Origin of the sequence: Streptomyces sp. IMTB 2501 (assembly GCF_001953885.1) — a bacterium.
In the GTDB taxonomy this organism is placed as follows: domain Bacteria; phylum Actinomycetota; class Actinomycetes; order Streptomycetales; family Streptomycetaceae; genus Streptomyces.
In genome coordinates, this window is record NZ_MQUS01000022.1 from 57,672 (window position 1) to 113,795 (window position 56,124).

Sequence of the window (56,124 nt, forward strand, 5' to 3'; positions counted from 1 at the left end):
AGGTCTGGCTCGACGAGCTCGTGGTCGTGCTGTGAGCGTCGGTCTGGGTGAGGAGGGACACGTCGCTGTAGGCGGTGGACGGCCATCCGGGCTCGCCGTCGCGGTAACTGTGGAGGCCCTCGGGCGTGCGGACGGTGAAGGCCGGGACGAAGGCCTCGCGCGGCACCGTCGCGAAGACACGATACCTTCGCGGGCTGCTGATCGCGCCGTCGTCCGTGAGCTGGTCCGCGAGGCCCCGACGCAACTCGTCGGGGGTGGCCACAGTGGTCATCGGCAAGGTCCTTCCGACAGGTCAGCAACGGCTGCGGCGATGGGGGCACGCAGTTCCGGGATGAACCCGAGCCGTCCGCCCGAGTTCAGATCGCTTCTGACCGCGGTTGTAGGGGACCCTCGCCCTCCCCTGAGCGTCGTACGATCCTTGGGCGCCGGTCTCCGAGACACCCTTGTGGCGGCGGTTTCCGCTGGATGGGCATGGGGCGGGTGGCGATCACCCGTCTCATGACGATCGTCGACATGAGCTGGTTGGTATTGGCCCGCTGCTCCTCGAAGAGGCGCTGGTAGGCATCGAGGTCTTCGGTCTCCACACGCAGCAGGTAGCCGGGGGTGCCGAACAGTCGCTCCGCCTGGTTCACCTCGGGGATGGCCACGAGCCCTTCGTCGAATGCGGCGAGCTGCTGGCGGTCACTGTGGCGCAGGTGGACGAAGACCGGGACCTCGAAGCCCAACCCGACGGCGGCGCCGTGAGGGTGGCGTGGTACCCGCTGATCACGCCGCTGCGTTCGAGATCCCGTAGACGGCGCTGACCGCGAGACACGCTGACCCGTACGCGTTTGGCCAGCTCCGTGATCGTCTGTCTCCCGTCCCGCTGGAGCTGCGCAAGAATTTCGCGGTCGAGCTCGGGGAATGATCGAACGGCCGGGATTTAGAGCCACCGCTGTGCCGCCTCGACGCTGTCCCCGCCACTGGTGTTGAACGCGATCGCGGCCTGGGGCGCATGGCGGCGGATCAGGTTCACCAACTGCTCGAAGAGCGGAAGCAGCTGCTCAGCCTTGCGGATCCCGCCGCCGACGACCACGACATCCCACGGCTGCTTGGTCAACGATGCGACGAGGGTCGACTCGGCCGACTCGTCGAACACGATCAGCGTCATGGCCGCGTCGATGCCGTGCTCACCGAACCGGGCCAACTCCGCATCGAGCGCCACACGAACCGCCTCGCCGTCGACGCCAAGTATCGCTTGCGGGTCGTAACCAACAACAAGTGCAGAAGGCATGCGACCAACCTATCGAGCCCTGCACAGCATGATCCGCCGGATCCTAGCTGCGGGGTGCGGGACCCAGAGGGCCGAGCAGGTCGCTGCTGCTGGCCTGCGGGTCGGTGCTGGTGCTGTACTCCAAGGTTGTTTCGATCATCTCATCGATGGTCAGGAACCCGTCCTTGTCCACGTCAAGCCTGGCGAACGTCTTCTCAGCCTGGGGTGCAGGGACGCCGAACGCCCGGAAGAAACCCTGGTATTCGTCCAGGCTCACCTTGCCGTCTCCGTCGCGGTCCATCGCATCGAAAAGGCGCCTTCTCCGGTCAGCCCTTTGCCGGGTGTGTGCAGCGTCAGCATCGGCCAGAGCTGTTTTGAGTTTGTCGGTGATGAATTCATCGAGGGAGATGCGCTGGTCACCGTCGACATCCATACGCGATGCCATGCCGTCCCACATCTCTTGGAAGACCGCGGCGACGGCGACCGCGCGCCGCGAGCCGGTATCCGAGAAATTCGCGTTGATTCTTTCCGCGATGATCTCGAAATCACGGCGCTCGATGTAGCCGTTGCCGTCGGCGTCGTAGGCGCCGAAGAGCCTGGCCATCTTCTCGCGGAGAGTACCCTCGGACATCTTGGCCACCCTTCCAAGAATATGCGTACATTTTCATCACCATTCAATCCTCTCTTGGTCGTTCAGTCCGCGCAGCGCGCCGTAGAACAACGGGAGATGCCCCGTTCGGGCGCTGACCGCCCGACGAAGGCCGCTCGCGCGGAGGACGGTCCTACTGAGGCCGTCGTGCCGGTACGACGCTGCCGCGCTCCGGCAGACAGCCCGAGTCGGGTCATGCCGCGCCGGTCGGTGACGTGCAGGAGCTTCGCGCCCGGCAGCAGGGGTGACGCCTCAGACGAGCATGAAGGAATGCCGACAACTGCTCCGCCCGTTCCTGAGCCGGTGGGGGGTGAGCCGGGTCTTGTGCAGACGGGCTCTTCCGGGGGCACGAACGGTGTTGGCCAGTCAGCCTGCGCGTAGCGCCACGCTGTTGATGTGTCTGACGTTCGGCTCCTTGTGGAATGAGATCGGCCGGCCGGGTGTTCGGCCCGCCGGCGGGCTGGGGTGAGGGGCCTGGGAGGTTCGGTCAGGTGGTGTGTTGGGTGTCGAAGCCCGCGGTGGTGTCCGGCGTCTGCCCTGTAGTCGAAGGAGTACCTGGCCGGGAACCTCAAACGCTGTGTCCGGCCAGGCAGCCAACTGACGTGGGCGCCTGCCTCCACCTCGCCGCGGCGACCGTGCCCGGCCCCCGGACCGCAGATGGCCAGGCTGCTCGATCCGCTGCGGGGAATGCATGACCCTGCGCCAGCACCGAGCCCACAAACCCGGCACATGGCCCCGGCCACCGCACTACAAGCCTCAATACGTATCGCCTCGTTGTTCACCCCCCGACAGCACCGTCACGTCTGCGACCGACGCGAACAACAGCTCCTCTGGCCGGGCACTTCCTCTTCCACGGGGCCAAACTGCTGGCCACACGAGCAGCGTTACTGATCATTTTGAGGCAACTTCCCTGAGGCAGTCGCAGGCGACCGCAGCCACTCGCCGTGCACGCTTCACGGAAGTTGAGCCAAACCGGGATTCGTGAACAGACCCACCAGCGGGGCAAACTCATCGAATCCACAGCAGGGAAGTGACTCACGTGCCCGTCACGCGAAATACGCTTCGACCTGCGCAGGCGCTTGACAACTCTAGACAACCGGCGGCCGGCGATACCACGTGCACAGCTTCAAGCTGGCCGCCGAAGCCGGGGAACACGAGTTCGCGGCGACCGCCTTGCGGGGCCTGGCGGATCAGGCCGTCGACCTGGGGCATCCGCCGCTCGCGCTGCGTCTGGCCGAGGGATGCGAGCGGTACGGGACGAAGCTGGGCCGGCCCAAGCCCTTGGCGTACTACCGCAACACATTCGCGCGAGCAGCTGCCGCCGACGGAGACGGAGCGACGGCGGTGAGGATGCTGCCCGGTGCGCAGGCGGCCATCCAGCACGCTCCGACAAGCAGGGCCGTTCCTGGGCGTCCCGCTGCAGTCACCGCCGATAGGCACACGCGTCCGCCATGAACCACGCCACGCTCGGTGACCTCGGCGTCGCCGAAGAACACCTTCACCTCCCACTCGACATCCACGGCTTGGACCGCAAGCGCACCCGAGCGATCGTGCCTGCGGACCTCGGCCACGTGCAACTCAACCGTGGCAACGCTCCTCAGGCGCCGGCCACGTGGTGCGACTTCCTCAACTGCGCCAACTGTGCCAACGACGCGTAGTCCGTTCGAGTCACCGACGCCCTCACCAATGTTGAGGCCCGCTTCCCCCCTCCGGGTACCGGCTCTAACAACCGGCCAATGGGGGCAGCCGGTAGCTCAAGACAGCCGCGCGAACCTCACCACGCCACCACCACCTCTCCCGCGCACGCTGCACCTTCTTGTCCACGGCGTCATCCGGTCAATCCCGGCCCGCATGCCCACGACAGCAGACCAGGCACAAGAAGGATGCATCCGGCCAAGCATCCTGGCCATAAACCAGCTGCCTCCGGCGCATACTCCCCTCAAAGCCCGCGCCAGGAGGCACCATGATCGACCCACACCCACGCCCCGGAGACATCGGTCTCACCAACATCAACGGACCCATCGGCAGACTCATCAGGCTGGGTGAGTGGCTCAACGGAGACGGGTTCGGCGCCTACGCACACGCCTTCGTCGTCCTGCCGAACAACCAGCTCATCGAAGCCGACCCCGGCGGTGCCGCCATCCGACCACTCAACAGCTATGCGGCCACGGCGACCATCTACGTCTACCCCGACGGCCTCACCGACCAGCAACGCACAGCCATCTGCGACGCCGCACGCAAATACGTCGGAGTGCCCTACGGGTTCACCGACTACCTGGCCCTCGCTCTACACCGGTTCCACATCCCGGCACCCGGCCTCCGTGGCGCCATCGCCGCCAGCCGCAGCATGATCTGCTCGCAACTCTGCGACAAGGCCTACCAGGACGCCGGCATCCAACTGTTCCGAGATGGGCGTTGGCCGGGCTTCGTTACGCCGATGGCGCTCTACGACCTGCTCGCCGTCGACTCGCGCTGATCTGGGATGACCGGCTGCGCTGCGAGCCGCCGCATGAACTCGTGGGCGAACGTCCGCACCTCCTCGATGCTGGCGGCACCGCGCAGGATGTTGCAGCCGTAGTGCGCGGTCTGGAGGTCATCCCAGGCCCAGGCTCCACCCTCGGACTCGTGCACAACGTGGTCGATGGACAGGGTCCAGACGGTGCTCCGCATCATGATGGTGCAGTCAACCGGGCCAGGCAGATCTGGCAGGTGAAGTTGTCCCGGGCAGCCAGGGCCTCGACGTCTACCTGCTCCCAGAGAAGGCCGTTGGCCTCCCCTCTCCGTTTTGCTGAGTTACTGGCGTTACGGAAGCGGGCGTTGAGGTCGACGAACTTCGTCGCACGAGTGCGAGCCGCCCCCACGCCGGGATTCTCCTTCGGCCACGCCTTCCGGGAGGCTTCGAGGCGCTCGGAGTACTTCTCCGGCCATCGGCGGGTGGCTTCGACGGCGCGTGCGTAATGCCCGGTTCATGGTCGGGGAAAGCCGAGCCGGCCGGGCTACGTGACACCGATGTCCCTCTGAGACCTGTTTGGCAGCCAGTAGACGAAGCGATCAGTCCAGGCGCGGGTCGAAGCGGCGATAGGCGGCCGTGGCCAGGAAACCGCTCAGGACAACAGGCTCCGAGCCAGACGGTTACATGGACTCGACGAGCCGGCGTACACGTGTAGTGGGTGGAACCCGCCCGAAACCGGGACGCAGTTGTAGGTGACCGAAGACCCGACCAGCGGGGTATACGTGAACATCCAGCCACTGGGTGCCGGCCCGGTGTCGCCCTTGGGCCCTTGGGCGCCGTCCGTACCGTCCTTGCCCGGCGTACCGGATGGCCCAGCCGGGGCCCCTCCGGGCCAGCGACGGTAGATGCCGGCCCGGGACTCCCACGTGCTCCGGACGCGTTCGACTGGCCTGGCGAACCGCTACTGCCATCCTTGCCAGGAGCCCCCGACGGGCCAGGGCTGCCTGGCGCTCCTGCACCACCGGACGGCCCCGCTGGCCCCGGGACTCCGGGAACACCCTGCACACCTCGGACAATGCTGCTCGCCGCAGGCGGGCGGGGCGTCAACCCATGCCGCTTCAACTGCTGCCGAGTCGTGTCCAAGCCAGAAGCCCGCTTGGAAATGACGGTGCACCGCGCATCCTGTTCACGTTGGAGCCGATGATCCCCACCCTCGGCGATCCGCAGCACGAGCACGGCGAAGACCACCGCGACCAAGGCCAGTACCTGGACACTGCCGTTAGCGATACGTGCCACTCTGGGATTTCGCCAATGTGCCTGCCGTGCTACTTACTTGGTGACCCTTTCGGGAAAACTGGGGAGCGTCCTGGCCGACCGGGATCGCTCCGGCCCCGGAAGCCCGGGAGCACTAACCCGCGAAGATCGCGTCCGCCCCAACCGGCCGTGCCGCCGACCATTGTTCAGGACACCGGCACGGCCGGAGCTGCGCGTTGGTACTGGATGCCGGAGGTGCGGCCCGCTGGTCACGGCATGTGGAAGCTGACCTCTGGGAAGGCCGAGGTGGGTCCGTTCAAGATGGGCTGCGGGATGCCCCTCAGGTGGAGGTCGAAGAAGGCCGCGACGGAGGTGCGGGTGAGCTGGACGGAGCGCTGGGACGAGAGGGTCGTGCCCGGGGGGCGGGGATGCCGAGTTGGTCGGCGAGGACGGGCAGGTCGGTGAAGCCGGCGTGGTTGGAGCCGGTGAAGGTCAGCCATCGTTTCCAGCCCTTGAGCCGGCCCCAGGCGTCCGTCCAGGTGGGGTCCTCGTCGGCGCCTGTGGGATGGCCGATCATCATGAACGGGCGGTCGCCCAGGCCGTTGTCGGGGACGGGTACGAACATGGTGCCGTCGAGGTTGACCCCGGCCAGTACGCGCTGGTCGTGGGCCATCGTGGGGACGGCGGAGGCGCCGCCGAGGGAGTGCCCCGCCACGCCGATCCGTTTCCTGTCGATCACGCGGGCGTAGCGCCAGGCAGGGTTGCGGCGGCTGATCAACGCGTCGATGACGAAGGAGCGGTCCTTCGCCCTGCTGTCCTCGATCGCCTGAGGCGGGTAGGCGTCGGGGTCGTCGCAGATGGTGCAGGTGAGGGTCTGCCCGTCGGGGAACGTGGTGCCGGAGTTCTCGTAGGTGTGGTCGACGAGGGCGACGACGTAGCCACGGCTGGCGAGGTCCTCGGCGAGGCTGGTGAGTTCCGTGCGGGGCATGGTGAAGCCGGGGGAGAGCAGGATCAACGGGAATCTGCCGTGTTGCGGGACCGCGTCGGTGTGCGACCAGGTGCGGGATTCGCTGACCGCTCGGGCGGAATCGTGGTGCTCGGCACCTTCATCTGGAGCATGAGCCGGGCGGCCCCGGTGGTCATGTAGGGGGCAGGACCGCCGGTGCCGGGCCGGGTGGGGTAGTACATCGACACCATGAGCTGCCGGGGTCCCGCCGAGGGGACCCATGGGTCCTGGCGGTGCTGGTCGACGAGATGCAGGATGTCGCGGCCGACAGCGTGTGGCCCGGTCGGGGAAGGCAATGTGGCGGGGGCGACGTCGGTGCCGATAGCCGCAAGGGTGCGATGCGCGGGAATGGTGGCGGCCGGCGCAGGAGCCGCCGCGACAACCGGCAGCGGCAGGGCGAGGGCCAACACGACAGCGGTAGCCGTGCGACGGGTTCTTGTCATGCTGGTGACGCTAGAGCCGCGACATCGGAGCGACGTCCGCTGAGAGATGTAAGTGAGGTCCCCTCAGAGATGTACATGGCCGACCTGCACACCACCGGGAGACGTAGGGGACACGTCCTGCACCCGCAGGTCGGTGCGCCAGGGCTGGCCGCACGCAACCGCAGGGCGGGCACGATCCGCGGAGACAACCCGGCACCGGACCGAACGCGCAACCCATGCCTCGGCCACGGCAACCAGGGCCGATCCACCTCATTGTGTTAGCCGTTGTTATTCGCCAGTTGCCAGTCGATATGCCAGGTGCTGGTCTGGCCGGAGGCCAAGCGCCGAGCAGATTCCGAAGCCGTTGGTCGATCATGTGAAGGCTGGCCTCGCCGGCGCTATGGTCGTTGAATTCGGCGTGACCACTGGTGAACCGACCATCGCTGGCCATCCGCTTCTGGACGGCCTGGCCTGCATCGCCATCCAGCACGCTGAAGCAGACGAGGGTATACGCGCACGGGTAATCCCGTCGCCGTGCCGGTAGCCCGGTTGGCCGGCCTTCACTAGGAAGTGCTGGAGCGCGTGCCGCGGTGGCGGTGCCGAAGCGCCGCAGGGAATCGCGCTGCGACCATTTGCCGCCGCTGGCCTGTCACCGAGGGTAGGCCGTCTAATGGACACCGAGCACTGAGATTCCTGGGAAACGGGCATATTCACCAGCCTGGTTCCCGGGCCATCGAGCCCCGGGAACCAGGGGGTGTGGTGGAAATACCTACCGATTTCTTCCTTGTTGCGGCCAACCGGTCGCAGCAAAGAAGACGAAATCCCTGCTGAAGGTCAAATTCGCAGTCTTTTCAGGGATCCGTGCCCGATAGCCTCCGACACAAGACCGTATGCGGTGGCGTCTATGAAGCGAAAAGCCGCCAATTCTGGCTTATACTTCCGTTGCAGTCTCTGATGACAGCCTGGCTGTAGCTTCCCGCCATGTCCAGACACTGCCCCTCGAACAAGGCGTTCTCGAAGATGATGCGGCCCCCGGGACGCCGTTCCTTGTACCAGCGCTGCCCGAACTGCACAGCAGTGCAGTCCTGCAGCATGACAGCCCCGTGCGAGCCCGAAGGAGCCACACACTTTCCGCTCTGCGCACCCACGATGGCCACGGTGTCATCCGGCTGATCGGCCAAAGACCATCTCTGGTTGATTCCCCCGTTAGCAGACCAGGTGACAACCGGAGTTCCGCTTATGGTGCCGAACCCGTAGGCGTCGAGAACCTGCTGAGGGCTGGAGTCGTTCGACAGGACGCTGTACCCGCTGTCCGACCGCACGCTCGGGAGATTTTCTTGAGCATGTGCGGCAGGGGTACCGAGAGCAAAAAAGCCCAGTACACCAGCAGTGGCCACCGCGAGCGGAACGTTCAGGAACTTCATGGAGCAACTCCTCGAAGATTGAACCGAAGGGAATTGCCGAGCACCGAGATACTCTCCTCACCAGGCCAGAAGCGCAAGAGGTAGACCAACCCCTTCCAGTCAAAAAACCGCCGACCGGCCAGAAACACCCTCCACGTCATCCTCATTCATTGAAAACACGACTCTCTCGCACGGCAATCAAACCGAAATGGAGTCGTTCTATCTCTGCAAATAGTTGATGGATGCATCAGGGTAACAATGCCTAACAGAATGAGGTGGGCTGGTGTTAGTAGCCGTGTGCAGAGGCCGGGTTGAGCGTTGTCCGGCTCGTGGGGGCGTCGCCGTGGGATCGTGTCGGAGAGGCTGTGGGAGCGGATCGAGCCGCTGCTGCTGCACAAGGAGCAAAGGTTCCGTCACCCGGGCCGTAGACGGTTACCTGACCGGCAGGTGCCCTGCGGGATCCTGTGCGTGCTGCACACCGGGATCCAGCGGAGTTCCTGCCGCAGGAGCTGGGGTTCGGCTCAGGCATGACGTGCTGGCGACGTCTGCGCGACGGGAACGAGGCCGAGGTCTGGCAACGGCTCCAGGAGGTGCTCTTGGCCGAGCTGAACGCGGCAGCCCAGCTGGATTGGTCCCGCTGCGTCCTCGACTCCAGCCAGGTCAGAGCCTTAAAAGGGAGAGCCGGATGGGCCCCTCGACGGTCGACCGGGGCCGGGCCAGCTCGCAACATCACTTGATCATCGACGGACACGGCACTCTGCCGGTGGTCCTGCTCGACGCCATGCCGCCGGTCCGCGGCCGGGTCGGCCATCCCCGCTACACGCCGTACTCCCTAACGCGTGTCCGACGGCTCGTGTGACCGAGCCGTGCTGGTGCCGTTCCGGTCGATGAGGGGGCGCGGTGATCTGTCGGATCGGGCGTGGGCTCGTCTAGAGCCGCACTTGCCCAAGAAATGGTGGCCGGCCGGAGCATGGGGGGTACCGTGCGGGAGCGCCGGAGGGGCGTACGGGGGACGTGATCACGGGTCCCATCGCTCAGCTAGGCGCGCCGCGACTCGCAAATATCCCTGGAAGATCCGAGGAGTCACGCTCAGTAACAACGGGACCACTGGGCGTCCCTTGATCCATCTATCCAGTGCCGCAGGGCCGGTATCCCGCCTGTGCGCGGATTCGTTCGCTCGCCACTAACTCAGCGTGGATGCTCGGCCGCATCTCCACGATGGCGTCGGCGTCCTCCTGGGCGCCCTCCTCGTCGCGCCAGAGGTAGACCCGCACGTGTTTCGCTCGGTGAAGGCCGCGCGCCTTCCACTCGGTCATCAGGTCGGCAACGACGAGGGAGAGGGCGTACTGGGGGCCCTCGCTCGAATCGTCGGCGGTGATCGTGCCCCGCCACCGTTCGGGGTCGCTGCCGTAGGGGCGCCATCCCTCTGAGCCGTGCGGTTCAAACACCCGGTACACCCAGTCCGTCTCGGTGTCCATAGCACCGATCCTGTCACCAATGGGGCCCGTGCGTCGTGTCGGATCGACGCTCGCAGTGCGTGGGTCGACCGGCTGCAGGCCTGTGAGCGGGCTGGCGCGCTCGTCTCGCGGTACCCTCTCGGAACTGCGGGCCAAGATCACGCTGATAGCGCCCTCAGAAGCGACCGGAGCCCTCGCCCTCCCCGCTACTGGACCGGGCAGCACAAGACCACCACCGGCATCGCCGAGACGTTCTCGCGGGCCGGAGTGGAAGACCTGACCATTCGCAACATGATCAAGTCCGCCAAGGGCACTGTGAAAGCCCCCGGCACCCGCATCCGCCAGAAGGCAGGGCTCAACCGCAGCATCGCCGGGGAAGCATGGCGCCGCATGGTCACTGTGCTCGGACACAACATGGCCGACCGAGGCGGCATCGTGGGGAAGGCACCCGCACCAAACACCTCGCGCCGCTGCTCGGCCTGCGGCTTCGTCATCCCCGGCTGCCGGGAGACCCAGGCACGCTTCGTGTGCAAGAACCCCGACTGTGGGTTCAAGTGCAGCGCCGAGACCAACACGTCACGCAGCATCGATCACGCCGCGGGACTGGCGATGTCAGGACTGGATTCCGCCCCGTTTACGGGGCGGAGGCAGTCAAGGCACTGGGACCGAGCAGGCGACCGATCCGCCCGTCACCGTGGGTGCGGCCAACAGCGCCGGAGGAGGCGTCTGCTGGAGTTGACCTCACGTGCCAGGGGGTAGGCGCGCCGATCACCGCTGCCGGGGATGGCTCACTTGTGAAGGTCGAGACGTCCGCAGACCCGCTGACGCCCAGCTCGCAGGTCGTGGTGCGCCAAGTCAGAGCAGTGGAAGGCACGTTGATGGTCGATGCCGCCGGGTGCGGTCCTCCGGGGTTGTGCCCGGATTACGGCTGGCGGGCCATCCGGGTCCACAGACGTTTTTGGCGCCGCCTCGCCGACACGCTCTCGGTCTGGAGACCGTGATTCGCCTCCGTGCCCGCTGCTTCTCCTGCGATAGCCCCGGGCGCCGACGCAAGACCTTCGTCAGCTCTTCCTCTGCACCTCACAGTCCAGTGTCCAGGATGTCTGTCCATCAGGGGGAAGTGTCACCTGACGTGCGAAAACGCCGGGCAGGCCGAAACGCCGCTTGGACTCGGCTGCCTGCATCCGGCGCCCGATCGAGACGCTGGGACCCGTAAGCGAGCCTGTGACGGTCCGGTTGTCGTGGTTTCGTATCAAAGACCTGCTGGATGACCTGATGGAGCAACCTCTGGCCTGGCACGCCCATCAAACGGGAAGGAACTGACCTTCTTGCCCCCTTTGGGGCAGTACTAGCCGGAGCCGCAAGATGAGAAACCGATCCGCCGGGGTCCACCGGTCCCGTGGCCGGCGCCGTGCGTCCCGTGCCCGTCGCTGGATCGTCGGGGCGGTGTCCGTGGCCACGCTCGGACTGGTCGCCTGGCAGGTGATGAGCTACTACGAGATCCCGCCGTTCACAGACAAGGGCGACCCCGTCAACTACGACCAGGCCGACAGCGCGCAGCACGGGAAGAGCACGAAGGCCGCCGACTCCAAGACGCTGATGCCCACGGGCCCCAGGGCCGAGTTCAAGAACGTTAAGACCCTGAGTGACGGCACCCATGTAAGCGTCGTCACTCTGGACGGACCGAAGTCCGGGTTCAAGGGCAAGGTGTGGGTCTGGGCGCCCAAGGAGTACCGGGAGGCGAAGTTCGCCGCGAGTGGCTTCCCCGTGATGATCGCCCTGCCCGGCGGTCCCGGCAACGACAGCAACTACTGGTCGGTGGGCGAGTTCGGCCCGAACAGGCTCTCGCTGGAGAAGAGCATCTCCAAGTGGTACGAGGAGGGAAGGAGTAAGCCCTTCCTGCTGGCCATGCCGATCCTCAATCCGGGACCAGACACACACGGCATCTACTGGGACGCCAGTGACATCCCCAACCAGCCGAAGATGGGCACATGGCTGACAGAGGATGTCCCGGACCTCATGAAGGCCAACTTCCGCACCATCAAGGACCGTGCGGGCTGGAGCTACATGGGTTCCTCCACCGGCGGCTTCGCGAGCCTGAAAGCCGTCCTGAAGCACCCCGACAAGTTCAAGACCGCCATTGCCAACGGCCCCGACATCGTCCCCGACTCCCCGCTCTGGCGGGGCCACGAGACGGAGATGCGGGAGAACAACCCCAAGGTGCTGGCCAAGCGACTGGCGGCGGCCAAGGGACCGGACGTCTACGTCGCGTTCCAGGTCGGCACGAAGGAGAACGCCGCGACCATCAACGCCATCAAGAACTTCATGGCCACTTACGGCAAGGGCCCGGTCCACACCAAGCTATGGGAGATACCCGGCGGCACCCACAACGGCGCCACCTACCTGAAGCAGATGGAGGGGCCCACGCAGTGGATCAGCGAACAGATGGAGGGGCCCACGCCGTCCTCCTGAGTCCGCGGTGCTGCGCTGCCGCATTTCCGTAACACTGTTCCAAAACCCCTGCCGACGACAGCAGGGCCGTACCCGGAAGCCGCTCGGGCAGTACACCGCCCGCTGCGGCCGGTCGGCTCCCGTGCTCAGCCCGGCACGCGCCGGACGAATCCGGTGATCAGCGCCGCCACTGCTTCGGGGGCTTGCAGGACCATGGAGTGGCCGGCGTCGATCTGCGTGGCTGTGATCGTCGGCCGGTTGCGGGAAGGCTGGGCCAGTTCTGCCCAGAGCCCTCGTGCGAACTGGGTGGACAGGCCGGCGAACCATCAGTCCGTCGTGGGTCCCGGGGGTTGCGGCGGGCCGGCTTGCACCAGCAGTGGCGGGCACGTCACCCCTTCCAGCCGGGTGGTGACACCAGGTACGTCGAGCCGGTCGAGTTCGCCGTACATGTCCAGCACCGCCGCCCGTATGGGCAGTGTCTGCCCCGCCGTCAGGTAGCGATTGGACGATTGCGCGGGCTTGCGCCTCCGCGCGGTCGGGAGGAATCCCGTACCGGGCGGCGGGGGCGACCGGCTCCACCAGCGGATCGTGCCGCTTGACGAACCGGCCGACCGCCGCCGTGGAGATCCCGAACAGCGAGTCGAGTTTCGGCTTGGGCAGGTTCGTGCCGCGGTACGTCGCCACGAGCAGCACCCTGTTGTCCGATGGCAGCGAGCCACGGACGTCCAGGCTGGCCCGGTTCCAGAGCCTGCCCGATAGCTCGGTAGACCGTCCTCACGAGCCGCTGGAACTGCTGCGGACAGGGGCCGGTGAGCACCTCAACGAACTCGTGACGTTGAGGGGAAGCCGCCTGTGCGACCAGACCAACACAGACGGCCCGGCACAGTTGAGAGAAGATCTTTAGGGCGTGTCTCCTATTGAGGATCTCGACTATGTGGCAGCACGGCGGGGGCTCCGGTCCGGAGACGGGCCTTTCGGCGGAGGCTACTTCGCGCTCGGGTGCGCCACATATAGTCTGGCGTCGGGGGAGGGTCCGATGCTGATCGACTTCGTTCCCGACGGGAGTCTGTACCCTTTCGAGTCGCGCTGGTTGGACTCGTCCGTCGGCCGGGTGCACTACATCGACGAGGGAGCCGGGCCGCCGCTCCTGTTCTGTCATGGCGCTCCGACGTGGAGTTTCCTATACCGTCACATCGTGAAGGACCTGCGGGACCGGTACCGGTGTATCGCCGTCGACTATCTGGGTTTCGGATTGTCCGAACGTCCTTCGGGTTTCGGCTACACGATCGCCGAGCACACCGCGGTCCTCGGCGAGCTGATCGATCACCTGCAGCTCGACGGTTTCGTTCTGATGGGACAGGATTGGGGCGGACCCATCGGCCTGGGCGCGGTCACCGTGCGCGCGGATCGGGTGAGGGGGCTCGTACTGGGCAACACCTTGTTCTGGCCGACCGAAGCGATGGCTAATCGGGCCTTCAGCATGATCATGAGCAGCCGTCCGATGCAGCGGCGGATACTCGAACAGAATTTCCTCGTCGAGCGCGTCCTGCTCGCAGAGCTGGGGCGCAAGCTCACCGCGGCCGAGGCCGACCACTATCGCGCGGTGCAGCCCACCACTGAAGCCCGGCGTGGACTCGCCGTGATGCCCAAAGAAATTCGTGCCGCGCGCCCCCTGCTGGACCAACTCGCCCGAGACGTGCCCGTCCTGCTGGGCGACAAGCCGGCCTTGTTGGTGTGGGGAATGCGGGACGCGGTGTTCCGTCCGAACGCCTGCATCCCGCGAATTCGTGCGTCCCTCACCGATCTCGACGTAGTCGAGCTGCCACGCGCGCGGCACTTCATTCAGGAACACGCACCGGACGCGATCGCGGCGGCGATCGCGAAGCGGTTCCCGTGAGTTCGATGGACGAACGCCACACTGACGTGGTGAAGCTCGACTCTGTCGCTGGTCAGGTGGACGGTGACCTTGCTGTCGATGAAGCGGACCGGGACGGATTAGGAGCACACCTTGACGGTGATCCGGCTGTAGAGGTCGACCCTCGGCTGGAAGGTCATCGCCGTCTCGAACGGCACCGGGGGCAGCGGCAACAGGTACGGGGCCTCGCGGGTGAAGTCCTGGCCGATCGTGCGGTTCCGCGAGCCGATCCGGCGGTTCAGCTCGCGCTCCTCGAACGCGGTGAACCGCAGGTTGAGATCCTCCAGTGCCGCTACTTTCGGTACCGGGGTGAGGTAGTTGCGCCAGAAGCAGCGGACCTGACCTTCCACTCCGCCCTTCTCGTGGGCGCCGCGCAGTCCTGGCTCGCAGTAGAACGGACTGAAGCGTAGAACTCGCGCAGGGCCGTCCGCTTCGGGTTCTCCTCCCGCAGCCGGCTGCAGAAGATGACCTTGCGGACGGCCGGGGTGAGGTTGTTAGCGCCTGCCCGGCCGGCGCCCCGCCCAGCACGCACAGGGCGTGCACGTGGCCATCGAAGAACGCATGCTGCCCGCACGAGCGTGAGATCCGGTGTACTGCCCGGCCCGAGTAGGCCAGGCGGAAGGCGAACAGGTAGCACTTCAACCGCTGACCGGCCAGATCGACCCAGACCTCCCCGAAGCCGACCTCGGTGTCCGCACCCTGCGCGTTGCGCCGGACCAGGTAGCTCTCGGCTGGCACCCCGTCCTCGTCGGCGATCGCCCGGCGGCGGGCGGTGACGAAGTTCCGCACCGTGGTGTAGGGCAGGGTGACGCCGAACTCCGCCGGCTCGCCACTGCGGATCGCGAAGGAGATGGAGCGGGTCCGCGACGGCGAGGCTGTCGCCCGACTCCGGGCCCTTGGGTCGGAGAGTACGGTCGGCGACTCCACCGTGCTACCCGCGATCGAGAAGATCGCGCTCATCATGGCAGCCAAGGGTGGCACGGTCGCCGACGTCACCCCCGGCGACTGCCTGGAACTGCTGAAGACCAGCCGCGAAGTGTTCCCCGGGCCGGCCAAATCCACCCGGCACAGCCCGTTCTTCCACCAGCAGCGGCACTCCCTGGGAGTCTTCCCCGAGACCGCCCCCGCCTCGGCTCGCATGTTCAGCACGATGTTCCCCGGCCGGCTCACCGTCGAGCAGCTCGTCGACCGCTACCGCCTGGCATGCGACCCGTCCGCGACCTGCTGGTCGACTACCTGAGGGAACGCCAGCCCTCCGTCGACTACAACACACTGACCAGCCTCGCGACCGCGCTGGCACTGTGGTTCTGGAAGGACCTGGAGAACCACCACCCCGGCATCGACTCGCTCAGGCTGGCGCCGGACGTCGCCGCGGCCTGGAAGCGACGCCTGCAGACGCGGACCGTCCGCACCACCAACGAGCGCGGCGACGTCGTGGAGACCACGGTGGAGAGGGCCACTGCGTCCGACACCCTGATGACAGTGCGGGCCTTCTACCTGGACCTCGCACAGTGGGCGCTCGACGAGCCGGCCCGCTGGGGTCCGTGGGCGGTCCCCTGCCCGGTCCGCGTCGACGACATCCAGCACCACCAGATGAAGTCCCGTCGAAAGGCCCGGATGGACCAGCGTAGTCGCGAGCGTCTGCCCGTCCTCCCGGCCCTGATCGAGGCCGTCGACCGGAACCGCAAAGCCGCAGCCGACCGCCTGGACACCGCCGGGCGCATCCAGCCCGGCGAGCTGTTCACCGCCGGCGGCCAAACGCTGCGGCGCGCGGTTCTCAAACGGCACTCGCCCCACCTCTGGGCGGAAGAGCCCGAGACCGGCCGACGCCGGAACCTGGCCCTGGAGGAGAGCAACGCCTTCTGGGGCTGGGCCGCGGTCGAAGCCGTGCGCATGACCGGAGTACGCATCGAGGAGCTGAGCGAGATCTCGCACCACAGCCTGGTCCGATACCGGCTGCCCAGCACCGGCGAGCTCGTGCCGCTGCTGCAGATCGTCCCTTCCATGACCGACGAGGAACGGCTCCTGGTCGTCTCCCCGGAACTCGCCGACGTACTCTCCGCGATCATCTGCCGCATCCCCACCCTCGACGGCAGCGTCCCTCTCGTCATCGCCTACGACCGCCACGAGAAGGTCTGGGACCCGCCCTTGCCGCCGCTGTTCCAGCGCAAAATCCACCTTGAGGACCGGCCTATCCCCATCGACCGTATCCGCACTCTCCTCCAGGACGCACTCACCGCTACGGGGTTCACCGATGCGAGCGGCAGGCCGCTGCACTTCGCCCCGCATGACTTCAGGAGGATCTTCACCACCGACGCCGTCATGAACGGCACGCCGCCCCACATTGCCCAGCTGGTTCTGGGCCACCGCGACAGCAACACGACCATGGGTTACAAGGCGGTCTATCCCGAGGAGGCCATCAACGGGCACCGGGCGTTCATCGCCCGCCGCCGGGAACTTCGGCCCAGCGAGGAGTACCGCAGCCCGACCGAGCAGGAGAGGGAAGAGTTCCTCGGCCACTTCGAACGCCGGAAGGTCGCGCTCGGCGACTGCGGACGAGCCTACGGCACCAGCTGTATCCACGAGCACAGCTGCATCCGATGCCCACTACTGCGGGCCGACCCGGCCCAACGACCGCGGCTGCTGGACATCCGTGACAACCTCATCGCCCGCATCGCCGAAGCCGAACGCGAAGGCTGGGGCGGAGAGGCCGAAGGTCTCAAGGTCAGCTTGGCTGCGGCGAACGCGAAACTCGCCCAGCTCGACAACCTCATCGCCCGCCGCACCTTCGTGGTGGACCTCGGTATGCCTGCCTTCCCCGACGTTGCAGGACGCCATGTCACTACCGGCCCCAAGTTCCGGGTGTCGGAACCGAATGGCAGGGTGCGGCCGTGAACACCACCGACTTCTGGGCGGTTCAGGCTATGAGCAGGCGGAGGCCGAGGTCTGCCGCGTCGAGGTCGGCGAGGTCGCTGTTGCGCTCGGCCCACCGGCCGGATTCGAGGTCGTCGCTGAGGCTTCGCACCGCCCGCTGCTCGGCCTCCGGCCCGACCCTCGTCCACACCGACATCGCACGGCGCACGTGATCCTCCAGGTACGCCCCCGGTCGGCGCCAGTACGCCTCGAACAAGCCATCAGCGCAGTCCCACGGGATGGGCACCGGCTCGGCGCGGGCGCCGATCGCGTCGGCCATCCCAGCAAGCGAGGGAAAATCTGCGAGGACGGCGGCGAATTCGGGCAGGTAGTCGCGGGTGAGCCAGAACCGGTCCTGCCATCCGGGCTCGTCGGTGTCGAACGTGAGCACTACCACGCGGCGGGCCACGCGCCGCATCTCGCGCAGCCCCGCTATCGGGTCCCCCCAGTGGTGAACGGTGGAGACGGCCATCGCGACGTCGAAGGACTGGTCCTCGAACGGCAGGCTCTCCGCGGCGGCGGCCACGCACGGCGCCGAGCCGGCAGGCCGCTGCCCTCGCATGACCGCCGATGGCTCCACCGCGGTCACGTTGCGATCAGCAGGCTCGTAGGAGCCGGTGCCGGCTCCGACGTTCAGTACCGTCTGCGCGTCCCCGAGCGCGTCCCAGATCTGCGCGGCGATCCGCGGCTCGGTACGCCGTGTCGCGGTGTAAGCGCCGCCGATCGCGTCGTACAGCCGTGCGCCGAGCATCTCCAGTTGCTCCTCCGGTGTCACCTTCAGTCCCTTCGCCCGTGCCTCAAGTTCCCTGTCGATGGCTGCCACCATGGCGTCAGCGTGGTCGCGCTGTTCCAGCAGCAGGCCGCGCAGTCGGCGCAGGTGCGCGACCGCGTCGGTGGAACGGTCGCCGACCAGGTCCGCGACCTCCCGCAGCCCGAAGCCCAACCGCCGGTAGGCCAGCACCTCCCGCAGTCGCTCCACGTCGCCCGCCGAATAGGCCCGGTACCCGGCTGCAGTTCGCGTCGACGGCCGTACGAGCCCGATCTCGTCATAGTGATGCAGCGTGCGGACGCTCACGCCAGCCAGCTCGGCCACGCGTCCTACGGTCCAGTGATCCTCCACGGCACCGACTATGCAGCCTGACGCCACGTGAGGGTCAAGAGCCTCACTCACGGGAGCAAGGGTCGAACGCGAAGCAGCGGTCCAAGGCGATTCCTGCAAGCCAGGGCGACGGTCTGGTTCAGAGAAGGCAACGGCGTGAGGTAGTTGCGGCGGAAATGGCCGACCTAGCCCTCGACCGCGCCCTTCTCGTGGGCGTCGCGCAGACCCGGCTCGCTGTAGGACGGGTGAACCCGTAGTACTCATGGAAGTTGGTCCAGCGCGGGTTCTCCTCCCGCGAGCGGCTGCGCAATGCCACTTTCTTCACGGCCGGGGTGAGGCTGTCCTGATGGATTTCACCGGTCATCACGCCGCCCAGCGTGGTCAGCGCGTGGACGTGTCCTTCGAAGAACGCCGGCTGACCGCACGAGCGCGAGATGCGGAGCACGGCCTTGCCCGAACAGGCCAGCCGGAAGGCGAACACATAGCAGCGAGCGCGCTGCCCGGCCAGGTCCACCTGGACGTCCCCGAAGTCGACCTCGGTGTCCGCACCGAGCGCGTTGTGCCGGGTCACGAACGCCTCGACAGGAGCCCTCGCATGGGCTGCGATCTCCTTGCGCCGGGCCGCGACGAAGTCCCGGACCGTCGGGTACGGTGTGCTGCTCGCGCGGAGCCTCCAGATCAGCCCGCAGCCAAGCATCGACCGTCTTCTTGTACGGTTCCATCCGAGGTGACGTTCTCACCGGCTGGCGATGCGGGGTGGGAACCGGCGAGGAAAGTGCCTCACGGACCAGCCGACGGTGAACGCCGTACTTCCGCGGCGGGGCCCGGATCGACAGCTGCCGTTGCCAGCTGTCCCGCCGGATCCGGTCGAACAACTCCTGCTTGGACAAAGACATCCATAGCACCGCCCTCGCCGGAGACCACACGAATCGTCTCACCGTAAGAGCCGAGGTGGCGCCACCTCGTCCCGTCACCATCCCTCAATGCACCGTGCGACCCACCAACTGGGGCCGTTGGAAGCCAACATGTCGGGGCCACTGAACAACGTCACAGCCCCACATGAGGATTCGTCGTCAGCGTCAGCGCTCGCGGATCCTTGACCACCACCAGCCGCCCACCGTCCATTCGTTCACCGGCCCAGGGTCCGGCAGAGTGCGACGCTCGAACTCGTCGTCTATGCGAGCAATCAGAAGGCCAAGATCACGCCGAGCACCGCGAGGGAGGCGGAGCATGGCCTCCTCCAGATCATCGCGGGCATACTCCAACTCCAGCCCGGGCCGCCAGACCTGGGACGCGTTCAGATGACGGCCGGATTGCTTGAAGGCCGATTCGAAACGGGCGAGGGCGTCCGCAACCGCATCAGTCCACATCCACTCGTCTTCGACACGGCGGACAGCTGAACGCGTCCTCGCGGAAACACCGCGGATCCGCCGAACTGCAACATGTCTGCGAGGCCGCCACCGCTCAGCGCGGACGGCCTTCGGGCACCTACGCGGCATCGCCCTTGCTGATCAACATGACAACATCCTGCCACGAACGGCGCTGGCTCCACAGGCACGATCGAACTCCCCGCCACCTCGGGTGCTCTTACGTCTCACCAACATTCACGCACGCTCCGGGCAATGCGCGACGCCGAAACCCACTGACAAATGCGCGCGCTTAAAACCTACGTAGCCACCGTAGCGCTGGCCGGTTCCGAGAATCCGTGCGGCTTTGTGGGGGAGAGGTGGCTGGTCTCTCCATCCCGGCCATCGTGCGGCGTCTGGCGCGCCGGGAGTTCGTCGATCCCTTCAACCAGAGGCCGCGGTCGTACGGTATTCCGCCTGCGGCGCGGTTCGGCGCCTGCAGTCAGGACGGTGAGGAGCGGCGGGAGGCTCCCCGAGGAGGAAGCGTTTCCAGCGCTGCTGACGGTGACGGCCAGCGCTGCCGCGCCGGTACTCGTAACCATCAGGCAGCTCAAAGTCGGGCAGGAGCCCGTGCCCCAGCGCACTGATGAAACGGTCGACGGTGCTGTAGCCGAGGATCCGGGCTGCTTCGGCCGGCGCAGACCAGGTCCACGTTCTCGTTTTGGTCGTCCGGCGACAGTACACCGCGCTTGCGGGCGACGGCGACGACGGTGGCCCGACGCCATTTGTTGCGGCCCGGGCTGTGGCTGCCTTCTTCCTTCACCTGGGCGTCGGGCTCGGGCAGTTCGGGGATGCGCCCCTGGTAGAGGGCGCTGGAGAAGGAGGCCGTGCTGCTGTAGACGAGCAGGCTGGCGACCTCGGATGTGCCGAGGAACTCGTTGGGATCCCCGCCGGCCAAAATCGGAGGCAGCGGTGCCGCAGGGGCGGAGCTGCGCCGGCCCTTGCCGGGGCGGTTGGTCGCCCAGGGTCAGGCTTGGCGGGCGTAGGACGTGAGGCGATCGGCGAGTGCGATGACGAGGTCGCGCAGTTCATCGGGGCGCTCGATGACGAACGGCCGGTCGAGTGAGGCCAGTACCGGAGGCAGCCAGGCGAGCCGCTCCACCCGCAGCTCGACGCGCAGCCAGCGCTCGGTCGCCCGGTCCTGGCCTGCCACCGCCGCGTACTCCTCCAGGCTCGCGACGCTGGCGGGGAGGTGGGCGCGGATCTGCTCAACCGTCCCGTGGATGCGCAAGGTCACCTCATGCCGGTATTCGGCCGTGGCGAATGCTGACAACACCCGCTGTGCCGGACCGGGACCCACGGGCGTTTCGAATGAGCCGGGCAGGATCCTCGCGTCTGCGATGCGATCGAGCCGGAACGTTCGGTCCTCGCCGATCCGGGCGTCCTCGCCCGTGACGTACCACCGGCCCGAGTGGGCGACGATCCCGTAGGCGTGCAGCGTGCGTTCGCTGCGCCGTCCGTCGCGGTCGGTGTAGCGGATCGAGGCGGGTCGGCGGTGGCGCACTGCATCGGCGATGGTGAGCAGGACCTCAGCGTCCGGGGTGTCGAAATCACCGGGCTGATCCGTGAAGGCGAGAGCTTCCAGGAGCGTGTCGAGCCGACGGGCGATGTGTTTGGGCAGCACCCGACGGATCTTCGCCGATGCCGTCTCGTTTGCCGTGCGCTCCGTCGTCGTCAACCCTGCTCGGCGGCCGACGACCAGGCCGAGCAGCACGGCCAGAGCCTCGTCGTCGCTGAGCATGAGCGGAGGCAAGCGGTACCCGGGGGCGAGCCGGTACCCGCCGTAGCGCCCGCGCACCGATTCCACGGGCACGTCCAGGTCGATCAGCTGGTCCACATACCGCCGCACGGTGCGCCCTTCGACGCCGAGCCGGTCGGCGAGTTCGGCCACCGTCCGGGTGCCGCCCGACTGCAGCAGCTCCAGGAGTGTCAGCACGCGGCCGGTGGGTCGAGACATGTTCGCAGCCTAGCGCGAATACAGGACCGATTCTGTCCGCTATTTCTCCTAGCCTGCGTCGTGCACGCCTACAGCACAGCCAAGGAGATCCCATGGACTTCGTCTCGATTCGCATCATCACCAGCGACGTAGCGCGCCTCGTCGAGTTCTACGAGCGAGCCACCGGGGCGCGGGCGACGTGGGCCACCGAGGACTTCGCCGAGCTCAAGACCGCGGGCGCCACCCTCGCGATCGCCGGCACCCGCACCGTCCCGCTGTTCGCCCCGGGCTCCGCCCGCCCGGCGGACAACCACAGCGTGATCACCGAGTTTCTCGTCGACGATGTGGACCGAGTTCACCAGAACCTAACCGGCTTCGTCACCGACTTCGTCAACGGGCCCACCACGATGCCCTGGGGCAACCGGTCGCTGCTGTTCCGCGACCCCGACGGCAACCTCGTCAACTTCTTCACCCCCATCACCCCGGCGGCCATCGAAAAGTTCGCACGTTGACGCCACGCACTGCCGCTCATGCGGGAGCCCTGAGATTCCAGGGCTCCCGGTGAACGCGATCGCCGAGTCCAGGAGCGCCACCAGCAGGGGAGATCGGAACGCACCGCTGACCTGCGAAGGACGACTGCGCTTGTGCCTGCGGACCGACGCCGGTCAGCCGATCGCACACGTCGCCGGGGAAGCCGGGATCTCCCGCCGCTGCCTGGTCAAGTGGTACGCCCGCTGGCGCGCGCACGGCGAGAACGGACTGCTCGACCACTCCTCGCGCCCAGTCACCAGCCCTGCCCCCACCCTCGGATCGACTGGTCGGTGAATTGGACGGCGGCCCGCTGTGGGCGTCGGACAACAACACCGACAACCCGATCGCTGTCGAGGAGCCGGCGACTGCGGCTCCGGTTGCTGAAGAGGTACACGGGGAGAAGGAGTCCCGCAGCCGCTGCCATACCCGGTGCTCGTCATAGCGCCCAAGGCGTTCCAGGCCCGCACGCATGACTGTGGCCCGCAACTCCGCGATCCCGTCGATGTCCGCTGCCACCGCAGAACGCAGCACCCAGCCTGCGTTGTGCACCGAGGTGGTCCGTGCAGGCGCTGCCACGTCCGATCGCGTAGCGCTCCCCGTCACCCCAGCATCCTTGGTCGGAGTATCTCAGTCCGCCTGCCCTGAACAGACACATGGGCATCTCAACCCGAACTACCCAATCCCACTGCGGCCTCAATCGCGCTGCGTCATCCTGCTCAGCTGTGGCGACGGTGACGAACGTCTCCGGTCACTACACCTCCAGCGGTCGCAACGAACGTCACCGCACATCAAGCTGCCAGGACCGCCGATCCAGCCAACCTATGCGGTCACAGCCTAGGTGCGCGGCTCTGGCTGGTCGTCGGTGGTTGATCCGTGGGCCAGGTCCAGGCCGAGCCGGGTCGGGTGGTGGTGGACTGTTTGGCCGTTGCGGGTGGTGGCGATGAGCCCGGAGTCGCGAAGGACGGATGCGTGTCGCGATGCGGCTGCGGCGGAGACACCGAGGGTTGCCGCGAGCTGGCCGGTGGTCAAGGCCGGTGTTCTGACCACGGTGACTAGTGTCGCTGCTCTGGTCGTGCCCAGGAGCGACTGCAGGGCCTGGGGCGGGGTGTGGAGTTCGGGGTCCCGTGTGAGGGGAGCCGCGGTTGCGGGGTAACTCACGATCACCACATCGGCGAGGGGGTTGAAGGTGATCCGGGTGGCCAGTGCGGAGGGCTGGAAGATCAAGGGTCGTCCTTCGAGGGATTCCACGGCGTCGACGAGAGTGTTCAGGCGCAGGTGACGACCGTCCCAGCTGACGGACGGATGTATGGAGCGCAGCAGGCCGTCAGGGCCGCCGATGGCGGCATGGGTCCGCGCCCTCGCGGATGCGGTTGCGACGATGGAGGCGACGCGTCGGCGGTACGGATCCAGAGCGGTGGCGCGCAGACCGGTCAGTATCTGGTTCAGAGCGGAAACCGCGCGTGGGTGGCCGTCAGCCAGCCCACGTGTGAAGGGTGTTAACGCGCTGGATCGGGCCAGGTCCCGCAGGTGAGCGACCGCGGGTGGGGACTCCGGATGGATCGCTGTCGGTGCCGGTTGGGCCGCTTCGTCGAAGAATGCCGGCAGGTAGAGATCCGTGTACAGGTCGAACAGCCTGCTGTGATACGGGTTCCAGTTGCGGGTGACCTCGAGTCGCCATGCTGAAAGGTGTCGGGCTGGCGCCCGCTGGGCCAAGTGTGCTCCGCCCAAGGCGAGTTCATATCCGAAGTCAGGTGCGTCGGCGACCTGCATCCGTTCGAGGTCGTCGGTCTTCAGGCGGATCTCTATCAACGTGGCATCCCCGGTCGCAGTCCCTGGCGGTGCTGGTCATAGAGCCTTTGCATCCTCGCGCAAAAGCCTAGCCGCCGGGCTGCCAGGAGTCGATTGTGTACGCACGGCTTCGGCCGCGAGCGGCTGCCGGACCGTCAGGGGGGACCCGGCAGGGCTGTTCCAGGGGGAATACAACATGCCCGACGTGACAGGCGGCGCCGCAAAGACCAATACCAGCCTCGTCATCGCGGCTGGCGTCGCCGCGCCCGGTGAGGTCCAATCGTCGCAGCCGTTCTGGACCGGCGATATGGCCCGATCCCACTTCGTAGTCGGCAGCAACCCCGGCCACGCCACCAGTGCCGTGGCCGGGGCCGAATAGGTCTGGGCCACCTCCCAGCCGGCGGCACGCGTCTTCACCAACTCGACCCAGCGCGTGCGCACCGCGGCGTGAGCCGACGTCGACTGAATCCAGCCCTGCAGCGCAGGTGACAGCGCCTCGCCGGACTCCCTGTGCGGCTTCCGCGATTCACCGGTTCTCACACTCAGCGGCGACACAGCCGCCACTTTCCGACAACGCAGCGCACCTGGGTGCAGTGCGGTCCAGGAATGCCAGGAAGGGAAGGTGCACACGTCACGATGAACAAGTCCAAGACCACCCGACACAGCCATTACTTGCGGGGCCTCGCCTGTGCGGCGGCGGTAGCGACGATCACGGTAGGTGGTCTCAGCGCCACGGCTGCCCCCGCTGACGCCGTCACCAGCGGAGGCGGTTGCCGTTACGCGCCCGCTCCCATCGGCTTCAACGTCACACTCCAGCCGTGCGCGGACCACAGCTGGATGGGAGCCGACGAAGTACATGCCCGTATCGAGGTGCAGGGGATGCCGTCGACCGGTATCCGCGTGTGGATAGCCCCCGCCACCGTGAACTCGGACGGGTCAGTGACCGACACCAGTGCCTACCGCCAGGTGCTGTACCAACAGCCCTCCACATCCATGGAGTTCTCGCAGGACTTCTTCTGCCCGCCGGGACAGAAGATGGTGATCGATTCCTGGGTCACCGAGAGCGGGAAACGCTACGGCTCAGTCCAGTCACCGCCGTTCTGGTGCTGAACCGCAGCTTCTGAAGAACTCACAGTGTGTGTTCGGGGGCAGCTCAGCTCAGCCGGCCGCAAACGTCCGCCCACGATCGACCAGCATCAGTGCGCGCCGCGCGGCCGACACATGTCCAAACCATCAGGCGCTCTTCGTCCAGGAGGTCTCAACACATGCACTTGGCCCGAACCGTCAAGGCCCTTGCCGTCAGCGCGGCCCTTTCACTTTCCGCCCTCGCTGTGCCCACCATGGCGGCTTCCGCTGCCCACGCGGACGACTGCTCCTACTACACCATCACCACGAGCGACGTGGACCTCTACGGCTACGTCGGCTACGTGGAGCTCCAGTACTCGTCCGGTTGCCACACCACCCGTTCGCACTTCCACGTGGACAGCTCGTTCCGAGCCAGCCACTCAGGATGGAACGTCACCCTCTGGGTCGACAACGGCAGGAACTCCGACAGCACCGCCCAGAAGGTGCTGGTCACCACCCCCTACCCGAACAACACCTCGTACTCCGACTACTGGTCCGGCAGCACGAGCATCTACGGGCAACCGACGGAACAGTTCCTGGCCGGGGTGACCTGGACGTACAACACCTGCCGAGGCGACTGGGGCTCCGGCTGGCATGACTACACGAACGGCTACAACTACAACGACGGCGGCGCCTTCGCCTTCAGCCAGGGCTGCCACGGCTGAGAAGCCCCTCACCTCGCACAGAAACTCCATCGGACGCACCTCCGGAAAGGTCGCCATGCGCAAGAACTTCGTCGGCTGGGTCCTGATCGGCTCCTCCCTTCTGACCGGGATCGCGGGTATCGGCACGGCCACCCCGGCCAGCGCGGCCTCGTGCTCCTACACGGGCCGCTACGGAACGCAGAACATCTACACCCCGCAGGGCGAGCACGTCGGCTATGTGGAACTCCTGTATGCCTCGGCCTGTCGCAGCGTCGAAGCGCACTTCCACGTCGACTCCACGTTCAGGGCCAACCACTCCGGCTGGAACGTCGACCTGTCGCTCTACACCGACAAGGCAGCGCCCGCGCTGGCCGAGAATTCGCACAGCTTGAACTCCTCCCTCTCGGACTTCGAGACACCGCCGGCCTCCATCGACGGGTATCCGACCATGCAGTTCACCGCGTTCCTGGGCTGGGTTTACAACACATGCTCGATCGACGCGGCCTCCAACTGGTGGGACTTCTACACCGGAACTCCGACAGCAAACACCTGGGGAAGCGTCAAGTGCTGATCAGAGCACCTGACAGGGCATCTCCCGCTCAGTGGTTGGGGACGGAGGCCCCAGGGGGATCGGCCGGTCAGATCGGCCGCAACGATGGCCCTCTGGCCGTGTGTTGAGCCAACCCCAGACACCCCTGTGGGATCCGTGAGGTCCGGGGCGTTGAGCCCGGGCACGCTCAACGGATATCCAGCTCGGACTCCACACAGGCCCGCGTTCCTGACCGTACCCGAAACTGCCAGCTGCACTTCATCAAGTGCCAACTCGCACTGGACAAAAGAAAGTCGAGGAGTGAACGCAATGCACAAGACTCGCGCCATTCTCACCGGTGCCGCTCTCGCCATGACCGCGGTCATCGGGGTCTGCACTCCCGCGTTCGCGGCCACTGGTACCGACTCCAACACCGCCTACGGCGTGACCATCATGGGCATCAACACGCTGGACAACACCCCTTGGGTCTTCGCCGACTTGTGCAACCACCAGGGCTCGGCGAACAGCTTCCACCTGTGGATCAAGGATGCCCAAACGGGCGATGAGATCATTCGCACCACCACCCCAGTGCTCCAGCCTGGGCAGTGCTACTCCGACTACAACGGCTACCTCATGGGCGAGGACTACGGTCAGGACGCGATCCAGGTCTACGCGAGCTCCGGAAACCTGTGGACCTTCGGAACCGACCCGATCTACCTCGGCTGAGCCGCCGCCGGGACCCGCCCTCGGAGGCATGACGGAGTCGGCTGCTCGAAGACGGGATGGTTCCCTTGCCCAAGGGCCTGGCTGCGCGTGCGTGCGCTCACGGCCACGAACCCGGACGGCCTGTGCCTGCACCACGAGGTCACCGTTCCCCGACTACCGGCAGAGTCCCTCCGATGGCGGGAGTAGGCCACCCGACCAGCTTGCCGATCGGCGAGGAAGGAGAAGCGGTGAGCTTCATCTCCGGCCTGGCCGCGATGGGCCCCGACCAGCAGCGGCTCGTCCCCGTCACCTTCAACGGAGCCCGGCGGCGTTGAGCACACGCTCTACGCGGAGCTGCCCGCTGAGGGGGCCCGCCGGAGATCATCATGCACCTCGTTACCCTGGCCAAGGCCGTGATGGCCACGCTCGCGTGCTACGACCCCGGGGAGAAACCATCGCCTCGGCCCCGTGTACTGGCGGACAGGCGTCAACCACCCGGGAACCACGTACGAATGCGGTCCACAGTAACTCCTCCCACAGGGAGGCAGACAGACGCCTCAACCGGCGGTTCGCGAGCCCCAGCTCTTCTTTGCTCCAACCGGCATGCTCCGCACTGCATCCGGTCAAACGTGAGATCAACTCGCATGGGGGATACATGAAACGGGCACTCTCCACACTCACCCGCTCCGCAGCCACGCTCGCCCTCGCAACCGGCAGCGTTATCGCGCTCGGCGTCGGCAGCGCTCACGCCAGCACCAGCTGCTCCGACTACCTGTGGAGCAACTACGCCACCGAGTACCGGGTCTGCCTCAACTACACCGACTGGGCCCACGCCACGGTCTCCTGGTCGGTGAACACCAGCTACTCCAAGACCGACGAGCGCTTCTACCTCAAGGTCATGAGCAACTGTGTCGACCAGGACATCTGGACCAACTGGAACGACTGGTCGGAGAGCTCCAAGAACTACGGCAGCGCCAGCATCGGCTGCGGTCAAAGCATCATCGGCGGGGTCGAGATCCAGCTCTACCCGACCGAATCCGGCAGCTACAGCGGCGACACCGCTTCAGCCTAGGGGGAACCTGCCATGAAAAGAATCACCACCAGCCTTGCCGCGCTCAGCCTGGCCGCCGCCGGCGTCGTGGGCCTGGGGGCGGGTGCCGCGCATGCCGACGATCCGCTCTGCTCCAACTGGGGCGGCAGCCGGTACGGCGCTCCATACCAGGTGTGTGTCACCTACTCCGGCTCCCAGGACGCCCTGATCAGCTGGACCGTCAACGCCAGCCGCACCAGCACCGACGAGCGCTTCTGGCTCCGCGTCGCCAGCGAATGCGGCGACCGTCTCAACACCGACTGGAACGACTACCAGGACAACGGCTCGAACGTCGGCGAGGCATGGGTCCACTGCTCGGCGGGCGGCTTCGAGGCGTCCCTGTACCCGACCGAATCCGGCGTCCAGGACGGTCCCACGGTTGTCGCCGGATGACGCTCTCAACTCACTAGCGCTCTGACCGGGGAGATCCGCCGGAGCAGCAGTTGAAGTGGTCGGTAAGAAGTGGCGTCCGATCCGACCGTTGGGGAGTGGTGACCGAGCCTGTCCGTGTGCGCAGGTTGACCGACCAGGACTGGCAGAAGCTGAAGCAGATCGTGCGCCGGGGCAGCACCAGTCCGGTGCGGTTCCGGCGCGCGATGATGCTGCTGACCTCGGCCGGCGGGAACCGGGCCCCGGTCGATGCTGCTCGGGGCCACCTGGCGGGGCTGCCCGCCTCGCCTTCGACTGCCTCGTCGATCTCGGTGACGACCTCGACCCGCCACTTGCCTTCTGGCAGCACCTGGACCGAGCGGCCGTGAGATGCGGCTCTACAGCGCTGCTCAAGCCCCACCTCACGGCTAACGACCTCTCCCGTCGCCCCCTCGCTGCTGCCTCCGAGCAGGACCGACCACCAACCCGGCGAACCTTCCCGGTCGGAGCACTGGCCGACGCCAGCCGCACCCCTAAATCGTGCCCGCCAACGCCGCGCGGCGGCACCAACCGGCATCTCCTTGTACGTCGGCTTGGGCAGGAATCGGCGGAGGCGTGGCGCTCACCTCTGTCAGCGTGCTGCGTCTTGCTGCGCGGAGGTGAAGCCGGGTGAGGCGGGTGCGGTCATGTCCAGTAGGAGCAGCGCATCGTGGTCGGGGCTGCCGGGTTCGGCGGTGTAGACGCCGATGCGCTGGCCGGGGGTGCCTTCCACGTGCAGGGACTGTGACGTGAGGGTGAGCGAGCCGACCTGGGGGTGCTGGAACGTCTTGCGGGCGGGCTTGCGTCCGGTCACTTCGTAGCGTTCCCACAGACTTGCGAAGTCGGGGCTTTTGAGGAGGAGCTCGCCGACGAGATTGGTGAGGTCGGGTGCGTCGGGCGCGGTGCCGGCGACGGCGCGCAGACGAGCGACGCAGGCGGTGATCTGCCGGTCCCAGTCGTGGAAGAGGTCGCGTGCTGCGGGGTGGAGGAAGAGGTAGCGGGCGAGGTTGCGCTGCTTGACGGGCCAGTCGTCCAGTCCCGCGTACAGAGCGAGGCCGCCCGGGTTCCAGGCGAGCATGTCCATGCTGCGGCTGATGACGTACGCCGGGTTCGGGCGCAGTGATTCCAGCAGCAGCTTGAGGTGGGGGCGGACGGTGCGGCTCGGGGCGGGCGGCGGTTCGGGGGAGTAGCGGGCGGCGCGGGCGGCCAGCTCGCGCAGGTGCTGGTGCTCCTGGTCGTCCATATGGAGAGCGCGCGCGAGGGAGTCCAGGACGGCGGGGCTGGGTCGGGTCTCCTTGCCGCGTTCCAGGCGCACGTAGTAGTCGATGCTGATGCCGGCGAGCGTGGCCAGCTCCTCACGGCGCAGGCCCGGGGTGCGGCGTACTCCGGCACCGATGGTGAGGCCGACGTATTCGGGACTGGTTTGGGTGCGGCGGGCGCGCAGAAAGCGGCCCAGCTCGGCGCCCTCGCTGTGTGCGCTCTCGGATGCCATGCCTTTCAGTCTCACACCCCTTCTTCCTGCGGCGCAGGCGCGAGGGGGGCCCTGTCATTACCCCCGAAGAGCCCGCCCTGCCACACCGGCGCACTCCGGGCGAAGGTTGAGCACAAGACACCGGCACGCCGGCCGCCGCCAGCCATGACCTGGTTGGTCAGGCGAGAGCGAAGGGTGCCGGATACGCGACGAACCGGAGATACCTGATGCGCTACATCAAGCTGCGTGACCTGGAGGTTTCCCGGATCGGTCTGGGCGCGATGGGCATGTCCCACGGCTACACCGGTTCCGGTACCGACGACGCGGAGTCGATCAGGACAGTGCACCGGGCGCTGGAGCTGGGCGTCACGCTCATCGACACCGCCGAGATCTACGGCCCCTACATCAACGAGGAGCTGCTGAGCCGGGCACTGAAGGGACGCCGGGACCAAGTGGTGCTGGCCACGAAGTTCGGCCTGGTCTCCCATGGCGGGGACGGCGCCGGGGACGGCGCGTGGAACCTGGACTCCCGCCCCGCGAATATCCGCACCGCCGTCGAGGGCTCCCTGAAGCGGCTGGGCACCGATCACATCGACCTGTACTACCAGCACCGGGTGGATCCGAACACGCCGATCGAGGAGACCGCCGGCACTGTCGCCGAGTTGATCGCCGAGGGCAAGGTGCGCGCCTTCGGTCTCTCGGAGGCCGGCCCGGACACGATCCGCCGCGCCCACGCCGTTCAGCCGGTCACCGCGGTGCAGTCGGAATACTCGCTCTGGACCCGCGGCATCGAGGCGCGCGTCCTGCCCGTCCTGCGGGAGCTGAACATCGGCCTGGTGCCGTTCTCGCCGCTCGGACGCGGCTTCTTGACGGGCACCGTCCGCTCCACCGACCAGTTCGACGCCGCCGACTTCCGGCGTGACAACCCGCGCTTCTCCGGTGAGAACTTCCAGCGCAACCTCGCGATCGCCGACGAGGTCCAGGCCCTGGCCACGGAGGTCGGCGCCACCCCCGCGCAGGTGGCCCTGGCCTGGCTGCTCGCCCAGGGCGATGACATCGCCCCGATCCCCGGCACCAAGCGGGTCAGCCGTGTGGAGGAGAACACCGCCGCCGACGCGATCGCGCTGACCAGTGAACAGATCGACAAGTTGAGCAGCCTGCCGCCGGCAGCCGGCGACACCCACACCGAGGCTCAAGCTCAGATGCTCGAACGCTGATCTTGCCCCTGCCGTCCTCGCGCCGCCGGGCGCAGCAGCCATTCCCTTGTTTGGAGCACCCCCTTCATGCGTGCAGCAGTGATGTACGGAGCCGGAGACGTCCGTGTCGAGGACCGGCCCGACCCGAAGATCGTCCAGCCGACCGACGCCGTGGTGCGCGTGGTCGCAGCGTGCGTGTGCGGCAGCGACCTGTGGCCGTACCAGTCGATGCCCGCGACCGACACCGGCCGCCCCATGGGCCACGAGTTCCTCGGCGTCGTCGAGGAGGCCGGCGCGGACGTGACCGGCCTGAAAGGAGGTGACCTGGTCGTCGCCCCGTTCACCTACAGCGACAACACCTGCGACTACTGCGCCAAGGGGATGCACATCTCGTGCCGTAACGGCGGCCGGTACGGCTTCGACGGGATCGACGGTGGACAGGGCGAAGCAGTCCGCGTCCCGTACGCGGACGGCACCCTGGTGAAGCTGCCGGTGGCCGCCGACTCCACGCTGGTTCCGTCGCTGCTGGCGCTGTCGGACGTGATGACCACCGGCCATCACGGCGCGGTCACCGCCGGCGTCGGCCACGGGGATGCGGTGCTGATTGTCGGGGACGGCGCGGTCGGCCTGTGCGCGGTGCTCGCCGCCAAGCGGCTCGGTGCCGAGCGGATCGTGCTCGCGGGCCACCATGAGGCGCGCACCGGTCTGGGCCGTGAGTTCGGCGCCACCGACGTCGTCGCCGAGCGCGGCGAGGAGGGCATCGCCCGCATCCGCGAGCTGACCGCCGGCGTGGACAAGGTGATCGAAGCCGTCGGCACCCGCCAGGCCCTCGACACCGCCTTGGGCGCGGTCCGGGACGGCGGCACCATCAGCCGACTGGGTGTCCCTCAGTACGAGCAGGGGCCGCTCGGCCCAGCCGAGTTCATGCGCAACATCACCCTGACCGGCGGCGCCAGCCCCGCCCGCGCCTACATCGAGCAGCTGCTGCCCGACGTCCTGGACGGGACGATCACCCCGGGCCGCGTCTTCGACCAGGAATTCACCCCCGACCAGACGCCGGATGCTTATCGAGCCATGGCCGACCGCCGGGTCCTCAAGGCCCTCATCCGCCCGTGAACCCCACCCGCACACAACGAAGGACACCCCGCTTGTGCAGTTCATTACCCTGAGCAGCGGCATCGAGATGCCGCTGCTCAGCTACCGCAGCCAGACTACGTACCTTCCTGCGCGCCGCGCTGCTGACAGGAATCACCGCCGTGACCGCACTCCCACCTCACCAACTGCTCAACCACGAATGATCACGGCAGCCCCGGACGCCGTAAGTGCCCAGGTCGGGGCAGGCCTGGTGCCAGGTGTTCTTGGAGCAAGCCTAAGGGCTGTCCCGCAAACTGCCTGTTGAGGGCCTGATGGCATGATCGGCACGTGATAAGCGAATCCCGCCCGTCTGGTGCCATGGGGTATGTCCTGTTTGATGTTGATGGCACGTTGATCGATGCTCTGGACAATCAGCGCCTGGTCTGGCGAACGTGGGCAGAGCGATACGGGCTGGACCCCGACGAGGTCTATCGAGTGGCGCTACGAACCCGGCCGATGGAGACCTTCGCGCAGATCGCTCCGGACCAGGATCCTCAAAAGTGCCTTGCCGCATTGCACGAGTTGGAGGACGACGACGTCCGCACCGGGGTCTATGCAGCTTTCGACGGTGCCTCGGAACTGCTCAATGCTTTGCAGCCCGGGACCTGGGCGCTCGTGACGTCGAACTATGAGCACCGGGTGCGTGGCCGTTTCGCACGGACGGACCTGCCGGTCCCGGAGGTCGTGGTGGACGCGGCCGCTGTGGGGGAAGGCAAGCCGTCGCCGGTGCCGTATCTGCAGGCTGCCGCGCGACTTGGTGCCCAACCGAAGGACTGCCTGGTCGTCGAGGACGCCCCCTCTGGGGTGCAGGCTGGGCTGCGTGCCGGGATGAGGGTGTGGGGCGTCAACACCTCCGCAGCGGTGGACGGCGTGCATCGCCACTTCGCCACCTTGCGCGAAGCGGTCGGCGACATCCTCGCTTTCGCTTCGGGATCCCTCCCTCACCGGCTGGAGAGGTCAGCCACAGCGGAATGATCTTGCTGTGAGCTGGTGTGATCACGGCGTCGGAGCCGTCTTGGATAGCCCCCGTTCACCGGGCAGAGACCCGCGCCAGTTCACGAAACTGGTGACGACGCTGCGTCGCACGGGGGTCCCGATACCGCCCGCCGGGGCAGGCCGTGGAGTCTGCCCCTGGCGGACAGGGCTCTGCTGGGCACGGTGCACTGGCGCACGAATACGACGATGTGCCAGCTTGCCCCGCTGTTCGGTGTCTCCAAGTCCTCGGACGACCGCATCATCGACCATCTCGGTCCGCTCCTGGCGCTGCAGCCTCGGCGCCGCTTTGCCAGAGATGCCGTGCTCATTGTGGACGGCACCCTGGTGCCCACCCGCGACCACACGATCGCTGAGCAGTCCAAGAACTACAGGTACTCCACCGACCACCAGGTCGTCATCGACGCCGACACCCGCCGGGTCGTCGTGGTCGGCCAGCCCCTGCCAGGCAACCGAAACGACTGCAAGGCGTCGGAGCAATCGGGCGCTTAGGCCGCGATCGGGAGGACGCTGACGATCGCCGACGGCGGCTACCTAGGCACCGGACTCGTGATGCCACACCGCCGCCGCGCCGGCGAGGAACTCCCTGACTGGAAACGGGAACACAACCGCTCGCACATACAGGTCCGCGCTCAAGTCGAGCACACCTTCGCCCGCATGAAGACCCGGAAGATCCTCCGCGACTGCCGTCTCAAGGGCGACGCGGTCCGTCACGCCATGCTCGGCATCGCCCACCTGCACAACCTCTGCCTCGCCGGATAGACGAATGGCGCCGTAACGGCTGAGCCGTCCAGCTCGACTCCGAGATCTTTTGCGGGTGAAGCCTTGGCCTCGCGCTTCACGCGGCGGGCTTTCCGACTGGTGGTCAAGAAGGCAGGTAGTTCCTCTGACCAGCGGGAATGAGGTTTGCGGAGGTCCTTGTTCCTGCCGCCGTCGGAGGCGCTTTCCAGTTGAAGAGGCGTGTCGGGTCCTACCCGTGTGTCCGCGTCGAGGGCGGCGGTCGCGGGGTGGGTTCGCAAGCCTGTGCGGTATTGCTGGTCGAGACGCTCCGCGAGACAAGGTCCTCCTGGACGTCGTCCTGGCGGTCGCGCTCGGCGGTGACTGTCTCGCGGATGTCGCGATGCTGCGGTGCGAGCCGGCCGTCTTCGGTCCGGTCGCCCCTCCGACCCGACGGTCTCCCGCCTGATCGACGTCCTTACCGCCCGGCAAACACGCTCCGGACGCCGGTGGACAGGTCACGGTCGACCTCGACGGTGCCCTGGTACTCGGCTGCGTCCTTGCCGGAAGCACACGATCGGCCCGGCTCGGTAGCATGCAACGCATGGCCATCAAACTTGAGAACGTGGGCATCGCCGTTCGCGACCTCGAAGCAACGATCTCCTTTTTCACCGACCTCGGCCTCACGGTCGTCGGCCGTGCCACGGTCAGTGGTGAGTGGACCGACACCGCCGTCGGCCTTGATGGCAATCACGCCAACATCGCGATGCTCCAGACGCCAGACGGTCACGGTCGCCTTGAGCTCTTCGAGTACATCCACCCCGAAGCGATCGAGTCAGAGCCCACTCGTCCCAACGAGATTGGCATGCATCGCGTCGCCTTCTCAGTCGACGACATCGACAAAGCCCTTGAGACAGCCGCAAAGCACGGATGCCATCCGCTTCGCGGTGTGGCGACTTATGAGGACGTCTACAAGCTCACGTACGTCCGCGGTCCCAGCGGCATCCTTGTGATGCTCGCCGAGGAGCTGAAGAAGAACTGACGGCCGATCGGGTCACTTGGCCTCGCGCTTACACAAGACGGGCTTTCAGACTGGTGGTCAAGAAGGCAGAGAGTTCCTCTGACCAGCGGGAATGAGGTTTGCGGAGGTCCTTGTTCCTGCCGCCGTCGGAGGCGCTTTCCAGGTGAAGAGGCGTATCGGGTCCTACCCGTGTGTCCGCGTCGGGGGCGGCGGTCGCGGAGTGGTTTCGCAAGCCGGAGCGGTACTGCTGGTCGAGACGGTCCGCATGACCGGTCTGGACGCGGCGCTATCCGCAACCCTGGCCCCGTGACGGAAGCCCCGGGCCATACACGTTCCCGGCAAGGTCCTCCTGGACGTCGCCCTGGCGGTCGCGCTCGGCGGTGACTGCCTCGCGGATGTCGCGATGCCGCGGTGCGAGCCGGCCGTCTTCGGCCCGGTCGCCCCTCCGACCCGAGGGTCTCCCGCCTGATCGACGTCCTTACCGCCTCCGGCTAGAAGGCCCCGCAGGCCATCCGGTCCGCACGGCCCGAGGTGCGTAACCGGGTCTGGTCGCTGGCGGGCAAACACGCTCCGGACGCCGGTGGACAGGTCACGGTCGACCTCGACGGTGACCTGGTGATCGCGCACTCCGACAAGGAGGACGCCGCCGCGAACTGGAAGAAGACCTATGGCCATCATCCCCTGACAGCGTTCGTCGACCATGGCCCGGGCGGAACCGCAGAGCCGGTCCCCGCCGCCCTCCTCAGACCGGGAAACGCGGGCTCGAACACGGCCGCCGACCACATCGCCACCGCTCAACTGGCCATGGTCCAGCTGCCGAAGAAGTACCGGTGGTTGAGTAGGTCTTCTTCAAGAACGATTGTTTGCGGCTTCCAGGAACGCTTCACGATCACGACGTCCGGAATGTTGGCGAGAATTAGGAACACCCGCCACGGGAGAGCACGAGTGTTGCAGGGCGTATGGGAGCGGCACGACCGGACGGCAGGGAGGCTGCTAGTGGTCGCGGTCAGTCAGGGGTTGTTGGGGCTCAGCAGCGTGGCGGCCGCGGCGATGAAGGCTACGGATGCTTCCTTGGCCGCATGCCGCCGGGCGTCCAGCTCGGTCCGGTCGATGGCCTTGCGCAGCGCGTACGTGGCATCTGCGGCCTGCTGGGCGGGGCCGGCCAGCTCGGGGACCAGGACCTGAAGGCGGATGTGGGGCCCGGTGATTGCCGCCCGGGTGTCGTGGGACCTCGTCTGGGCCTCCAGTTGGTGCTCGGTGCCTGCCTCGGTCAAGGCCAGACGCTCCCGATGGAAGATCGCCGAGCGGTGCGCGTCCAGGGCGGCCGCGAAGTCGGTGACGGCACTGAGCTGGTCCTGGCGGTGGCTGTCGGCGCGCTCCTCGGCGCGTGCGGTGCGTGCCGAACGGTGCTGGAGGAGTCCGGCGGTCAGGGCACCGGCGAGGGTACCGAGTACGGCAACGATCGACGGCCATATGGACATCAGGTGTTGGGTCCTCTCGGGTAGTCGGTTTGGGTGGTGAGGTCGGCGGATAGCGAGGTACGCGGCGGCGCCTTCGGTTGCAGGGTTACGCCTGCGGCGCTCCGGACCTACCCTGGCGGTCAGTTTGCGGCTGGGGTCAGAGATCTGGATTTCCGGGACCATGATCACTTACTCTGAGCCGACCAGCACACGAGACGGCCGGAGGCAAGTACCGGCGATTTCCAGAACTCAGCGACATGTTTCTTGTCGCTGACGGAACGTTTCCAGCGGTGACCAACAAACGTTGCTGGCTCCAGGCGGTAAAACCAGTACCGGCGAGGGCGACAGACCCTGATCCGCACGGACTCCGCCGGCGGCACTCACGACCTCGTGTCCTGGCTCGCCGAGCGTGGACGATGGCTGTCCTGCTCGGTCGGCATGGTCATCATCGGACAGATTCACCAGCACTTTGTGAAGATCCCGGCGTCGGCCTGGACGCCGGCCGTCGAGGCCGGCGGCACGGTCCGCGACGGGAGGCCTGGGCCGCCGAGGTCACCGGCAAGCTGCTGGACGGCCGGTCGAAGGGCATGCGGTTGACCGTCCGCAATGAACGACCGCATCCCGGAGCCCAGTTGAGGATCACGGACGCGGACGGCATTCGGATCACCTGCTTCGCGACCAGCGCCCCTGACCGTTCCATTCGGGGAACTCGTCGGCCAGGCTCTGCACTGGCCTGCCGTGGCTCATCATCACGTACCACGTGTCGATGTGGTCCCCCCGGGGTTGTGTGGGTTGAGTGCTCCGCATCGCAGGCCTCCGGCGTCGAATTGACCGCAGAGGAGGACGGTGGTTCTGCAGAGGGCTTCGGTCCCCGCGCGTGCAGCGCCCGTCAATCGCTCCGCTTCTTCGTACGGGCGTCGCCCTCCCGTTCACCGAACAGCACCTCGGCGGCGGACTCCCATTCCCGGACCAGGTCGACCATCTCCGGCGCTCGCAGCCACTGGATCTGCAGGCCGTCCATCATCGCCACGATGTGCCGGGCGAGTGCTTCGGGATGGTCGCTGACGTCCCTGGCCAAGGACGCGAAGGCGGCTGTCGCTTGCTCTTGCCGCTTCACGAAGTAGGCGTGTGCGGGATGGCTCGGTGTCAGAGACTCGGCTTCAAGCACAGTGAAGAGCCGGACGAATTCCGGTTGCTCCGAGTTGCGCCGCACCGTCGCCGAGCACAACTGCCGCAGGCTGACTCCGACGGGGCCGCTGGCGGACCACTCGTCCGGGACCGCGTCCTCACCGACGCCGAGGTGTGCGCGAAGCGATCGGGCATCCTCGACATCCCGGTGTTCCAGCACGGCGATGAGCAGGCCGGTCTTGGAACCGACATGGCGCAGCACACCCGGAACGGTGAGCCCGCAGCGATCGGCCACGTCCTGCATCGACAGTCCCCAGAAACCGCGATCTGCGATAAGTGCGGAGGTTACGTCGATGATCTGGCGCCGTCGCTCGGCGGCCGGTAGTCGTGGCCGGTCGCGCCGGTACGAAGCCGCCCCCTCAGCCATGTTCGCCAAGACCTCTCCGTCGGGCGTCATCGTCGTTCCGGGACAGAACTGCGGGACAGTAAGTTCCCCGAGTGATGGTCAGTATCACACGGGAAGTCTGCCTGGTCGTCCAGGAGTTGATCCATACCACGGTTGCGGCGTGCCCGGCGTGCAGCACGCCCCGTCGTCCAGTCGCCGACCGATCTCGGACATCACCCACTTCCACTCCCGGGCCGGAGGTCCGCCAGTGGCTACCAGGGCGAGTTAGTTAGTAGCTACTAGCTAGTGACTTGACTGAGGCGGCACCCTAGCCCCGCCCGGACGCGTCGGCAAGGGGTGCGTCCAGATCGCACGGGAAGCGGTGCTGTTGACCATGACGATCCGACAGAGGTCCTTTCTGACCCGTGAGTTCAAGGGGCGCCGAGGCCGGGCGCTTCGCGGTGCGTGACGACTGCAACGCCCGTGCACCACCGAAGGGACGCGGACTCGAAAGCACAGAAACTTCCGGTGAGGCTCTGCCATCGACAAGTGCCGGTCCGCAGCGGCCTGTTCGAGACCAGTCCGTCCGCGCTCGTCAGGAGCATCTAGCGTTGGCTTCACAAAATGAACGGATGCAGACCGCTTGACAGTCAATCAAACTCGCTGGCTTCATGTGTTGCGGCGTGAGTGAGCTGGGCGAGCTCGCACGCCGCCTGGTGGTCCCGCCTCACGGCGGCGCCGATCCGCCGTTTCGGCGCAATCCCCTCTCATTTCATTTCCGGAAGGTACCGGCGTTGGCGCTCCGCATCATGGGAGCGCTCCCAAAGCGACGCTCCACCCTCCGGGTCCACCCCCCACGGTCCGGGTGCCGCACAAGCCGCTCCGGCCATCGAAAGGATCCCCATGACCAGATCGAGCCCGAAGCCGCGCAATGGAGCTGCGGCGGTCGCGGCAGTCGTGACTGCCCTGTTCGTGGTTGCCCTCTCCCTGGCCGGCGCCTCGCCGGCGTCCGCGAACACGACCCTCTGCGGCAAGAACGACAGCATGAAGGTCTCGGGCGGCAAGTACGTCGTCCAGAACAACGAGTGGGGTGACTCGATCCCCCAGTGCATCGACGTGTCGGACAACGGCTTCAAGGTCACCACCGGCTGGCACGACGTGGGCACCAACGGCGCACCGGCGGCGTATCCGTCGATCTACGCCGGTTGCCACTACGGTAACTGCTCCAGCGGCAACGGCCTGCCGCTTCAGGTGTCGGCGTTCGGCAACCCGCAGTCCAGCGTCGACTTCTCGACCGCCGACGGCCAGTGGGACGCGGCGTACGACATCTGGTTCGACACCAACTCGAACCCGTCGGGCCAGAACAACGGCGAGGAGATGATGATCTGGGCCAACCACTCCGGGTCGCCCACGCCGTTCGGCACCAAGGTCGGGACGGTGTGGATCGAGGGCGCCAACTGGGATGTCTGGTACGGCCGTCAGGGCGGCGGCATCTCCTGGAACACCGTCTCCTATGTCCGCCAGCAGCCCACCAACGCGATCACGGTGAACATCAAGGACTTCACCAACGACTCGATCGGCCGCGGCTACCTGTCGTCGGCGTGGTACATGACCAGTGTGCAGTTCGGCTTCGAGCCATGGGTCGGCGGCCCCGGCCTGGCTGTGAACTCCTTCTCCTACGACTCCAATGGCTCCGGTGGTGGTGGCGGTGGGACGTCCGGCACGGTCGTCGGTCAGCAGAGCGGCCGCTGCCTGGACCTGAAGGACTGGGGCACGGCCGTCGGCACCCCCGTCCAGCTGTGGGACTGCGGAACCGGCTGGAACCAGAAGTGGACGCGGACCGACGGCACCCTCGTCAACCCGCAGACCGGCAAGTGCCTCGACGTGGCCGGCGGTTCCACGGCCAACGGCGCCAAGGTGCAGCTCTGGTCGTGCAACGGCACCGGCGCCCAGCAGTGGCAGTTCAACGCCAACGGCACCGTCACCAACCCCCGGTCCGGGAAATGCCTGGACGCCGACGGCTCCGGCAATGGCGCGCTGCTGCAGATATGGGACTGCTACGGCGGCGGCACACAGCCCAACCAGGTCTGGACACAGAAGTAGCACCGTCCCGGCGTGGCAGGGCTCGGCGCCCGGCATGCGGGACCGGGCTGCCGCCTGGGGTCCCACACCACCACGTGGTGCACCGCAGGCGGCAGCTGCCGTACCCAGAGGTCTCTCAGAAGGAGTCGTGCTGCGGAGCACCGGGGCAGATGTCCCAGCGGCCTGCCGTGTCAGGTCACCCTCCCGGTCGCACGGCTTCAGTGAGCCCGACGGCGACGGTGGCGCCCCGCGGAGGTGACGCGGCTGCGGGGCGCCGTCCCGGACACCACATCGGCACTGTCCCCATGGCCGTTGCCAGCGGGGCAGCCGCATCCAAGGAGCATCGACGTGAGACATCAGCCTGTATGTGGCGCCCAGCCGCTGAGGAGTGTCTCTTTGCCGGGCTGAGCAGTTGATCGGATGTGTGTCTGTTCGGTTGATGATCAGTGATGCGATGTGGGACCGGATCGAGCCGGTGATACCGGCCGATCCGGTGCCTGGCCGGCGGTGGGCGGATCACCGGCGCACGATCGAGGCCATCGCGTGGAAATACCGCACTTGGTCACCTTGGCGGGATCGGCCCACTGAACTCGGTTCCTTCAAGACCGCGCACAAGCGGCTGCTGCGGTGGGCCGTCGACGGGACACAGGAGAACATCTTCGCCGCCATCATGGCCGTGGCGGACACCGACGACGACATCGGGGCTGGACCATTTCGGTGGACTCCACCGTCTGTCGGGCCCACAAGCACGCTGCCGCAGCCCACAAAGCGTGAACCTGTCCGAGGAGAGCCCGCTGACCATGCCCTGGGCCGCTCCCGCGGCGGCCTGAGCACGAAGGCGTGTCCCACAACGGGCGCGGACGTCAGGCGCGCTCGAGTCCGCCGTCCGTACGACGCTGAAGGCGCACTCGGGCTGGTTACCTGCTCCCGACGCGGGCAGCGCACCAGGTCGCCACCGGCCCCGGCGCTGGCGGGGAGCGGCCCTCGTCCGCTTCCAAGACGGCCCCGGCGCCGGGCACACCGCCGTCGATGCCCTGCAGGCCTGCCGATGGTCGGCGGCACGGTCGGCGTGCCCGACAGGCGGAAGACGGCCTGTGACCGCTCTCCCGCGAACACACCGGTGCACCTCCCATCCGGCAGGGTCGCGCACCGGCTCCACGGCGACCGCACCGGGTGTATGGCCTGCATCGCCACTGCTCGTGGCTTCGGCTGGCTGTAGGGGTACAGGAACGCGAAGTCGTAACCGTGCGGCGGATGCGGGCAAGCCCCGCTCGCTTCATGAGCCGGTTGGTGCCGGGAGCGGGTCGCAGGGGGTGGTTCGTCCGTCGGGGTGTCTGGCGTTGTCTTGGTTCACTTTCGTTGTTCGTGGTTGCAACCAATGGCGGGCGCGGCGGGCGGCGGGGGGTGCTTACCGTTGCCGCGTGAGTGGTGTGGACCTTGGGAACGGCCTGGTGATGTCGGTCTGGCGCGCGTTGGTGACCCGCTTGCGCACGTTTCCCCGGGCGCTGCGCGCCGTGCGCAGGGATCTTTTCGCGCCCGGGATGTGGCCTGCCGGGCGCGTCGTGGGCGAGTCGGTGCTGATGGTGGTGTTCGGGCTGGTGGCCGCGGCAGCCGAGGTCATGCAGGGGAGCGGCACCGTAGGCGTTGTCGGCGCTGGACTGGTTGCCGTCCTGCTGTGCCTGCTGCGCCGGGTGGTTCCCGCGACCGTGCTGCTGGCGGCCGCCGCCTGCTCGGTCCCGTACGGCTTCTTCGGGCTCACCCCGTTGCTCGTGGTCACCGCCTGGTCGGCCGGGCGCCGGATCGGCAGTGCCGGCCGGGCGGCCGGTGTCTTCGCCGTCGCGTATCTGCTCAACGTCGGCCTGACCCAGGTCACCCTGTGGGCGCAGCCCCGTTCCCTGATGGTCGACGCCTTCACCGCCCTGCTGCCGCTGGCGACCGTGCTTGTCCCCGGCCTCGCCGGTCGTTACTGGTCGCAGTACCGCACCCTGACCGACACCCTTCGGCAGTACAACGCCCAGCTGCTGCGCGAACGCGCGATGGTCGCCGGGCAGGCCCGGATGCGAGAACGCCAGCGCATCGCGCAGGACATGCACGACAGCCTCGGCCATCACCTCACTCTGATCTCGGTGCACGTCGGCGCGCTGGAGGTGGACCGCCAGCTGACCGGACGACAGCGGGAGGCGGTGGGTGTGCTGCGGGAGGCGTCGGTGGCCGCGATGCATGAGCTGCGCGAGGTGGTGGGGCTGCTCAAAGACGTAACGCGGCTGCCCGGCCACGCCGGGGAGGCCGAGGTGTCCTCGCGTGGGGTGGCCGGGATCGAAAGCCTGGTCCAGGCCTCGCGCAGCGCGGGCGCGTCCGTGACGCTGCGCTGCTGCGGTGAGCCGCGCCCGCTTGCGCCGGCCGCCGACCATGCGGCGTACCGCGTGGTCCAGGAGGGGCTGACCAACGCCCACAAGTACGCCTCGGGCGTCCCGGTCACCATCGAGCTGCGCTACGAGCCGGACGCGCTCGTCGTCGAGGTCGCCAACGGTCCCGCACCCGCACCCGTGGCCGGCCGGAGCGTGGTGAGCGGCGGCCAGGGGCTGGCAGGGCTGGGGGAGCGGACCCGGCTCATCGGCGGCATGGTCCATGCGGGGGCGACGGCGGACGGCGGCTTCCGGCTGGCGGGCATGCTGCCGTACACCGTGCCGGAGATCAGTTCCCCTGGCCAGCCGGGGGCCCCGGGGACGACGTTCGTTGATCCGGCCGACGACTTTCGGGAGCAGCTTCCGGCCGTCTCCTCGGGCGAGGGTGGTCTGGTCATGGACGAGATCGGCCTGCCGAAGGAGCTGGCGGAAGCAATGAGTGAGAACAACAAGAACAAGAGCCTGGCGGCCGGCTGCGGGCTGGCGGCGCTGATCCTCCTGGCGCTGATGATCGGCCTGGCCGCTCTGGCCTTCCTGTCCGTCGGCAAGTAGGCAAAGGAAAGGGCCATGACCAGGCCGCGACACCTTGCGGTGAAGGCGGCCCGGAGGGACCACAGGGGCTTGATCGGGGGCGCCCGGCGAGGACTCGTCCCCGGCCTGCTGCGGCACCTCAGGCGATTTGTACCGGGCGATGTCCGGCACGCACCGGGGCCGAGTGGCTGTCACTCTCCACCCTCGCAACGCTCTCGGCTCCTGCTTGACCTTCGACTTCGCTCGAACAGGGGGCGCGCCCTGACCAGGTTGTGCCCCCTGCCGCGCTGTACCGGTCCGCCCGCCGCAGCAGCCGGAGTCTCGGAGGCCCCGAGCCGGGGCCAAAGGGCTGGGGTGCTGGGGGTGTCCGACTCGCGGGCGGATGGCCTTTGCGGGCATCATGGCGCAGGCGGCCTGTGGGACGGGCCGTTCGAAACAGCGCGGGAGAGTCGTGATCAGGGTTATCGTCGCGGACGACGAGCCGCTCATCCGGGCGGGCATCAGGATGATCCTCACCTCCGCTGAGGACATTGATCTGGTCGCGGAGGCGGCCGACGGACGCGAGGCCATCGAGGCGGTCAGGGCCCGACGGGTGGACGTCGTCCTGCTCGACATCCAGATGCCGGTCATGGACGGCCTGGCGGCCCTGGCCGAACTGCGCCGCACCGCCCCCGACACCCGCGTACTCATCCTCACCACCTTCGGCACCCAGGAGAACGTGCTGCGGGCCCTGACCGAAGGCAGCGCGGGCTTTTTGCTGAAGGACTCGGCGCCTGCGGAGCTCATCGGCGCGGTGCGCGCCGCGGCCGCCGGACAGGCGTACCTGTCACCGGGCGCGACCCGCCACGTCGTGGACTCCCTCGCCTCCGGCACGTCCGCCCTGCGCTCCGAGCAGGCCCGACGGCGACTGGAGACACTCACCGCCCGCGAGAAGGAGGTACTGGCCCTGCTCGGCGAGGGCCTCTCCAACGCCGACACCGGCCATCGGCTCCACATGAGCGAGGGGACCGTCAAGACGTACGTGAGCCGGATCTTGTCCAAACTGGACTGCGAGAACCGAGTACAGGCGGCCCTGCTGGCACGCGACGCGGGCCTGAACCGCTGACCGCCCTCTCCCTCGGGAGCACGGTTCCGGCAAGCTCAGCCGCGTACGGCCGTGCCCACAACCCGTGGCCGGCCCGCAGCCATCGGAGTAGAGGTGCGCGGCCTGGTGCTGCGCCTCCACGTCGTCCCGGGCTCCCGGCTCTATCGGGCGCGGTATGCCTGCCGACATCCCCCTACGCCCCTGGACCACGCCCCACAACAGCAAGATCAGAGAAGTGGGGTGGGTGGGACAGGCACCGGGCGGCGCGCGAGGGGATCGGGCGTCGCCGGTGCTCCCGCGCGCGACGGCGGAGCCCCACGCGACGCCGGGCGAACAAGCCACCCGACCGGGGACACCCCAGGGCTTTTCGGTAAGTAGCAGTCGTTTCGGCGGATCTGCTGGCGTGAACGTGGCGGATGCGCCGGATGGGGTGACGGCGAGGGACGGAGTTGGCTTGCAGCTGTGTCATCTCAGGACGCCCAGCGCGCACTCCGTGTTCCCACCGGTTGTGGTCGCCGCCCGGGCGAGTACTCTCACCGGCGGTATCCCCAGGTCATGGCGTAATGCCGTCCGTATCCGCGTGATCTGTGCGATGGAGCGACGCCGGCATGCGTTGAACGCCGGACGCCCGTCCGAGCACGATCTGCGCGAGATCATGAACGTGATTCTGTTCGTGGACCGCACCGGGGTGCAGCGGCGCTACCTGCCGCACGACTTCCCGCCCTGGGAGACCTGCTACGGCTACTTCGCCAAGTGGCAGAAGCACGGCGTGTTCGCCCGGTTCACCGGCTTCCTGCGCAGGCTGTTACGGCAGCAGGAGGTCAAGCGCGCGGAGCCGTCCGCGCGCTGACCGGCGGGCAGCGCCCGCAGACGGGCGATGGCGGAGTCCAGGTAGCGAGTCGTCCAGCAGGTATCCGGGGCAAAAGGGAGAACAGTAGGTGTTCGCGCAGGCAGCGCGTTTGCGGTCGTGTTCGTAAGAGATCGGTGTCAGGAGGTCTTGTGGCGGGGCACGCCATGGCCTGGGGCAGCGTTGTCGCGCTGGGCGACTTCGAGTACCTGCTCCTTCGACAGCCCGGGCGGATAGGCTCGACCACGTCTGCGAGGTCGCCGAAGCCCTGGTCATGGGCACCGAGGAGTCGTCGATGCACCACCCGGACCCGCGGTATGCCGCACGGCTCGCCACGTATGGAAGCGTGGCCACGCGCCTATCCCTGCTGAGCGACCATCGGCTAGGCGAGGTCGCGGCCGCCGCAGCCCCGCTCGGGTCCGGCATCGGCGGGAGGTCTGCGGAGCTGGACATCGATGGCACCCGGGTGTTCGTCAAGCGGGTCCCGGTGACGGACACCGAGTTACGGCCAGAGAACGCGCGGTCGACGGCAAACCTCTTCGGCCTGCCGATGTTCTACCAGTACGGGGTGGGCTCAGCGGGGTTCGGGGCCTGGCGCGAGCTGGCCGTGCATGTCATGACCACCAATTGGGTCCTCGGGAACGAGTACGAGGGCTTTCCCATGATGTACCACTGGCGGATCCTGCCCAACTCCCCTCCCGAGGGGTTCGCCGACGACTTCGGGGGCATCGACGGTGCGGTCGTGCACTGGGAGGGCTCATCGGCCGTGCGTGAGCGTCTGGAGGCCATCGGCCGGTCTTCGTCCAGCCTGGTGCTCTTCTTGGAACACGTCCCGCAGACACTCGCCGACTGGCTGCACGACTACCGGACAGCCGCCCCAGAGGGCGGGGAGGGCTCGCCGTATCCATGGGTGGAGGAAGCCCTGGCGCGCGGCACCGCCTTCATGAGCTCGCACGGACTCGTCCACTTCGACGCCCACTTCGCCAATGTCCTGACCGACGGTCGACTGCTGTACTTCGCGGACTTCGGGCTCGCCCTGAGCCGCGGCTTCGAACTGTCGGCAGCCGAGGTGGAGTTCCTCTCCGCCCACCTTGCGTATGACCGCTGCCACACTGCGAGCCATCTGCTCCGCCACCACCTGCCCGATGGTGTGCGGGGCGATATGGAACACGAGGCGTTCCTGCGCGAGTGGATCGCCGGCCACCGGCCCGATGGCGTCCCGCGTGACATCGCCGCGATCATTGACCGGCATTCCCGAGCTGCTGTGGTCATGGGCGAATTCGCCCGCCGTCTGCTCACCGAGAGCAAGCGGACGCCTTTTCCGACCACCGAGATCGAGCGGGCCTGGCACACCACTGCGGTCGCTGCGCCCCACTGAGGCCAGATTTCCGCAGAAGATCGGCGTCGGGACATCTCGGGGTGGGTCGTGCGCCGGGGGCCAGAGGCCGCCGCAGTTTGGGTTCTCGCTCTGGGCGGCTTCGAGGGCCTGCCACGGGGCCCGGCCCTCGTCGCGGTGCCGCTGCTTGAGCTCGGCAAGTTGGGCGGCGAAGGTGCGCACGACACTGCTGGGAGAGTCGTCGGGTGGCTGCGTGGGATGCCGGCTGGGGCTCTCCAGCGCCGGGTCAAGTTGACGCGGTTGCTGCGATTGGTGTGTCCGGTGGGTCGAGTTCGGCCGCGGTGATCGCTCCGCGTCCAGGGGAGAGGTCCAGTGCGGCGAGGACCGCGGGCACGGCGATGCTGGGAAGCAGGTAGCGGTGCAGCTGTGCCACGCGCTGGGTGACGTCCTCGTATCCAGTGAGGGCCTGGGACATGGCCTGCACCCCGGCGAAGGCGCCGACGATGAGTTCCGAGACCTCTTTGATGCGCACGTGGGGGAGTAGTTCGCCTTGTGCGTCCGCGGCGCTGAGGGTGTCGTCGAGAGCGTCGGCCCACTGGCGGAAGGGGCCGTTGCGGTCGGGTTTGTTAGTGCGCTGGTCCATGGCCAGTCGCATGGCCGCACGGACCAGTGGGTCGGTCTGCAGGCGGTGGGCGTGCAGGGCGCTGAGGTCGACCATCTCCTGGAGTTTGCAGGCGCGGGCGGGGATCCGGGCGCGTCCCTCCTGCTCGGCGAGCACCGCCTGGGCCAGTTCCTCCTTGGAGCTGAAATGGAAGTACAGGGCCCCCTTGGTGACCTGGGCCCGGTTCAGGATCTCCAGGATGGTGGCGGCTTCGTAGCCCTGTTCCTGGAAGACGGCGGCTGCGGCTTGCACGATGGTCCGGCGTGTGCGGATCGCTCTGTCCTGCTTGGCCACGCCGTCCTCCTCGGTCTGTCGTGTCTCGCCGTGGCCGCACCGGAGTGACGCCCTCGGCGGATCATACCGCTCGGTTCGTATTTTACTATTCCTTTTAGGTATGACTCTGTGTCAGAATCGGTTTTCGGGAGGCCGTACGCGGTCATCGAGTGCAGGAGTTGTTCTCGCTCCCACCTGCGCCTTCGAAGTTCGCAACGAGCAGGTCCCGCTCGGCTGCGTGCGCTGCACTCGCCGGTGCGACTCTTTCCCGCCGGTTGGGTACGGGCCGGGTCCGTCAACTCCGGTGCAGCGGCCGGTGGCCCTCGGCCCGTCTGTGTTTCGCCCCCTCGTGCGGGGTGCACGATCCGATGCTCGCCGCGCAGTCCGTGCGGCAGGCAGTTCTCCTCTTCCTGCACGCCGGCTGGGGGGATCGTGGATCACCATTTCTTGCTGCAGGCCTTCCGTCGCGTCTTGAGGAGGGAACGCCTGGCGGTCGTCTCGCCCCGAGGAAGGCGACGGTCCACCTCATCTGCTCCGGCCTCGGGATGTGCCGTGGCGTGCCGGCTCAGGCCGTGGTCCACCTGGTCACCTCCCATGCGGGGCGAAGACGCAATAGCCGGCGTTCTTCAGCACCGGGGTCGGCCCGCATGTCGTAGGCGTTCTCGAAGATGCCGGGGACCACGACGACCGGGTAGGTGTAGGCGGCCGGGGGGGGCTTGCAGATGGAAATGTTGGTCCCGACCAGGGAGCGGTCGGGGTGGCCACCGAGGCGAGCAGGACCGTGGCGAAGGTGACCACCCCCAGGCCGACGAGGGGGGCGCGCTGTGCGGGTGGGGCTTGGATGGCAGCATGCCGTGCTGGGGTGGTTGCCGGCGGAGGCAGTGGGGGTGGCGGTGGCCAGGGACGCGCCTGCGGCCTTGAGGAATCGGCGCATCATACGTGCGCACCTCCTGGTGACGGATCGTCGGTGGGGCTTGGAGCGGCCCCAGTTTCGACGCCTGCCGTGCCGCGTACACGCATGGCGGGCTGCGTGCCCGTACGGCCCACGCACGGTCAGCCGAGCGGGCGGATGCACCCCGCCACCGAAGCGAGTCGGTCACAGGGCGGGCAGACGAGCCGCGTTGCGGCCGCGGTACCGTCCAGAGCCCTGACCCGTCTGTCCGCTGTGGCAACAACCCGGAACAAGCCCCGCCTCTGGCCTGAATCGGTCAGCCATGAGGTAGTTGAGGAACATGCGCCTTATTGGTCATAGTGTCACCCCGTCTGCTGTGGGACACCGTGTGCCTGACCCGGGAGAGAACTCTCGGCAGTCAGGGGGATTGACGGCAAGGAAGCGGAGCCATGTTCATGCCCGCACTCGTCACCGTGCTCGCGGTGTCCGCGCTCACCGGTGCAGGTATCGACATCGCCGAAGCAGTCTCGTCCGCCAACCGTATCGGCCCTGCTGGGCTGCGAGTTCACGCGGTTCACACACCGAAACACTCGTTACCCAAGGGCGCGAAGGTCGTCAAGATGCGGGTGACCGGGGTGAACGCGAAGCTCGCAAAAGCCCACGGCTTCAAGGTCGTCACCGCATCCGACGGCAGCCGGCACGCGGTACCGACGCCCAAGGCGATCAACCCCGACGGAAGTCCGTACCGCGCGAAGGTCCACCCCGACGACGTCGTCGAGGGGGACTGCGGCAACTCGTACATCTGGATACATCCCGTCGGCGGCTACAGCATGGAGATCCAGACGGGGTTCGATCTCGACGAAGACGCGGTCGCCCACCACTGGCGGGCCGGCAGGTCCGACGACTCCGGTTCGGACACCAACGCGTGGGGCGGCGGGCTGGCATGCGGCTCGCCCTGGGAGGGCGAGTGGGACGCGAACGCCGGCGGACCCGGCTGGGAGACCGCGGAGGTCTCCCCCTCCAGTGACGCGCTCCTGCGGGGACGGCGACATCTGCTCAAGTGGCGGTACCACCGACAGCGCAGAGATCGTCTGAGACAAAGGAAGACTCATGGGATCGATGTCGAGCGCGCCGTGGGAAGTCGCCCTGAGGTACTCCTACCACTTGGCCGCTGCGCTGGCAGTCCGCGACGCGCTCGGCATTCGTGACCCGCTGGGTATACCGGAAGTCGTAGGGCGGCCGAGCCTGGTCGTCGAATCAACTGTGCATGATGCTATGGAATTTGATGCCGAGTGGCTGCGGTGGTGGGAACGCGCGCTGGCATCGTCGGAGCAGGATGAATCGGCGGTGCCTTTGTCGCCGGGCGGCCTGCTCGGCCGCATTGTCGACGACAATCGCGATGTCGTCCGCCTGTGGAGCGCCGAACGCAAACGCGAAGTCGCGGACGCAAGCCGCCCTGCGCGTGGCGCTCCGCGCATGAGGGATGCCGTGCGCGAGTACGAGAGGACCACCGGTGAGCGCCTCGGCGGATTCCGGCTCAAGGTGACCGCGCTGCCCATCACGGGCACCCTGTTCCTTCCGATCAGCAGAAACCGCATCCTCATCAGCGTTGAACTGCTTCGGCACCGCGAGGAATACATCAGTCGCGTCATCACACATGTGGCGACGGAAGGCATCTGAATCATCCTCCCAAGAGGGGTTGCGGGCTGGGAGTCGCCCAGAGGCCCCGGCACTCCCAAGACGCGGGTGCCAGGGCCATCACCATGAATGAACTGCCCTGGTCCGGATGAAGACTTGATTCCATGTACGGATCAGAGTCATGGCACGTCCCTCCTCCTACCCGCCTGAGCTGCACAAGCGCGCGGTGCGCATGGTCGCCGAGGTCTGCGGTGACTACCTGACCGAGTCTGCCCCGATCTACGCGGCCATGACGAAGGTTGGCATCGGCTCCCGCGAGACGCTGCGCAAGTGGGTCCGGCAGGACCAGATCGACTCCGGACAGTGTCTGGGAACGACGATGGAGGAGTCCGCGCAGATCGAGGCGATGAAGACGGAGATCGCCGAACTCAGGCGGGCCAACGAGATCCTGAAGGCCGCGGCGAGTTTCTTCGTAGCCGAGCTCGACCAGCCACACACACGCTCGGAGCGTTCACCGACGAGCACCGGGACCGCTTACGGCGGTGTCGAGCCGATCTGCAGTGTGCTGACCCAGCACGGCTGCGAAATCGCCCTCTCCACCTACTACGCCTGGAAGAAGCGCCTCACATCGCCCTCGCCACGATCGGTGCGTGACGAGGAGGCGCAATCGTCACCGGTCGCGAAGTGCGAGGCGACGGCCGCAGCGGCGGGAAGGGCGCGGACTCCAGCTGGCCGAGCATGACGTAGATGCCCATTCGGGAGTCCATGCAGGCGACGATGGCGACGTGCCTGGAGGGCGGGCTCGAAAGGGGGCCAGGGAAGCGCGCGGCGGCGTAGCTCTCGTTGTTCTTCCGGTACTTGTCGGTGACCGACATCGGGCTTCCCCCAAGGTTGTGGTGGCGGAAGCGATGGGTGGGCCGTTGGAGGCGGAGCTGTGAGGGCCTGTCCGGCGGGTCAGGTGGCGGGCTCACCACGAGCCCCGAGCCCCGAGCCCGCGGCCGGCGTACAGCCGGCGGTGGCCGTTGGTCAGCTCTGGTGGCGGTAGTAGGTGATGTCGTCCGTGGTGGCGTAGTTGCCGTGGTCGACGTCGATGACGGTGAACACCGCGATGTCGCCGGTCCTCGTGTCGCGCAGGCAGAAGGTGCTGCCCGGTGGGACCTGGCGGAAGTGCAGCCAGCCCTTGGCCGGGTGGTGAGTGGCCTTGGCGGCGCACTGCCCGGCGCTCGGCACGGTCTTGCCGGGTACGACGTACGCGTCGGTGAGTGGCTGGAGTTCGAAAGCGCCGTCGCCGTCGCCCCCGGCGTCCGTGCTGGCGCTCCAGGGGGTCTCCGAGCCGCTGACCGTACCTGCGCGCAGGTCGAAGGCGTAGTTGTAGTTCTTCAAGGACAGCGACCGGTGTCCATAGACCAGGGTGTAGCCGTCCGACGACGGGGTCGGCCCTGCGCCGGAGGTCCGAGCCGTGCCGGGCACTGGCGAGGTCGCCGAGGCCGCCGCTGCGCCACTGTGTCCGGACCTGGGTGTCACGACCCCGTACACCACCGCGCTCACTGCGGCCGTGACGGCCACCGAGAGCACGGCTGTCGTCACCCGGTCCCGGGTACGCGACCGGCGTGTGGTGAACGGCTCCGGGTCGCGGTCGGGTGGATCCGCGTCCGGGGGCATGGTCCCGGAGTCGTCATCCTGGTCGTCACCCGGACCGGCGGGCGGCTGGGAAGGAGTGTGGCCGGCCCATGGCGACAGGGCCTTGTCCACCGCGCTGGAGGCCGCTGCGGCGAAGGCGACGGCAACCGCCCACCGGTTGGCCGCGTCGTGCGCCAGCCATAACCCGGTCAGCGCGTACACCCCGGCCAGCGCGGCGGCGAAGGTAGCGATGGTCGCGAGGAGTACGACCGCTCTCCGGCGTCCTAAGTTCACATCCGCTCCCCCAGCCGCCCTGTGGCCCATCTAGCTTGGCATGGAACGGACATGCCGGGGAGGGGGGCGTCAACGACTCGGGCGAGAACTAGGGCATGTGTGATGTCGTGATCAATTGGCTGCCGGCAAGAGATCTCCGACTCAGATCATCGAGGCGCGGAGGTCCAGGCCGGCGAGGTGGCTTTCTGGCGTCTTGTCGAGGCGTGTGACGGTGCCGCGCAAGTCTCCACGCGGTCGAGTGGACCCTCGCTCACCAGCGCTGCAGGTTAGGAATAGATGCGCCGAACAGGAGGAACTCACGGGAGTCCGGACAGACCTCTGAGACGACCGAACCGACGAACCGAGCGCCGTCAGGGCCGTTCCTGCCGAGCCTGCTTTTCCAAGGCGACGTGTCGGCCGACATCACTCGGGGATGGTGCGGGCGCCGGCAGGGGAGGAGCGCCCTCGGGACGGAGTCCGTGCAGGTAGATGGCGATGTGCCGGGCGGCGAGGGCCGCGCCCGTCTCTCGTGGCAGGTGCGGCATCGGGCGGCAGGCCATGGCGGCAGCGGTGATCAGGTCTTCCGCGGTGATGTCGTCCCGTAGGACGCCCGCGGCGCGGCCGGCCGCGAGGATGTCATTCAGGGCGTCGAGGATGGCGTGCTGGAGCTGCTGGACCCGCGGATCATGGAGAACGGGGCCGCCGGCCAGCGGGAGGACGAGGCGCTCCCGCTGTTCGATCACATGCCGGAACAGCCGGTCCAATGCTCCGGCGGGATCCGACAGTTCCTCAAGGGCCGATTCCGCCGCTGCCAGACAGATGCCGAAGCCGTCGATGACGACCTGTCGGATCAGCGCGTCACGGTCGGGGAAACGGCGGTACAGGGTGCCCGCGCCCACTCCGGCGCGGTGCGCGATGTCGTCGAGGGCGACCGCTGTGCCCTGTTCTCGGAAGAGTTCGCAGGCGGCGGCGAGGATCCTCTCGCGGTTGCGTCGGGCATCGGCTCGCAGGGGCGGCTCACTGGTCACGCGACGATCGTAGGCGGTGAGCCCTATCCGGAGAATTTTCTCCGCATAGGGCATAGGCTGGGGACCGCTACTCGGCGTGGCCTCATGCGGCCGACAAGGAGGAATCGCCCATGTCCGCTGACCGTTTCATTCTGCTGAAGCACGGGGAGACACGGCAGACCCGGATCCCATTGCCGCCCGGCTTCGGAGTCAAGGTCGCCACCGACGACAGCGAAGGTCGGCTGGCAGTCCTGGAGAACCGGCTGGACGTTGACATCCCGCCCCATGTCCACGAGCTGATGGACGAGTTCGTCTATGTGCTGGAAGGCGAGATGGAGATCGACTTCCAGGGCACGACTCACCGGCTGACACCCGGCATGTGCGCTCTCCTGCCGCACGGCATACCCCACGCCATGCGCAACGCGTCCCAACCGCCCGCTCGGGCACTGCAGATCTCCACGCCGGGCGGCTGGGACCAGTTCTTGGAGGATCTCTTCGCAGCCGGACCCGCCGCCAGGACCGCCGAGGGCGCGATGGACCTGGAGAAGGTCAACGTCATCGGCGAGCGCTACGGCATGCGGTACACCAAGGGCACGATGGCCTTGGACCAGGGACTGTCCGACGAGTCGCGTGACTGCGGAGCGTGCTGATCGTTCCGGTCGGCGTGGGCGGGGTGATTTACCGAATGAGGAATGGGCTCGGCTTGGGCCGTGCTTGCCGAAGAACGTCGGCCGGGGCGGGCGTTGGAAGAACCATCGTGAGGTGATCACGGGATCCTGTTCCGCCTGAGGACCGGTATCCCCTGGCGGGATCTGCCGTCTCGATTCGGGAGGTGGAAGACGGTATACGGCAGGCATCGCCGCTGGCCGGCGGATGGAACGTGGGGCAGGGTTCTGCGGGCCGTCCAGGCCGATGCCGACGCGGAGAGTGGCATCGGCTGAAAGATGGTGAGCGTGGACTCGACCGTGTGTGGCGTGCTCACCAGCAGGCCGCCGGCGCACGCAAGCAGGCGCCGCGGAAGCCCGGCAAGCGCACGCGGGCCCGCCCAGCACCGTCCGGATGAAGGCCTCGGCCGCTCACGCGGCGGGCTGACAACGTAGATCCACTTGACTGGTGCAGGCGGGCTGTGGCCGTTGGCCATGCTGGTCACGCCCGGACAATGGGGCGGCGTCCCGCAGATGATTCCGGTCCTGGAATGCGTTCGCGTGCCCCGTCCGGCCGACGGCCATCGCCGCACTCGTCCGGACCACCTGAGCGGCGACAGAGCTTACTCATCACGCCACAACCGCCGTTACCTGCGGCGTCGGCAGATCAAGCACACCATCCCCGAACGCCGTGATCAGCGGGTCCATCGCAGTCGCCGTGGCCGTAACGGTGCTAGGCCCACCGGCTTTGACCCGGCACGCCATGCCCGCAGGAACGAAGTCGAGCGGCTGATCGACCGGCTGAAGATCTTCCGGGCCGTGGCCACGTGCTTTGACAAGAGGGCGTTCGTCTTTCACGCCACCGTGACCGTTGCCGCCGTGCGCCTTTGGCTCCGGCCCCTGACTAGCCGTCCACCAACGCGGACACCAGGCGCGCCATAGGGGCCCGTGGGTCAGGTGTGCCCGGCCAGCTCGTCATCAGGAGGTGGTGGGCGGTGCCGACGATGGCGAGGGCCACCGTGCACGGATCGACGGTCTCCGTCACCCGGCCAAGCCCCTGCTCGGCCTTCAGATAGCCGGTGATGGCCTCCTGGATCGCACTGAAACCGGGTGCCCCGCCTTCCAGGGCCTCACGGATACGCAGTGCGGCGGCGGGGCGGGTCATGGCGAGGCCCGAGATGGCGGGGCCACCGGAGTCGAACAGTGCGAGGGCGACGGCCTCGAGGTTCCGTGCCACCGTGCCCTGCCCGGCGAGCCCCGAAAGTGCCTGTGCCTTCGCCGCCGTCCGCGCGAACCGGTCGAGGCAGAGCTCGGCCACGAACTCGTCGAACCCCGCGAAGTGCGCATGCAACAGCCCCTTGGCACAGCCCGCTTCAGTCGTGACGGACCGGCTGGTGAGTGCGCCGGGCCCGTCCCTTTCCACGACGCGCTCGGCGGCCGCGAACAGCCGCTCGCGTACGTCCGGCGTCGCCACTCCACGCGGTGACATGGGCCTCTCTTCCGTTCCGCCTCCGCCGCCCTGAAAGGGGCACAGCCCCTGGATGGTAGCGGGCATTGCCAGTTTGGGCATGCGCCCATACTATTTGGGCGTATGCCCATTCTCCGCCGTCCACCACAGGAGGCACCCGTGCCGGACATCATCAACATCGAGCAGGCACAGGCATGGAACGGCCCCGAAGGAGCCCACTGGGCCCGCAACCAGGACCGCTGGAACGCCGTGAACGAGGGGTTCAACGAGCCGCTCCTCGACGCCGCCGCAATCACCCGGCATCACCGGACCCTCGACCTCGGCTGCGGCTCCGGGCAGACCACACGCCTCGCCGCGCTCCGGGCGCCCCAAGGGCGCGCGCTGGGCCTCGACCTGTCCGGCCCGATGCTGGCCGAGGCACAGGCCTGCGCGGAGCGGGAGGGCATCGCCAACGTCTCTTTCACACAAGGCGACGCGCAGGCATACCCCTTTGAGGCGGGTGCGTTCGACGCGGCGATCAGCCGCTACGGCGTGATGTTCTTCGCCGACCCCGTAGCGGCCTTCGGCAACGTCGCCCAGGCACTGAGGCCCGGCGGGCGTCTGGCGTTCGTCTGCCCGGCCGATGCCACGCTCAACGAGTGGGTGGCGGCGATGGCATCACTGCGCGACTTTCTGCCGGTCGGCGACTTCGGGCAGCCCGGGCTGCCCGGCATGTTCTCGCTGGCCGCCCCGGACCACATCCGCGACGTCCTCACCGCGGCCGGCTTCACCAACATCACCGTCAACCAGGCGCAGGCGTACGGAGCGTGGGGGCACGGAGCCGAGGACGCGGCGGAGTTCCTGCTGGCAACGGGACCCGGTCGCCATCTGATGGAGCAGGCCGACGCAACCGCACAGGCCCGCGCCCGCCGCACCCTGACGGACCATCTGCACGACCACGAGGCGGCGGACGGCACCGTCCGGCTGCGCAGCACGGCGTGGCTGGTCACGGCGGACCGCCCGGCCAACCCGTCGGACAGGCCTTAGGTGTATTGACCCGAAGCATTGTTCACACGGCTGATGGGTGGCCGGGCGCCGAGTACTCCACCGCGCGCAGTGTCACGCACATCTGCTCAGCGATGTGCCGGTTGGTCGTCCTTTGGGCTGCGGCCAGCGTTCCCGCCGAGCCGATCCCCGACCACGTCAAGAGGGGTCAGTTCGAGGTCAGCGGTATCGTCAAGACGGGCGACGACGAGCGCGAGCGCGGCACACGACGGGCCGCACCTCTGCGCATCGACGGCAGCAGGGGCGACTGGGACGAGATCGAGGAACTCAGGCTGGCCGACGTGCTCACCGAGGACGCGTTCGAGGACCACTTCATCGACGACATCATCGTGGCGGACATCGGCGAAGGCACCGACGGATGGGAATTCCCCGGTGCCTC

General features: G+C 67.5%; 55 protein-coding genes and 8 pseudogenes (2 of these 63 running past the window's edge). 40 read left to right on the forward strand and 23 right to left on the reverse strand.

The window, feature by feature from the left end; genetic code table 11:
• The 5 genes from AV521_RS49530 to AV521_RS31285 form a co-directional block, all read right to left on the reverse strand.
• On the reverse strand, positions 1–271 hold the 5' portion of the coding sequence (locus AV521_RS49530) for a hypothetical protein (RefSeq protein WP_076093090.1). Its footprint begins 32 nt before the window's first position; only the first 271 of its 303 coding nucleotides appear in the window; its start codon is at positions 269–271; the stop codon falls past the left edge of the window.
• An 85-nt stretch (positions 272–356) separates the two neighbouring features.
• Positions 357–725 (reverse strand): Lrp/AsnC ligand binding domain-containing protein, encoded by a 369-nt coding sequence (locus AV521_RS52825; RefSeq protein WP_076093092.1) that lies wholly within the window; start codon positions 723–725, stop codon positions 357–359.
• Positions 629–922, reverse strand: coding sequence for an Lrp/AsnC family transcriptional regulator (locus AV521_RS52830; RefSeq protein WP_371917083.1), 294 nt, complete (start codon positions 920–922; stop codon positions 629–631). Before AV521_RS52830 ends, AV521_RS52825 begins: the two co-directional genes overlap by 97 nt.
• Positions 923–1,273: a hypothetical protein gene (locus tag AV521_RS31280; protein WP_076093096.1), complete on the reverse strand. Its 351-nt coding sequence runs from the start codon at positions 1,271–1,273 to the stop codon at positions 923–925.
• A 43-nt stretch (positions 1,274–1,316) separates the two neighbouring features.
• Positions 1,317–1,883 carry an EF-hand domain-containing protein gene (locus AV521_RS31285; RefSeq protein ID WP_076093098.1) on the reverse strand — a complete coding sequence of 189 codons (567 nt, stop codon included), beginning with the start codon at positions 1,881–1,883 and terminating at the stop codon, positions 1,317–1,319.
• A 1,469-nt stretch (positions 1,884–3,352) separates the two neighbouring features.
• Here AV521_RS31285 and AV521_RS31295 point away from each other — a divergent pair.
• Entirely contained in the window at positions 3,353–3,559 is a 207-nt protein-coding gene (locus AV521_RS31295; RefSeq protein WP_076093103.1) for a hypothetical protein, read from the forward strand.
• A 305-nt stretch (positions 3,560–3,864) separates the two neighbouring features.
• The gene (locus AV521_RS31300; protein ID WP_076093105.1) at positions 3,865–4,377 is read left to right on the forward strand and encodes a YiiX/YebB-like N1pC/P60 family cysteine hydrolase; all 513 of its coding nucleotides are present in this window, start codon (positions 3,865–3,867) and stop codon (positions 4,375–4,377) included.
• Here AV521_RS31300 and AV521_RS31305 read toward each other — a convergent pair.
• From AV521_RS31305 to AV521_RS31315, 3 genes and pseudogenes are all read right to left on the reverse strand, one after another.
• The gene (locus AV521_RS31305) at positions 4,347–4,574 is read right to left on the reverse strand and encodes an HNH endonuclease (protein ID WP_076093107.1); all 228 of its coding nucleotides are present in this window, start codon (positions 4,572–4,574) and stop codon (positions 4,347–4,349) included. The two genes, AV521_RS31300 and AV521_RS31305, sit on opposite strands and share 31 nt — an antisense overlap.
• A gap of 1,302 nt (positions 4,575–5,876) precedes the next feature.
• Positions 5,877–7,056, reverse strand: a pseudogene (locus AV521_RS31310) (alpha/beta hydrolase family protein).
• A gap of 881 nt (positions 7,057–7,937) precedes the next feature.
• Entirely contained in the window at positions 7,938–8,459 is a 522-nt protein-coding gene (locus AV521_RS31315; protein ID WP_079249486.1) for an RICIN domain-containing protein, read from the reverse strand.
• Between the two features lie 290 nt (positions 8,460–8,749).
• Here AV521_RS31315 and AV521_RS31320 point away from each other — a divergent pair.
• Positions 8,750–9,273, forward strand: a pseudogene (locus AV521_RS31320) (transposase); the annotation flags it as partial.
• Positions 9,274–9,565: 292 nt separating this feature from the next.
• Here the strand turns inward: AV521_RS31320 and AV521_RS48770 are convergent.
• Entirely contained in the window at positions 9,566–9,916 is a 351-nt protein-coding gene (locus tag AV521_RS48770; protein WP_143658678.1) for a hypothetical protein, read from the reverse strand.
• Between the two features lie 369 nt (positions 9,917–10,285).
• Here AV521_RS48770 and AV521_RS51260 point away from each other — a divergent pair, with 369 nt between their 5' ends.
• From AV521_RS51260 to AV521_RS31340, 3 genes are all read left to right on the forward strand, one after another.
• Positions 10,286–10,654, forward strand: a complete 369-nt coding sequence (locus tag AV521_RS51260) for a transposase (RefSeq protein ID WP_256725744.1) — start codon at positions 10,286–10,288, stop codon at positions 10,652–10,654.
• Between the two features lie 606 nt (positions 10,655–11,260).
• Positions 11,261–12,367 carry an esterase family protein gene (locus tag AV521_RS31330; protein ID WP_079249487.1) on the forward strand — a complete coding sequence of 369 codons (1,107 nt, stop codon included), beginning with the start codon at positions 11,261–11,263 and terminating at the stop codon, positions 12,365–12,367.
• Positions 12,368–13,382: 1,015 nt separating this feature from the next.
• A complete protein-coding gene (locus tag AV521_RS31340; RefSeq protein ID WP_076093113.1) occupies positions 13,383–14,243 on the forward strand; it encodes a haloalkane dehalogenase in 861 nt (286 codons plus the stop codon).
• 98 nt (positions 14,244–14,341) lie between these two features.
• On the opposite strand, the gene AV521_RS31345 is transcribed toward AV521_RS31340, so the two are convergent.
• A complete protein-coding gene (locus AV521_RS31345; protein ID WP_076093115.1) occupies positions 14,342–14,611 on the reverse strand; it encodes a hypothetical protein in 270 nt (89 codons plus the stop codon).
• Between the two features lie 455 nt (positions 14,612–15,066).
• Between AV521_RS31345 and AV521_RS50135 the strand changes: the two genes are divergently transcribed.
• On the forward strand, positions 15,067–15,501 hold the full coding sequence (locus AV521_RS50135) for a hypothetical protein (protein ID WP_076093117.1): 435 nt from the start codon (positions 15,067–15,069) through the stop codon (positions 15,499–15,501).
• Positions 15,465–17,156: a site-specific integrase gene (locus tag AV521_RS31355; protein ID WP_076093119.1), complete on the forward strand. Its 1,692-nt coding sequence runs from the start codon at positions 15,465–15,467 to the stop codon at positions 17,154–17,156. The genes AV521_RS50135 and AV521_RS31355 overlap by 37 nt, the downstream gene beginning before the upstream one ends.
• Before the next feature lie 22 nt (positions 17,157–17,178).
• Here AV521_RS31355 and AV521_RS31360 read toward each other — a convergent pair whose 3' ends face one another.
• From AV521_RS31360 to AV521_RS31380, 5 genes are all read right to left on the reverse strand, one after another.
• On the reverse strand, positions 17,179–18,321 hold the full coding sequence (locus tag AV521_RS31360; RefSeq protein ID WP_107481080.1) for a MerR family transcriptional regulator: 1,143 nt from the start codon (positions 18,319–18,321) through the stop codon (positions 17,179–17,181).
• Between the two features lie 91 nt (positions 18,322–18,412).
• Positions 18,413–18,970, reverse strand: coding sequence for a hypothetical protein (locus AV521_RS31365; RefSeq protein WP_076093123.1), 558 nt, complete (start codon positions 18,968–18,970; stop codon positions 18,413–18,415).
• A 382-nt stretch (positions 18,971–19,352) separates the two neighbouring features.
• Positions 19,353–19,643, reverse strand: a complete 291-nt coding sequence (locus AV521_RS31370) for a hypothetical protein (RefSeq protein WP_076093125.1) — start codon at positions 19,641–19,643, stop codon at positions 19,353–19,355.
• A gap of 586 nt (positions 19,644–20,229) precedes the next feature.
• On the reverse strand, positions 20,230–20,577 hold the full coding sequence (locus AV521_RS31375) for a hypothetical protein (protein WP_256725736.1): 348 nt from the start codon (positions 20,575–20,577) through the stop codon (positions 20,230–20,232).
• Positions 20,578–20,646: 69 nt separating this feature from the next.
• Positions 20,647–21,636: a YafY family protein gene (locus AV521_RS31380; protein WP_076093127.1), complete on the reverse strand. Its 990-nt coding sequence runs from the start codon at positions 21,634–21,636 to the stop codon at positions 20,647–20,649.
• Positions 21,637–21,728: 92 nt separating this feature from the next.
• Here AV521_RS31380 and AV521_RS31385 point away from each other — a divergent pair, with 92 nt between their 5' ends.
• Together AV521_RS31385 and AV521_RS31390 are read left to right on the forward strand one after the other, a co-directional pair.
• Positions 21,729–22,127 (forward strand): VOC family protein, encoded by a 399-nt coding sequence (locus AV521_RS31385; protein WP_076093129.1) that lies wholly within the window; start codon positions 21,729–21,731, stop codon positions 22,125–22,127.
• A gap of 130 nt (positions 22,128–22,257) precedes the next feature.
• Positions 22,258–22,440: a leucine zipper domain-containing protein gene (locus AV521_RS31390; protein ID WP_218639378.1), complete on the forward strand. Its 183-nt coding sequence runs from the start codon at positions 22,258–22,260 to the stop codon at positions 22,438–22,440.
• Positions 22,441–22,980: 540 nt separating this feature from the next.
• Here AV521_RS31390 and AV521_RS31400 read toward each other — a convergent pair.
• Entirely contained in the window at positions 22,981–23,955 is a 975-nt protein-coding gene (locus AV521_RS31400) for a MarR family transcriptional regulator (protein WP_076093131.1), read from the reverse strand.
• 175 nt (positions 23,956–24,130) lie between these two features.
• On the opposite strand from AV521_RS31400, the gene AV521_RS31405 reads away from it, so the two are divergent.
• The 9 genes from AV521_RS31405 to AV521_RS52835 all read left to right on the forward strand — a co-directional run bounded on the left by AV521_RS31405 (position 24,131) and on the right by AV521_RS52835 (position 28,785).
• Entirely contained in the window at positions 24,131–24,313 is a 183-nt protein-coding gene (locus AV521_RS31405; protein ID WP_076093133.1) for a hypothetical protein, read from the forward strand.
• A 257-nt stretch (positions 24,314–24,570) separates the two neighbouring features.
• Positions 24,571–25,044 carry a hypothetical protein gene (locus tag AV521_RS31410; RefSeq protein ID WP_076093135.1) on the forward strand — a complete coding sequence of 158 codons (474 nt, stop codon included), beginning with the start codon at positions 24,571–24,573 and terminating at the stop codon, positions 25,042–25,044.
• A gap of 155 nt (positions 25,045–25,199) precedes the next feature.
• A complete protein-coding gene (locus tag AV521_RS31415; protein WP_076093137.1) occupies positions 25,200–25,724 on the forward strand; it encodes a hypothetical protein in 525 nt (174 codons plus the stop codon).
• A 55-nt stretch (positions 25,725–25,779) separates the two neighbouring features.
• Positions 25,780–26,274 (forward strand): hypothetical protein, encoded by a 495-nt coding sequence (locus AV521_RS31420; protein WP_076093139.1) that lies wholly within the window; start codon positions 25,780–25,782, stop codon positions 26,272–26,274.
• A gap of 288 nt (positions 26,275–26,562) precedes the next feature.
• Positions 26,563–26,958, forward strand: a complete 396-nt coding sequence (locus AV521_RS31425; RefSeq protein ID WP_076093141.1) for a hypothetical protein — start codon at positions 26,563–26,565, stop codon at positions 26,956–26,958.
• A gap of 173 nt (positions 26,959–27,131) precedes the next feature.
• Entirely contained in the window at positions 27,132–27,272 is a 141-nt protein-coding gene (locus AV521_RS49535; RefSeq protein WP_179023508.1) for a hypothetical protein, read from the forward strand.
• A 320-nt stretch (positions 27,273–27,592) separates the two neighbouring features.
• Entirely contained in the window at positions 27,593–28,009 is a 417-nt protein-coding gene (locus tag AV521_RS31430) for a hypothetical protein (protein WP_076093143.1), read from the forward strand.
• Positions 28,010–28,021: 12 nt separating this feature from the next.
• The gene (locus AV521_RS31435; protein ID WP_076093145.1) at positions 28,022–28,420 is read left to right on the forward strand and encodes a hypothetical protein; all 399 of its coding nucleotides are present in this window, start codon (positions 28,022–28,024) and stop codon (positions 28,418–28,420) included.
• A 116-nt stretch (positions 28,421–28,536) separates the two neighbouring features.
• Entirely contained in the window at positions 28,537–28,785 is a 249-nt protein-coding gene (locus AV521_RS52835) for a hypothetical protein (protein WP_371917082.1), read from the forward strand.
• A gap of 242 nt (positions 28,786–29,027) precedes the next feature.
• Here the strand turns inward: AV521_RS52835 and AV521_RS31445 are convergent, their stop codons facing one another.
• Positions 29,028–29,927 (reverse strand): helix-turn-helix transcriptional regulator, encoded by a 900-nt coding sequence (locus AV521_RS31445; protein WP_076093147.1) that lies wholly within the window; start codon positions 29,925–29,927, stop codon positions 29,028–29,030.
• Between the two features lie 206 nt (positions 29,928–30,133).
• Between AV521_RS31445 and AV521_RS31450 the strand changes: the two genes are divergently transcribed.
• From AV521_RS31450 to AV521_RS31480, 7 genes and pseudogenes are all read left to right on the forward strand, one after another.
• Positions 30,134–31,123 carry an aldo/keto reductase gene (locus AV521_RS31450; RefSeq protein WP_076093149.1) on the forward strand — a complete coding sequence of 330 codons (990 nt, stop codon included), beginning with the start codon at positions 30,134–30,136 and terminating at the stop codon, positions 31,121–31,123.
• Positions 31,124–31,189: 66 nt separating this feature from the next.
• A complete protein-coding gene (locus AV521_RS31455) occupies positions 31,190–32,218 on the forward strand; it encodes a zinc-binding dehydrogenase (RefSeq protein WP_179023511.1) in 1,029 nt (342 codons plus the stop codon).
• Positions 32,219–32,554: 336 nt separating this feature from the next.
• Positions 32,555–33,211 carry an HAD-IA family hydrolase gene (locus AV521_RS31460; protein ID WP_179023513.1) on the forward strand — a complete coding sequence of 219 codons (657 nt, stop codon included), beginning with the start codon at positions 32,555–32,557 and terminating at the stop codon, positions 33,209–33,211.
• Positions 33,212–33,228: 17 nt separating this feature from the next.
• A pseudogene (locus AV521_RS46835) lies at positions 33,229–33,991 on the forward strand (transposase).
• A 188-nt stretch (positions 33,992–34,179) separates the two neighbouring features.
• Positions 34,180–34,496 (forward strand): annotated as a pseudogene (locus tag AV521_RS46840) (IS1380 family transposase); the annotation flags it as partial.
• 54 nt (positions 34,497–34,550) lie between these two features.
• A complete protein-coding gene (locus AV521_RS31475) occupies positions 34,551–34,988 on the forward strand; it encodes a VOC family protein (RefSeq protein ID WP_076093256.1) in 438 nt (145 codons plus the stop codon).
• A 142-nt stretch (positions 34,989–35,130) separates the two neighbouring features.
• Positions 35,131–35,837: pseudogene (locus AV521_RS31480) on the forward strand (transposase); the annotation flags it as partial.
• A gap of 140 nt (positions 35,838–35,977) precedes the next feature.
• Here the strand turns inward: AV521_RS31480 and AV521_RS31485 are convergent.
• Positions 35,978–36,448 (reverse strand): hypothetical protein, encoded by a 471-nt coding sequence (locus AV521_RS31485; RefSeq protein WP_076093158.1) that lies wholly within the window; start codon positions 36,446–36,448, stop codon positions 35,978–35,980.
• A 306-nt stretch (positions 36,449–36,754) separates the two neighbouring features.
• Between AV521_RS31485 and AV521_RS31490 the strand changes: the two are divergent.
• Positions 36,755–37,128: pseudogene (locus AV521_RS31490) on the forward strand (transposase); the annotation flags it as partial.
• Positions 37,129–37,316: 188 nt separating this feature from the next.
• On the opposite strand, the gene AV521_RS31495 reads toward AV521_RS31490, so the two are convergent.
• Positions 37,317–37,982 carry a TetR/AcrR family transcriptional regulator gene (locus tag AV521_RS31495; protein WP_076093257.1) on the reverse strand — a complete coding sequence of 222 codons (666 nt, stop codon included), beginning with the start codon at positions 37,980–37,982 and terminating at the stop codon, positions 37,317–37,319.
• Between the two features lie 861 nt (positions 37,983–38,843).
• Here AV521_RS31495 and AV521_RS31500 point away from each other — a divergent pair.
• The 6 genes and pseudogenes from AV521_RS31500 (at position 38,844) to AV521_RS31525 (ending at position 46,267) form a co-directional block, all read left to right on the forward strand.
• The gene (locus AV521_RS31500) at positions 38,844–40,043 is read left to right on the forward strand and encodes an RICIN domain-containing protein (RefSeq protein ID WP_076093161.1); all 1,200 of its coding nucleotides are present in this window, start codon (positions 38,844–38,846) and stop codon (positions 40,041–40,043) included.
• 433 nt (positions 40,044–40,476) lie between these two features.
• Positions 40,477–41,241 (forward strand): transposase, encoded by a 765-nt coding sequence (locus tag AV521_RS52840; protein ID WP_371917084.1) that lies wholly within the window; start codon positions 40,477–40,479, stop codon positions 41,239–41,241.
• A 202-nt stretch (positions 41,242–41,443) separates the two neighbouring features.
• A complete protein-coding gene (locus AV521_RS31510) occupies positions 41,444–42,979 on the forward strand; it encodes a sensor histidine kinase (protein ID WP_305965196.1) in 1,536 nt (511 codons plus the stop codon).
• 430 nt (positions 42,980–43,409) lie between these two features.
• Positions 43,410–44,063, forward strand: a complete 654-nt coding sequence (locus tag AV521_RS31515) for a response regulator transcription factor (protein ID WP_076093163.1) — start codon at positions 43,410–43,412, stop codon at positions 44,061–44,063.
• A 574-nt stretch (positions 44,064–44,637) separates the two neighbouring features.
• Positions 44,638–44,886, forward strand: a pseudogene (locus tag AV521_RS31520) (transposase); the annotation flags it as partial.
• A gap of 298 nt (positions 44,887–45,184) precedes the next feature.
• On the forward strand, positions 45,185–46,267 hold the full coding sequence (locus AV521_RS31525) for a hypothetical protein (protein WP_076093261.1): 1,083 nt from the start codon (positions 45,185–45,187) through the stop codon (positions 46,265–46,267).
• 244 nt (positions 46,268–46,511) lie between these two features.
• Here the strand turns inward: AV521_RS31525 and AV521_RS31530 are convergent, their stop codons facing one another.
• The gene (locus AV521_RS31530) at positions 46,512–47,180 is read right to left on the reverse strand and encodes a ScbR family autoregulator-binding transcription factor (RefSeq protein ID WP_076093165.1); all 669 of its coding nucleotides are present in this window, start codon (positions 47,178–47,180) and stop codon (positions 46,512–46,514) included.
• A gap of 1,353 nt (positions 47,181–48,533) precedes the next feature.
• On the opposite strand from AV521_RS31530, the gene AV521_RS31535 reads away from it, so the two are divergent.
• From AV521_RS31535 to AV521_RS31545, 3 genes are all read left to right on the forward strand, one after another.
• A complete protein-coding gene (locus AV521_RS31535; RefSeq protein ID WP_143658679.1) occupies positions 48,534–49,259 on the forward strand; it encodes a hypothetical protein in 726 nt (241 codons plus the stop codon).
• A complete protein-coding gene (locus AV521_RS48775; RefSeq protein ID WP_143658680.1) occupies positions 49,216–49,731 on the forward strand; it encodes a hypothetical protein in 516 nt (171 codons plus the stop codon). The genes AV521_RS31535 and AV521_RS48775 overlap by 44 nt, the downstream gene beginning before the upstream one ends.
• 139 nt (positions 49,732–49,870) lie before the next feature.
• The gene (locus tag AV521_RS31545) at positions 49,871–50,431 is read left to right on the forward strand and encodes a hypothetical protein (protein ID WP_076093171.1); all 561 of its coding nucleotides are present in this window, start codon (positions 49,871–49,873) and stop codon (positions 50,429–50,431) included.
• A 284-nt stretch (positions 50,432–50,715) separates the two neighbouring features.
• Here AV521_RS31545 and AV521_RS31550 read toward each other — a convergent pair whose 3' ends face one another.
• Both AV521_RS31550 and AV521_RS31555 read right to left on the reverse strand, forming a co-directional pair.
• Positions 50,716–51,603, reverse strand: coding sequence for a hypothetical protein (locus AV521_RS31550; RefSeq protein WP_076093173.1), 888 nt, complete (start codon positions 51,601–51,603; stop codon positions 50,716–50,718).
• 350 nt (positions 51,604–51,953) lie between these two features.
• Positions 51,954–52,610: a TetR/AcrR family transcriptional regulator gene (locus AV521_RS31555; protein ID WP_076093175.1), complete on the reverse strand. Its 657-nt coding sequence runs from the start codon at positions 52,608–52,610 to the stop codon at positions 51,954–51,956.
• A 110-nt stretch (positions 52,611–52,720) separates the two neighbouring features.
• On the opposite strand from AV521_RS31555, the gene AV521_RS31560 reads away from it, so the two are divergent.
• Both AV521_RS31560 and AV521_RS46850 read left to right on the forward strand, forming a co-directional pair.
• Positions 52,721–53,239, forward strand: coding sequence for a cupin domain-containing protein (locus tag AV521_RS31560; protein ID WP_076093177.1), 519 nt, complete (start codon positions 52,721–52,723; stop codon positions 53,237–53,239).
• Positions 53,220–54,175, forward strand: a pseudogene (locus AV521_RS46850) (IS5 family transposase). Before AV521_RS31560 ends, AV521_RS46850 begins: the two are co-directional and overlap by 20 nt.
• On the opposite strand, the gene AV521_RS31575 reads toward AV521_RS46850, so the two are convergent.
• Entirely contained in the window at positions 54,138–54,722 is a 585-nt protein-coding gene (locus tag AV521_RS31575) for a TetR/AcrR family transcriptional regulator (protein ID WP_076093181.1), read from the reverse strand. The pseudogene AV521_RS46850 and the gene AV521_RS31575 overlap by 38 nt on opposite strands.
• A 138-nt stretch (positions 54,723–54,860) precedes the next feature.
• On the opposite strand from AV521_RS31575, the gene AV521_RS31580 reads away from it, so the two are divergent.
• A complete protein-coding gene (locus AV521_RS31580) occupies positions 54,861–55,727 on the forward strand; it encodes a class I SAM-dependent methyltransferase (RefSeq protein ID WP_076093183.1) in 867 nt (288 codons plus the stop codon).
• 101 nt (positions 55,728–55,828) lie between these two features.
• Positions 55,829–56,124 carry the 5' portion of a hypothetical protein gene (locus tag AV521_RS31585; protein ID WP_256725737.1) on the forward strand. The gene runs 22 nt beyond the window's last position, so the window shows 296 of its 318 coding nt (coding positions 1–296); the start codon lies at positions 55,829–55,831; its stop codon lies off the right edge, out of view.

Coding starts and splice junctions, on each gene's coding strand:
- AV521_RS31430 (WP_076093143.1), top strand. CDS start 27,593: ATGAAACGGGCACTCTCCACACTCACCCGCTCCGCAGCCACGCTCGCC.
- AV521_RS31455 (WP_179023511.1), top strand. CDS start 31,190: ATGCGTGCAGCAGTGATGTACGGAGCCGGAGACGTCCGTGTCGAGGAC.
- AV521_RS51260 (WP_256725744.1), top strand. CDS start 10,286: ATGGTCACTGTGCTCGGACACAACATGGCCGACCGAGGCGGCATCGTG.
- AV521_RS31425 (WP_076093141.1), top strand. CDS start 26,563: ATGCACAAGACTCGCGCCATTCTCACCGGTGCCGCTCTCGCCATGACC.
- AV521_RS31575 (WP_076093181.1), bottom strand. CDS start 54,722: ATGTCACCGCGTGGAGTGGCGACGCCGGACGTACGCGAGCGGCTGTTC.
- AV521_RS31330 (WP_079249487.1), top strand. CDS start 11,261: ATGAGAAACCGATCCGCCGGGGTCCACCGGTCCCGTGGCCGGCGCCGT.
- AV521_RS31295 (WP_076093103.1), top strand. CDS start 3,353: ATGAACCACGCCACGCTCGGTGACCTCGGCGTCGCCGAAGAACACCTT.
- AV521_RS31365 (WP_076093123.1), bottom strand. CDS start 18,970: ATGCTTGGCTGCGGGCTGATCTGGAGGCTCCGCGCGAGCAGCACACCG.
- AV521_RS31545 (WP_076093171.1), top strand. CDS start 49,871: ATGGCACGTCCCTCCTCCTACCCGCCTGAGCTGCACAAGCGCGCGGTG.
- AV521_RS31405 (WP_076093133.1), top strand. CDS start 24,131: ATGCCCGACGTGACAGGCGGCGCCGCAAAGACCAATACCAGCCTCGTC.
- AV521_RS48770 (WP_143658678.1), bottom strand. CDS start 9,916: ATGGACACCGAGACGGACTGGGTGTACCGGGTGTTTGAACCGCACGGC.
- AV521_RS31385 (WP_076093129.1), top strand. CDS start 21,729: ATGGACTTCGTCTCGATTCGCATCATCACCAGCGACGTAGCGCGCCTC.
- AV521_RS31450 (WP_076093149.1), top strand. CDS start 30,134: ATGCGCTACATCAAGCTGCGTGACCTGGAGGTTTCCCGGATCGGTCTG.
- AV521_RS49535 (WP_179023508.1), top strand. CDS start 27,132: ATGGCGGGAGTAGGCCACCCGACCAGCTTGCCGATCGGCGAGGAAGGA.
- AV521_RS52840 (WP_371917084.1), top strand. CDS start 40,477: ATGTGGGACCGGATCGAGCCGGTGATACCGGCCGATCCGGTGCCTGGC.
- AV521_RS31415 (WP_076093137.1), top strand. CDS start 25,200: ATGCACTTGGCCCGAACCGTCAAGGCCCTTGCCGTCAGCGCGGCCCTT.
- AV521_RS31460 (WP_179023513.1), top strand. CDS start 32,555: ATGGGGTATGTCCTGTTTGATGTTGATGGCACGTTGATCGATGCTCTG.
- AV521_RS31355 (WP_076093119.1), top strand. CDS start 15,465: ATGCGACCCGTCCGCGACCTGCTGGTCGACTACCTGAGGGAACGCCAG.
- AV521_RS31435 (WP_076093145.1), top strand. CDS start 28,022: ATGAAAAGAATCACCACCAGCCTTGCCGCGCTCAGCCTGGCCGCCGCC.
- AV521_RS31370 (WP_076093125.1), bottom strand. CDS start 19,643: ATGTGGACTGATGCGGTTGCGGACGCCCTCGCCCGTTTCGAATCGGCC.
- AV521_RS31420 (WP_076093139.1), top strand. CDS start 25,780: ATGCGCAAGAACTTCGTCGGCTGGGTCCTGATCGGCTCCTCCCTTCTG.
- AV521_RS31410 (WP_076093135.1), top strand. CDS start 24,571: ATGAACAAGTCCAAGACCACCCGACACAGCCATTACTTGCGGGGCCTC.
- AV521_RS31500 (WP_076093161.1), top strand. CDS start 38,844: ATGACCAGATCGAGCCCGAAGCCGCGCAATGGAGCTGCGGCGGTCGCG.
- AV521_RS31305 (WP_076093107.1), bottom strand. CDS start 4,574: ATGATGCGGAGCACCGTCTGGACCCTGTCCATCGACCACGTTGTGCAC.
- AV521_RS31475 (WP_076093256.1), top strand. CDS start 34,551: ATGGCCATCAAACTTGAGAACGTGGGCATCGCCGTTCGCGACCTCGAA.
- AV521_RS31380 (WP_076093127.1), bottom strand. CDS start 21,636: ATGTCTCGACCCACCGGCCGCGTGCTGACACTCCTGGAGCTGCTGCAG.
- AV521_RS31315 (WP_079249486.1), bottom strand. CDS start 8,459: ATGAAGTTCCTGAACGTTCCGCTCGCGGTGGCCACTGCTGGTGTACTG.
- AV521_RS31525 (WP_076093261.1), top strand. CDS start 45,185: ATGCACCACCCGGACCCGCGGTATGCCGCACGGCTCGCCACGTATGGA.
- AV521_RS31445 (WP_076093147.1), bottom strand. CDS start 29,927: ATGGCATCCGAGAGCGCACACAGCGAGGGCGCCGAGCTGGGCCGCTTT.
- AV521_RS31285 (WP_076093098.1), bottom strand. CDS start 1,883: ATGTCCGAGGGTACTCTCCGCGAGAAGATGGCCAGGCTCTTCGGCGCC.
- AV521_RS31340 (WP_076093113.1), top strand. CDS start 13,383: ATGCTGATCGACTTCGTTCCCGACGGGAGTCTGTACCCTTTCGAGTCG.
- AV521_RS31485 (WP_076093158.1), bottom strand. CDS start 36,448: ATGTCCATATGGCCGTCGATCGTTGCCGTACTCGGTACCCTCGCCGGT.
- AV521_RS31280 (WP_076093096.1), bottom strand. CDS start 1,273: ATGCCTTCTGCACTTGTTGTTGGTTACGACCCGCAAGCGATACTTGGC.
- AV521_RS31560 (WP_076093177.1), top strand. CDS start 52,721: ATGTCCGCTGACCGTTTCATTCTGCTGAAGCACGGGGAGACACGGCAG.
- AV521_RS31495 (WP_076093257.1), bottom strand. CDS start 37,982: ATGGCTGAGGGGGCGGCTTCGTACCGGCGCGACCGGCCACGACTACCG.
- AV521_RS31300 (WP_076093105.1), top strand. CDS start 3,865: ATGATCGACCCACACCCACGCCCCGGAGACATCGGTCTCACCAACATC.